Here is a 45,325-nt window from a genome sequence, read left to right as displayed (position 1 = left end):
TTAATTACGCAACAAAGCCCGCTTATGCCGCTGAAGACTCAATACCAACACCTGAATCGATTACATCTGCACAAGTACTCAGTGCACAAGGCTCAGAGACCTATTCATATGTTAGATGTTGGTATCGAACCGATGCATCGCACGACTCTGCAGCCACCGATTGGAAATGGGCGAAAAAAGAAAACGGCGACGATTACACGATCAACGGATATTGGTGGTCTTCCGTTTCTTTCAAAAACATGTTCTACAGTGATGCCCCACAATCTGAAATCAAACAGCGTTGCGAACAGACTCTCGGCATCCAACATGACGCCGCTGACATTACCTACTTTGCCGCAGACAATCGCTTCTCTTACAATCACTCCATCTGGACCAACGATAACGCTGTGCAAGCCAATACCATTAATCGCATTGTCACTTTTGGTGATAGCCTCTCTGACACTGGGAACCTATTTAATGGCTCTCAATGGGTTTTCCCAAATGCAAACTCATGGTTTCTAGGGCACTTTTCGAATGGTTTAGTCTGGACGGAGTATTTAGCAAAAGCGAAAGATGTCCCTCTGTATAACTGGGCTGTGGGTGGCGCCGCAGGTACCAACCAATACGTGGCATTGACTGGTGTATATGATCAAGTCACCTCTTATCTGACCTACATGAAAGTCGCCAAAAACTATCGTCCGGAAAACTCACTGTTTACTTTAGAGTTTGGCCTCAATGACTTCATGAATTACAACCGAGAAGTCGCCGATGTAAAGGCTGACTTTAGCAGCGCGCTGATCCGCTTAACAGAATCTGGTGCGAACAATATCCTGCTGTTCACCTTACCCGATGCAACCAAAGCCCCTCAATTCAAATACTCTACCGAACAAGAGATAATAAAAGTTCGTGGCAAGATCTTAGAATTCAACCAGTTCATCAAAGCTCAAGCCGAGTATTACCAAGGTATAGGGAAAAACGTGGTGTTGTTCGATGCAAGTGCGTTGTTCGCCAGCATTACCGATAACCCAGAACAACATGGCTTTCGAAACGCGAGTGATGCTTGTCTTAATATCAATCGAAGCTCAGCCGCGGACTATTTAAGAAGCCACAGCTTAACTAATGATTGTGCGACCTATGGTTCAGACAGTTATGTATTTTGGGGCGTGACACACCCAACTACAGCTACTCATAAATACATTGCCGACCATATCTTAGCTTTTTCTTTCTCGACTTTTGATTTCTAAAGCCTTTAGAGTAACTCCGTAACCTTAGGCAGCACCTCTTAGGCACAAAAGTCAGATACAAAAAAACCGCCTAATATTGGCGGTTTTTATTTATGTCAGTTTTACTAGCAAACGCTTTAAAACTGGCTGGTGATTACTCGTCGTCCACTTTTGGTGCGACTTTCTTCTTAGGGATAAACACGGTATCACCCACGGCCACATTTTGGTGGAAGCTCTTATCGCGCTTAACTGGTTTCTTCGGCGTTTTCTTCGCTTGAGTGTTGGTCTTCTTCTTAGCAGGACCGCCTTTAGCAAACGCAGGTTTACGTGGCTTAATGCCTTTGAATTTACCTTTTAGGCCTTCAAGTACAGAGAAGGTCAAATCTTGTTGAAGGTAAAGTTCAACACGCTTGAAGCTGTCCCAGTCTTTTGGACCAACCAAAGAAATCGCATCGCCTTTGTTACCCGCACGGCCAGTACGACCTACACGGTGCACGTACTCTTCCGTATGCTTAGGCATATCAAAGTTGATAACGTGGCTCACGTTTGGAATATCAATACCACGTGAAGCAACATCGGTAGTTACCAAGATCTTGTAAACCGCACGCTCGAACTGGCTCATAATAGCATTACGTTGCGTTTGGTTTAGGTTACCACTCAGTGCTACCGCTTTAAGCTTCTTCTCGTTCAACTTATCTGTTAAACGGTCAGTATCAGCGCGTGTTGCTGTGAAGATCATTACCTGACGGTATTCAGCTTCTTCCAGTACACGGTCTAAAATCGCTTCTTTGTGATCTAGGTGATCACATAAGTAGAATTTCTGTGTGATATCTAAGTGTTGCTCGTTAGAAACACCAACAGAGATACGCTTAGGTGCGTCTAGCATTTCATTTGCAATGCCATTTACTTCAGCGTGATCTAACGTTGCAGAGAACATCAACGTTTGACGACGACGGTGTTTAGCTGCATTGGCAATGCGACGAAGTTCTGGAGCGAAACCCAGATCAAGCATACGGTCCGCTTCATCAAGGATTAGCGTTTCAACACCATCTAGGAACAATGAACGATGTTCTAGGTGGTCAGCAAGACGGCCTGGAGTCGCAACGATAAAACGAGGGTACTTACGCAGTGCTTTAACTTGGTCGTTAAAGTTCTCACCACCTAAGATAAGCGCCGCTTCATAAGACAGACCACCAAGCATGCTACGCAGTTCGCCGTAAACTTGCTTCGCTAGCTCACGAGTAGGAGCCAAAATTACACCACGAGGATCTTTAGCAGAAAACGCTTTTGTTTTTAATGCTTTATGTATCATTGGCAACACAAACGCCAATGTTTTTCCTGATCCCGTTTTTGATGAAGCCAATAGATCCTTACCAGCAATAGCAACAGGGATCGCTTTTGATTGGATCTCTGTCGCCTTCTTGAAGTCGTAATGTTTTAAGTTCTTCAGTAAGCGGTTATCTAAGCCTAAATCTTTAAAGTGCAAAGGACTCTCCAGTCATGATGGTATTGAATAAAATTAATTTAACGTGACATGATACCGCGAAAGTACTTTATAAGGATAGAGATCACAGTAAATTTATCCCTTTATCTATCTTTAGCTAGAACAACGTATGCATTGCTAGCAAAGGGATAGCTCTCCAAAAACACCTTCAAGTCGTCTCTAAATCCTTCATCTCATAAATGAGACACAACGTGATACTTAGCTAATTAACTCAAAAATTTAGCAATTTCTTTAGTTATTGTTTTTGCAGTTAAAAAATTAGTCGCTACAATCATTAATGAAGCGACTATATGATAAAGAATGTATAGCGCATCTTTTGATGATAAATAAGCAAGGAGTTCTTATGAATAAGACGTTAATCGCAGCTGCAGCATCAGTTTTCATTTTAGCCGGTTGTTCTTCAGAACCAGAAGAAGCTGCAGTGTCAGAAATGGATCAACTAACTAACCAAGTGGCTCAACTTACAAGCGAAGTTGAAGCACTTAAGAGTGACAAAGCAGCCGCAGAAATGAAGGCTCAAGAAGCAGAAGCAGCCGCTATGGCAGCGAAAGAAGAAGCGGATCGTGCTAACGAACGCATCGACAACATCGCTGAGTCTTACACTAAGTAGTTTGAGATCTAATCGCGATTAAGCTGTAGATTATAAGTCGCAAAAAGCAGTATATAGACAGCACCACTTCTTATCGGATGTGGTGCTTTTTTTGGGTGACACTAATGCGAGTAAACAAGATAAAACCGCCCCTTGTTGCAGAAGAGGCAATCGAATTAAAACTCAATCACAGGTGGTGCTATCTCTACAGGTACGCCGTTTTGAGCAAAGATAACCGCTTTCGCCTTTGAATTTGGCAGTTCTGCGTCTTCAAGCCACCATTTTAGTTCCACAGGGATCTGTAATGATTTCTTTGAACCATCACTTCGAGTTAATGGCTCGTGCGCTTCTACAAACACACTTCTATCAGGCTCTAATGACACCTTAATCGGCTCATTGATAATGGTGACCTGTTCACCACGGTTCACTTGCTCAAACAGCCACTCAATGTCTTTAGGTTCCATTCGGATACAACCAGAGCTAACTCGTAAACCTATCCCGAAATCCTTGTTTGTACCATGGATCAAATAGTCGCCAGCGCCATAAGCAAGCCTCAAAGCGTACTCTCCCAATGGATTTTCCGGCCCGGCAGGAACCACTCTCGGTAATTCAATGCCCTTTTCAAGATACTCGTTGCGGATTGAATTTGGTGGCGTCCATGTTGGATTCGGTCTTTTTTGGCTTATCTTGGTGATCATCTCGGGAGTATCACGCCCCACTCGACCGATGCCGACAGGGAAAACATGCACCTGATTTTTCTCAGGCTCAAAGTAATACAACCTTAACTCAGCAAGATTGATGACAATCCCCTTTCTTGGGGTGTCAGGCAAAATCAAGCGGCTTGGAATGCTTAACACATAGCCTTCCGCGGGAAGAAAAGGATCCACCCCTTTGTTGGCTGCCATTAAAGAGAGAAAACCAATATCGTATTGCTTGGCAATGATGGCCAAGGTTTCGCCCGCCGCCACTTCATGCTGCTGGATTCTGCCCACAATGCGGCTTTCCGCTGGTGGCAATTCAAAGGTTGCAGCAGACACCCACGATGAAGCTATCCCGCTGGCAAGCAAAGTAGTTCTTACAACAAGCGACGCCGCCCTGTGGAGTCGTGTTTTCATTGACTGCAAAGGCGTCGAGTTAACGCAATACGACATACAAATCCTTGGTTTGTCTTTTATCAAAGTTTAGATTATCTCTGATCAAACGTCTCTACAACGTATTGTTGTCTCGAAACTAATAGACAACAAGTTTATATGTAAGCCTTTTCTTCTCATTCACTTGCAATTTACCCATACAAAATCGATTGCCTTTACGCTTTCAACATATTTAGTTATCAATATTAATAAAACTATAATGGCAGACCTATTTTGTGACTAAAGTCTCATGGAGCCACGTTCTAACTCGCTAATATTGCCTCAACAAAACGAATTCAATTCAACAGAATCGGTAATTGATTAAATCCTGTTCCTATAATTACCGTTTAAACTTTGGAGAACGACCATGGCTACACCTCATATTAATGCTCAAGCTGGTGATTTCGCAGAAACAGTACTTATGCCGGGCGACCCGCTTCGCGCAAAATACATTGCAGAAACATTCCTTGATGACGTGAAGCAAGTTTGTGACGTTCGCAACATGTTTGGCTACACAGGCACTTACAAAGGTAAGAAAGTTTCTGTAATGGGCCACGGTATGGGTATCCCATCATGCTGCATCTACGTACACGAGCTAATCGCTGAGTTCGGCGTGAAAAACGTTATTCGTGTAGGTAGCTGTGGCGCGGTACGTGACGACGTTAAACTAATGGACGTTGTTATCGGCATGGGTGCATCTACTGACTCAAAAGTAAACCGCATTCGTTTCAACAACCACGACTTCGCTGCTATCGCTGATTTCGGTCTTCTAGAAGAAGCAGTAAACCAAGCTCGTGCACAAGAAGTTCCAGTTAAAGTTGGTAACGTATTCTCTGCAGACCTTTTCTACACTCCAGAAGCTGACCTTTTCGAAAAAATGGAAAAGCTAGGCATCCTAGGTGTTGATATGGAAGCGGCTGGTATCTACGGCGTTGCTGCAGACCTTGGTGCTAAAGCACTAACTATCCTAACAGTATCTGACCACATCATCCGTGGTGAAAAACTAAGTTCTGAAGAGCGTCAAAAGTCTTTCAACGACATGATGAAAGTTGCTCTAGAGACAGCAATCAACATCTAACGATTTGATAAAAGATACATTGAAAAGCGTTACCCCGCAGCCAGGCTCGCTTGGCTGCTCAAATAATCCCGAGGGGGAGATCGTGTCTAACGACAAGCTGCCAAAAGATGCGGATGGTTTGCAACTCAACTTTTGTAAAACATTGGCGTGTGACAACTTTGGCTTGAGCGATGCAAAACGGTATGTTTTGCAACACGCGAACCCTAAGCGTCCAGCGATGGTTTGTCGTGAATGTGGAGCTTTCCCCCCCTTACTTAACAATCGTGAAGTGTTAAGCGAACTTCATCGCCTAAGACAACTTCACAGCGACGGGCTCCCTGCTTGTCGTAATGATGATTGCGATAACTTCGGCTTATCGGTTCATACCCATAAACATCTTTATCATGCCTTCGGCTACAGTGGCGACAGGCAGCGTTATCGATGCAAAGACTGCCAAACAACCTTCGTTGATAAATGGTCTGGATCCAATAAAAAACTCCAATTTCAAGAGAACCTCATGGGCTTACTGTTCATGGGCTATTCCGTACGTGAAATCTGCCGAAAATTAGAGATCAACCCAAAGACTTTCTATGATCATGTTGACCATATCGCGAGCCGTTGTCGTCGTAAATTAGCGATGATCGATGCTCGATGGGTTAACCATGCGAAAGATTACGAGTTCGCATCTCACTACCAGCGTCTGCAACCACAAAGTAACAACGGTGTGGTGTGGATAGCGACGGGCGAGGCGCATTCTGGCTATATACTTTGCCAACACGTTAACTACTCTCAAAATGAAGAACCATCAGGAAACGTCGACCATAACCCTTATGATGATGTGGCACGATTTGTATCCAAAGAGCACTCTTCAGAAGCAAATCTCGAACTGCCTCAGCCCTCTGACAAACTAAAAGAGCGCATTGAACAGCAGTACCAAGTGATTCTTGCGAGAGGTAACGTTGAGGACCCTATGGGTAACCTCACCACATTTAGTTACCCTTCAAAAGGCGCTCTCATTCGACCGCCTTATACCTCTTATGCTCACTTCTTACATGTGTTGGATATGTGTAACGAAGACAAGCATGTCGCCATCTATATGCCACAAGATCCATTACTAAGATCTGCCGCTTTAAGTGTATGTTTGCCGCGCATTCAGAGTCAAAATATTGACCTCATGTATGTCGAAGAAGATTCAGGCTGGCAAGACGACCAAAGTTTTGAAAAGATCGACATCGTTCACATGAGTTGGTGGCGAGATCGCTGGGCTATTGCCAATCAGGGTGATAACCAGAAAGGTATCTGCTACCTAACCGGTAACAATCCAGAACCAAAACAGTGGTTTAACACAGCCTCAATTCAACAAACTAAGTTCTATCAACAGCGCTTTCAGTTGTTATTTGATAGCTTTATTAATGAGCCCAGACGTAAGCTTCGTCCTGGGGGCATTCTTCCATTGCTCGACATATTTAGAGCTTGGCACAATCTGTGCTACCAAGATAAGCAAGGGCTCACGGCAGCACAACGCTTAGGCGTAGGGGAGCTGCCATTAACTCTAAAGCAACTACTTTCATAGCAACAAAGCCTCTAGGTAATTATTCGGGAACTCATTGATTTTAAAGCGACAACATGAGGTAACGCCCATAATTAGAAAAGATCGATGTTCCTTTGACGCTCTACGAAAGATAATTGGTGCTTATCTCAAATTACACTCTTATAATGATTGTGTTATCAATATGTTCGATAATCATGGATGTAAGTCTTGGACAAAAATCAGTACCTTCTTGAAACAGAATTAGAAAAACTCAAAACTCGTGTCGACTCTGAGCCATCGGTGATCCTAGAGATTGCCCAACAGTGCCTAGTCCGATCAGAGCAAGTTCTGTTTGAAGAGGGTGCCATCCAGTCATTAATGTTAATGGCAAGATGTAGCTGGAACCTGATGGATTACCAAAAAGGTTTAAAATACATCAAGGAAGCCTACAAGCGCCAAAGCCGATTAGATACCGATCTTTTTCTGCCCGAAATCCTCCATTTACACGCGCTCCAGTTCTGGGGACAAGCCAAGTACTATTCCGCCCAACAGTTCTGGATCAATGCTTTAGAGCAGTCCGCGTTGGTTGATGAAGTCGAAATTCAAATTGAATGCCTCATTGGCCTTGGCAATATTTGGCGGATGACCCACGAATATAAACTTGCACGTTCTACCCACCAGCTTGCCGTTAAAGTTGCTAACAACAGCCGCATTGGTTGGTTAGAGGGTAAAGCCAGAATACTGCTTGCGTGGGATTACTACCTGCTCAACAACTATGTTGAAATGCTGTCGGTATTGGACGGTGCAGAAGAAGCATTAAAAGACCATAAAGATAACACTTGGCATGCAGAGGTATGGGACTTTCGAGGCCTTGCCCTACTTGGTCTTGAACGCTTAGATGACGCGGAGCGCGCCACGGCCAAAGCGCACAATCTGGCAGTTGAACACAACCTAGTTTGGATGAAGGCGCACTCATACATCAGCCGAGCTAGATTGGAGCTCCTGAGAAAAAGACCAGAACAAGCGGCGGAATTACTGAGGCTCGCAGAACAATCCGCAAACGAGTTCGATAATGGCGAGTTGCTGAGCCAAATCTGTTACCAACAATCCTTGGTGGCGGAAGAAAACCAAGACTTCCAAGCCGCGCTCGTCGCCTTTAAAAAGTACCGTCAATATTCTATCGGCATGCTCAAAGAGCAAACGACACGTGTCGGTTTGGACAAAGCACGCAGTTCAAAACGCCAACTTGAACAGAGAGCACGAAAACTGATTAATCGTATTCGCGGTCAGCACGAGTACGATCCTGAAAAGCACCTCTCTTACGTTGTCTCTGAAACCTTTTGGTGGGAAAAGTTGGTGCTGTTCAAGACAGAGCTTAAACGTTCAAACCACAGCATCATTATGTTCCATCATGTCGATACTGATTACTTAGATGTCTGTACCGAGATTGCTCATGCTTTATGTAACCAGAATGACTTCATCGCAAGGCTAAGTTCTGAACGTGTGGCCCTTATGCTTTCCGAAAAAGGCGAAGCCGCAGAGCAAACCTTCCAAACTCTCAGCACCATGCTTGATATCTATCCATGGCATAGAAAAGGACTAAAGGGTTCGAAACCGACCGTCAGCCTCAATGATATTTTGACGTTCCCGTTCACGCTTGAACAACTCGAAGAAGACGATGCTGAGGTAATAGAATAATGGAAACTCTATTAAGCAAGATCACAGACGCCGGTTTAGACCCTTCATCAGTATCAGGTGAAGAAGCGATCATCTTCTGGAACCACATTCGTCAGCACGTTTCGACAACGCAAACAGAGCAAGCGCACTGCTATATCATTAGCTCTGAATACCGTGCCGAGTTACAACAAAATCAAACCAGTATCGAAGAGTTGAGACGAGCACTCGATCTGCTCCACCTTCCTGCCGATATCGAAGATATTCTGACAGTCAAAACCAGTTTAAGTGACCGCTTAGTTGAAACTGGTGATTACACCTCAGCACTCAATGAATTCGTCAGTTCATCGACTATCGCGGTTGAACACGGTCATATCGATGAGTATGTATTAGCTATTTTAGGCATGGGCAACCTGTGTGATTCCTATGGCGATCACAACAGAGCACTTCGTTACTACCAAAAAATCAGCAGCATAGACCATGCGATAAGCAGTCGCTCACTTCGCCTCAAATTCAAGCTGCATATGGTAGCAAGCCTACTTCTACTCAATCGCATTACAGCAGCCAGCGATTTACTGAATGAGTGCGAAGAACTGAGTATTTTGGTCAGTGACAAGTTGCTCACAGCTCAAATACTGCTTTACCAAGCAAAGGTGCTGCGCGCTAAGAAAAAACACCATGAAGCGCTACGCTGTCTGTCTAAGGTTCAATACCCAGCCAACAGCACTCAAGCAAGCTGGCTTGCAACCATGACTCGTCTAGAGCTCTCACATTGCCTAAGTGCAACCGGCAAGCAAGACTACGCGAGCATGATTTTGTCGAGCACAGACAAACGCGTGAAAGCCTACTCGTCGCCAGTACTTGCAAAACGATTCTACGATTCGCTGAGTGATGTGTGTATGAATCAAGGGCGTTTTCAAGAAGCGCTAAGCTATGAGAAAAAAGGCTACCGAATTCAAACCGATCTGATGAAGCAGATCCCGATCAGTGAACTCGGTGCAAGCCAGCTACGCCGACTGTCTCGTTTTGAGTTACAACTCAAACTCATTCTCTCTGAACAAGAGAACAAAGAGCTCAAAGAGACAACCGAACAACACAAGAATGCGGTGGCTCAGCTTCAACAAGACGTATTCACAGATCCATTAACAGGGTTGCACAACCGCCGCTGGTTAGATGTGAAACTGAAAGACATGCTGCTGCACGATACCTCTTTCGCGCTGATGGTTATTGATATTGACCACTTCAAGTCTATCAATGATGAATTAAGCCACTTAGTGGGTGATAAAGCGATTGTCAGCGTTTCTCAAGAGTTACGTTCATACTTTAAGTTTAGAGGCGCGTCATGTGTCAGGTTTGGCGGGGAAGAGTTCCTAGTCATCCTTGAAAACACTGACCTTGCGAAAGCAGAAATGCACTCTGAAAATTATCGAGAGCGCATCTTCCAATTCGGATGGCATGAAATACTTGGGGAGCGTGGTTTGACCGTGAGTATTGGTATCACTTTGCATCGTGACGGAGAGAATACTCAACGCACCTTCTACCGTGCGGATAAAGCGCTATACCGAGCTAAAGCCAACGGCCGTAATCAAGTGTGTACAGAGTAGTGGCATATAGCTCTGTAGCTTAGGCCAACTGCTTATTGATAAAAGAACAGAGAAATACCAGCAAGGGCGGCAAGTGTGCCTATGATACTTTGCTTTGACACCTTCTCCCCTTTCAGCGCATAAATCACCAAAATAAAGACCGGGCTGGTCGCTATCAACGTTTGTGCAATCGCAGGGTTAGCATTCTTCAACGCCACTTGTTGAAGCCATAGAGCGAGAAACGTCCCGACAAAGATTGCTCCTAGTAACCACAGTTTATCGAGCTTGGTCATTTCCCATAAATCTCTTTTTATCGATGAATACGGCTTCTTTTCAACGAAAGGGATAATCAGCATCACAGCAAACACGCCAATCGTCAGGCGAATCAAAGCACCTAACAATGGTGGAATATCACCCGCCACTAACGCGTAATGAGAAATAACCACACCAGATGCCTGACAGACACTCGCCACAAGCCCATAACCAATGCCACCCCACTGCGCTTTGTTATTCGATTCACCGCTCGCCGATTTTGATGGCTGGAAGACAACGAAGGTCACCGCTAGTGTTGTAATCACGACACCGAGCCAACTTTGCACTGTCAATACAGCGCCCAAGAACATTAATGCCAGCACACCAGAAAGAGGCGGGGCTAAAGATTCCAGTAACAGCGTCTTATTGGCACCGATTCTTTTCAACGCCGCAAAATAGGCGCTATCTCCAATCGCAATGCCAATCACACCTGAAATTGCCAATATCAGAAAATGGTTGGTACTCAGTTCAAACTCCGGCATCGGAATAAGAGGCATCACCAGCAACATCATCCCTGACGCCACTACGCCCTTAACAATGTTAAATTGCATCGCAGAGAAGCGATGTCCAAATTGCCCATAGATCCATGTCGCACATGCCCACACAATTGCAGCGCCAATGGCCGCCAATTCACCTATATACATCCGTATTTGTCCCTTGTGGTTATGCCCGTCATTCAGAATCTTAACTGTCATCATTTCAGCTTAAATACCAACCAGAAAGCCGAAATAGCCTCTTCAAACGCGATGAGATTTCATAAGATTCATCAATGCTTTTATTCGCATTAGAAGCGACAACACATTATTTTCAACTCGGTAAATCATTTTTATAACAATTACTTGGATGATAGCGTAGTATATTTATAACTAATATCTAACATTACAAGGATCTGTTATGTTTTTAGACTACTTTGCGCTCGGCTTACTTATTTTCGTAGCATTAGTAATCTTTTACGGCATCATCGTTATTCACGATATTCCCTATGAAATTGCGAAAGAACGCAATCACCCTCATCAAGATGCTATTCACGTCTCAGGCTGGGTTAGCCTATTCACCTTACATACTATTTGGCCATTTCTTTGGATTTGGGCAACATTATGGCGCAAAGATCGTGGTTGGGGCTTCGCTAAATTAGAAGAAGAACAACACGATATTCATCATCGCGTCGATATTCTCATCGATCAAGTGAGTACTCTTCAGGAAGAAATCGCACAGCTCAAGCAAGCAGGTGCTGAGCAAAGCAGTCCAGAGAAAGAGACAAACAACGTTCAAGATCAGGAGGCTAAGTAATGGATTTACTGCTGATAATGACCTATGCGGCGCTTTGTATCACCATTTTCAAGGTGTTCAATATACCGCTCAATAAATGGACAGTACCTACTGCCGTACTTGGAGGTGTGATCATAGTAGGTACCCTAATTCTACTAATGAACTACAACCATCCATTTACACAAATCGGTAACCAAGTTTACTCAACAACGCCAGTCGTTTCAGGCGTTAGGGGTAAAGTTATCGAAGTGCCAGTAGAAGCAAACAAACCTCTGAAGCAAGGGGATATTCTTTTCAAAATAGACCCAGTTCCATTCGAAGCTGAAGTCGCAAGGTTAGAAGCCAAGGTAAAAGAAGCAAGCCAAGGTGCGCTTGGAATGGAATCTGAAGTGGTTGAAGCAGAGGCTGCAAAAATCAAAGCCATCGCGGAAAGAGATAAAGCCCAACGTGAGTTTTCTCGTTACAAGCGCGGTTACGACAGTGGCGCTTTTACCGAGCAACAATTGGATACTCGCAGACAAGCTTACAAAGCATCGGAAGCGGCCGTGAAAGTTGCAGATGCAAACCTAGAACAAACAAAGATCGCCTTGGACTCTGAAATAGGTGGCGAGAATACAGCGGTTTTAAGCTTATTGGCTGAATTACGTAAAGCTCAGTTTGATTTAGAACAAACCGTGGTTCGAGCTCCCACTGACGGATACGTTACGCAACTAGCATTACGCCCAGGTGTAATGGCAGTTCCACTTCCTTTAGCTCCGGTAATGACGTTTGTTCACACAGAAGAACAATTCTATACCGCTGCGTTCAGACAAAACTCCTTACAACGCCTGCAACCGGGTTACGAAGCTGAGTTCTTGTTTAGAGCATTGCCAGGGAAGATATTCAAAGGACGTATTGATGAAGTGATTCCAGCTATTGGTGAGAGCCAATTCCAAGCTAGAGGCGCGCTTCTAGGTACTGATGCGTTGCGTACCAGTGGTCGTGTGTTTGTTAAATTGAGCATCACTGATGATCTGTCTGACTACCATTTACCTATGGGTACCGCGGTTGAAGTTGCCGTTTATTCTGACAGCTTCACTCACGTGTCTATCATGCGTAAGGTCCTTATTCGCATGAAGAGTTGGCAAAACTATCTATACCTAGACCACTAAACGGGCGTAGATATGTGACGAACCCGCTTAACACATTGTTAAGACGAATGAAAAAGCCAGACCCGCTCTGGCTTTTTTGTTGCTTGATTAACCGTAAAATTGCGCTTTTTACACGATATTTAGGTGTTCAGATGGAATTTTAGACATCTAGACACTTACCTTCCCTTATGGAAGGGTTCTACTGTATAATGCGCGCCTTATTTTTTATATTTGCCCAAAAAACGTTCTCATTGAGACGCATATTAATAATGGCGAATATTCGTTCTTTATTAAGCTTTATCTTTCAGTATTCGAGGTTATCTATGAACTTTTCAGCTAAAACAGTGGTCGTTATTGCCATTGGCGCGGCACTGTACGGCATTGGTGGTTTACCTATGTTTGGTGTCCCAGTGTTTGCGAACACGACATTGAAACCAGCGATGGCAGTTCTAGCACTGTTTTCTGTTTTGTTCGGCCCAATTGTTGGCTTCTTAGTTGGCTTTATCGGTCACTGGGTTACGGATCTATTCGCAGGCTGGGGTGTGTGGTTAACTTGGGTTTTAGGCTCAGGTATCGTAGGCATGGTTATCGGCTTATTCCCGATGTTGACCAAGAACCGCCTTCAGCAAGGTGAGTTTCCTATGAAGGACTTCGCGCTGTTTGTGGTACTTGCCCTTGCCGGTAATGTGGTTGGTTACGGCTGCTCTGCATTCCTAGATACCATCCTTTATGCAGAACCGTTTACTAAAGTCTTCACTCAACTCTCTATCATTGCTGCGGGTAACACCGTTCTGATCGCTGTTGTTGGCTTACTGATCCTAAAATCAGTCGCTAAACGCAACAAACAAAGCCGTAACCTGACTGAGGCATAAGCGATAATGACTATAGCATTTTCGAACTTCTCTTTTAGATATGAGTCGCTGGATAAACCGACGCTAAAAAATATCAATCTAAGGATAGAGAAAGGAGAGAAAATCGTCATTATTGGACCAAGCGGTAGTGGTAAATCTACCCTAGGTCAATGCCTTAACGGTCTGATTCCTCATGCTATCAAAGGTGAGGTGACTGGCTCTCTAGAGATCAACGGTAAGAACATTTCTGATTTTTCTATGCACGACTATACCGAGCAGGTTGGCACAGTATTACAAGATACTGATAGCCAATTTGTCGGTTTGAGTATTGGCGAAGACATCGCATTCGCACTGGAAAATCAGTTAGTGTCGAACATTGATATGTACCCTCTGGTTAAGTCGACAGCAAAAATGGTCGACTTAGCAGATATGCTTGATCGCTCGCCACATGATTTATCCGGCGGCCAGAAACAACGCGTGTCATTAGCGGGCATCTTAGTTGATGACGTTGACATCCTGTTGTTTGATGAACCTTTGGCTAGCCTTGACCCGAAAACGGGTAAAGCGACTATCGAAATCATCGACCAACTTCATAAAGAAACCAACAAGACTATAGTCATCATCGAGCATCGCCTTGAAGATGTACTACATCGCGATATCGATCGAGTGATCTTGATGGAGCGCGGTGAAATTGTCGCGGACATGACACCCGATGAAATCTTAGCTTCTGAACTGCTTGAAACACACGGTATTCGTGAACCACTTTATTTATCTGCTCTGAAGGCAGCGAAAGCACCTTTGACCAGTGAAGATAAGCTATCAAACCTCAAAGCTCTCGATTACAAAAGATTCCGCCCTGCGGTTCAGGCTTGGTTTGCAGAGCGCCCGACTCCAGTTGCTGAGAAGCAGTACCAACCTTTGCTTGAGGTCCACGGCCTGACTTACTCTTACGATGGTGAAAAGAACGCTCTCGAAGATGTCAGCTTTAAGATTGGTAAGGGTGAGTTCGTTTCAATCTTAGGCAAAAACGGTTCAGGCAAATCTACCATCACTAAACTCATCATGGGTGTGATCGATGCCGATTCAGGCTCTTCCTATCTAAATGGTGAAGACCTATCTGAGCTTTCTATCTTTGAAAGAAGCCAGAAAGTCGGTGTCGTGATGCAGAACCCAAATCATATGATCTCTCATCATATGATTTTTGATGAAGTTGCATTCGGTCTGCGTAATCGTGGGGTTGCAGAGCAGGAAATCAAAGAGAAGGTGGAAAACGTTCTTGAGCTGTGTGGCTTGAGCAAGTTCCGCCACTGGCCAATCGAAGCGCTAAGCTACGGTCAGAAAAAACGCGTAACGATCGCTTCTATCTTAGTATTGGAGCCAGAGCTTCTGATCTTGGATGAACCAACAGCGGGTCAAGATTACCGCAACTACACCTCAATGCTGGCGTTTATCCAAAAGCTTAACCGCGAGTTAGGTATCACCGTCGTGATCATTTCACACGACATGCACCTTGTTCTAGAGTACACCACACGCTCAATTGTCATTGCTGACAGCAAGCTGATTGCCAATGCCGCGATGACGGAAGTATTCAGTCAGCCATCGCTGTTAGAACGCGCAAATCTTTGTACCACCAGCATTTATGAACTCGCGACTATGATGAAAATCGACGACACCAATGCGTTTATGCAGTACTTCATCGACTACGAGAGAAGCGCTCAATGAACGCATCAAAAGTAAAATTCGGCATCAATTACATTGATACAAAATCACCGCTTCATGCACTTAACGGCATCACCAAATTTGCGCTCTTCTTAGCTTGGGTAACCGTGGTCTTAACTACGTTCGACCTAAGATTGATTACGCTGCTTATTGTGACTGGTTTATACCTGCTAAAGCTCACCAATGTGCCTGTACGCGTATATAAGCCTCTGTTATTGGGTACGGCGAGTGTATTGAGCCTAAATGCTTTGTTCATGTATCTGCTGGCTCCACAGCAAGGTACTGAGCTCATCGGCAGCAAAACCTTATTGCTGACATTGCCGGGTAACTACTCGTTGAGCCAAGAGACTCTGTTTTACTTGGTTACTGTGACGCTCAAATACATGAGCATGTTCCCGATAGCGTTGATTTTTGTCTTCACAACGCATCCGACTGAGTTTGCAGCTAGCCTCAACCGTATCGGTGTTCCTTACAAGATCGCCTATGCGGTCAGCTTAACACTGCGTTACTTGCCAGAAGTTAAGAAAGACTTCATCAATATCATGCATGCTCAACAGGCTCGTGGTGTAGAGCTCTCAAAGAAAGCGCCTCTAATTACTCGAATCAAAAATGTGGCTAAGGTTCTAGGCCCGCTCATTTTCTCTAGCTTGGACCGAGCAGACGAGATCTCTAACGCAATGACGTTACGAGGTTTTGGCCGACACAAAGCTCGCACTTGGTATAGCTATGCACCTTTGAAACGTATCGACTTTGTTTGTTTAGGTGTCATCGCTTTTATCGTGGTGTTAGCCATTGCGAAACGCATTCTAGAGCCGCAGTTATTTTGGTATCCGTTCTAGTCATCTGAATTAGCATAGATAAACAAAGACTTTAAATAACACACCGCTCAATAGGGCGGTGTTTTTGTTTATGCCAAAATCTGATTGATAATTGAACCAATGACACAATACTGACTATATTTAACGATAAATTGACCAGTTATTTACCCTTGGAGTTTGAGATTTAATTCATAAGCTCTTAATATACTCGTTTACAGAATGTTACAATCAGTAGAGATTTGTAATGGCTCGAATTACTCAAGTACAGAAACTAGAAAATCAAAAGCACTACGATGAGATCGTACTAAACCTTTTTCTGGCTGAAGGACATGAAGCACTAACTTATGCAAGGATTGCTCAAGAAATTGGCATTAGTTTGACGACGCTTCAGGGCTATTATCCATCGACCCGCGCTATCCGATCAGCGTTACACCAACACATGCTATCAATTGTTATAGATAATCTAGAGTTCTCATCGGAAGAAGTATTCATTCAATCTTGGCAAAACGCTCTAGATAATGATCAATTTCGATTCGTGATCAAATTGATGTTTTTCCATGCCTCCCAGGTCAAGAGCCCTGAACAGTTTAACATCAGTTCAGATGGTCAATTCCGCGAGATAATGTTTAATAGCTTTGGGCTTGACACCGTTCGAATCCTTGAGACTGTCGTAGGACGTTCAATGTTCTATCTCACAAACTTCAAGCAGCATTAAACCAAGCACTAGAAATACAAAAATGGGAGCCTTTCGGCTCCCATTTTCTTTTTAGTTATCGCTTACTTCAACTTATAGACCTAATTTAGCTTGTAAAAAACGGTCGATAACGGTGGTAAACGCAGCTCAATCGATGTGTCTAGCCCTTCGCTCTCTACAGATTCAATCTCAGCAGTCTGCTTCACTTCAAAGCCACTGCCTGCATAATCCGCAGAGTCTGTATTCAATAACAAAGAGTACTGACCTTGTGCTGGAACACCTAAGCGGAAGTGCTCATGAGGAACGGGGGTAAAGTTAGAAACCACCAATACACGCTCGCCTGATTCACTGATACGCTCATGAGCTAAGATGCTCGCTTCAGCAGAGTCCTGTAGACGCCATTCAAAGCCTTTCGGATCAAAATCAAGATCGTGCATTGCAGCTTCAGAGCGGTACAGATTGTTCAGGTCTTTCGTTAAACGCTGAACACCTTGATGACGCTCGTAATCCAGCAAAAACCATTGCAGCTGGTCGTCATGGTTCCATTCAGCCGTCTGACCAAATTCTGCACCCATGAAGTTCAGCTTCTTACCTGGTTGCGCATACATGTAACCCATATAAGCACGTAGGTTTGCCGTTTGCTGCCATTCATCACCAGGCATCTTGTTGTGGATAGAACCTTTACCGTAAACCACCTCATCGTGAGACAGAGACAATACATAATTCTCACTGTGTGCGTAAACCAGTGGGAAGGTAATCGTATCGTGGTGATATTTACGGTTGATTGGGTCTTCTTGAATGTAAGACAAGCTGTCGTGCATCCAACCCATGTTCCACTTAAAGCCAAAGCCTAAGCCGCCCATAAAAGTCGGTGCTGAAACACCAGGGAAAGCCGTTGATTCTTCAGCAATCGTCATCGCATTCGGAAAGTGTTTATACACTTCTTCGTTCATCCACTTAAGGGTTGCGATAGCGTCGTAGTTTTCGTTGCCGCCATCCGCATTCGGGATCCATTGGTCATGGCTACGCGAATAGTCGAGGTACAACATCGAAGCAACCGCATCAACACGGATGCCATCGATATGGAATTGTTCGAACCAGTAAAGAGCGTTTGCTACCAAGAAACGACGAACATGCTCTTTGCCTAAATCGTAAATGTACGAGTTCCAGTCTTGATGCCAACCACGACGTGGATCTGGATCATGGAACAATGGCGTACCATCGAAGTTTGCTAGGCCGTGATCATCACTTGGGAAGTGAGCAGGAACCCAGTCCAGAACAACGCCAAGACCCGCTTGGTGACATTGATCGACGAAGTATTTGAAATCATCTGGAGAGCCAAAACGGCTAGTCGGTGCAAAAAGACCAACAGGCTGATAGCCCCAAGAACCGTAGAATGGATGTTCTGAAACTGGCATTAGTTCAACGTGCGTGTAGCCAAGATCCGTTAGGTATGGGATCAGCTCTGCCGCAAGCTCGCGATAATTTAAGAATTCACCTTCAGCGTTACGCTTCCAAGAACCTGCATGCAATTCATAGAACGAAAGCGCTTCTTTGCGCTTTTGCGTTACCGGGCGATTTTGCCATTGAGTATCTTGCCACTGGTAACGAGCGTGATCGTAAGTTACAGATGAGAACGATGGGTATTGCTCAGAGTAGAAACCCCATGGGTCAGCTTTGTGTGGTAAGCCTTCGCCATTTGGTCCTTTTAATTCAAACTTGTATTGAGCGCCTTCTTCCAGTTCAGGAATGAATAAGCCCCACATACCGTAATCTAGGCGTTGCATTGGGTGGCGGCGACCATCCCAAGCGTTGAAGTTACCCACCAAGCTTACCGCAGTTGCATGCGGTGCGTACACCAAGAAACGCGTACCTGAAATCGTCTGTCCATCACGCTCTAGCGTAATAAACTGAGCCCCCATGTGATGATACATATCTTTCGGTGTATGAAGATCTTCATAACTCGCGTACAGATCGTGGTACTGGTAAGGATCATCGATGATCTGTTCTACGCCAGCCCAATCAACCGCAAGCTTATAGTGAGTAAAACGTAAGTCTCTCTCTTGCTTAAGAATGAAACCACTTTCACCCTCTCGCGCTAACTCAATACGAGGTTCCTTTCCAACAATCAACTCGACTTTATCTGCCCCAGGAATCCACACACGTAATGCACCTTGCTCAGAAGGTAGGTATGGCCCTAAAAACGCGAATGGGTCTGTGAAACAAGCCTGTGATAGTTGGGTATATATTTGTTTTTGCTTTGAAATCGAACTTAGTTCCAAAACGTTTCTCCCTAACCAAACATCCAAAAAACATAATACAAAAATGCCCGCTATTAGTGCGGGCAATATAACGACGGTTTATTCTACCAGATGAGCATTCATTATTGAGTGACCGAGGTTGTAGTTTCGTACGGCGTAAGCAAAAAACCACCTAATTTCAAGTCACTCACGTCATTACTTACCGGCTTTTTCTCGAACGTCAGTCAGCTTAGAAGCGATACGATTAACGCCTTCGTGAGCAAATATTTCGTCCAAGTTCATTGATAGTTTACGACGCCAGTTAGGGTATTCATCAACCGTGCCAGGAATGTTTACTGGCTTGTCCATCTCTAGCCAATCTTCTAGCTGAACGCTCAGTAGTGTTGAACCACCAGCCGCTACGTGCAGTTGAAGTGCCTCAGCAAGGTAAGAGTCCATCGGTACTTGGCTCGCATCGCGGCCCACACCTTCTGGTAGGAAACCATGCCATGCTACTGAATCTAAGATTCCTTGCTTGCACTCTAGGCGGTCATCGAACAAGGTTTCTAATTGTTCTGCATCTGGGTATAAGCCAATCTCTTGGCCCATTTTCAGGTCATCACAGTGCCAGAAGCCACGAAGCGTTGGCATATCGTGAGTACACAGTGCCGCCATCGATTGTGATGCGTAGTGTTTTGGTGAGATGAAACCACCGTCATCTTCTGATGTTTCGAAGAAGAACACTTTGTAAGAGTGCACGCCAGCATCTGCAAGGATGTCGACAATCTCATCCGGTACCGTTCCTAAATCTTCACCGATAACGCTACATTGGTAACGGTGAGATTCAAGCGCCAGAATAGACAGCATATCTTGTACTGGGTAGTAGATGTACGCGCCCTTAGTTGCGTTCTCACCCTTTGGAATCCACCACAAGCGCAGTAGACCTAAAACGTGGTCGATACGCAGTGCACCACAGTGCTTCATGTTCGCACGAAGTAGCTTGATGTAAGCGTCGTAGCTTGTTTCTTGAAGCACTTCTGGGTTTAACGGAGGTAGACCCCAGTTCTGACCCAAAGGACCAAGAATATCAGGTGGAGCACCAATGCTCGCATCCATCACTAGGTTGCCTTCGTCAGCCCAAGTCTCGCTGCCTGAATCTGCAACACCTACCGCTAAGTCACGGTACAGGCCAACAGCCATGCCCTTCTCTTCTGCAAGAGACTGTGCATCGTTGATCTGGCAATCTGCTAGCCATTGCAGGTACATGTACAGATGAACGTTTTCTAAGTTCTCTTTGATGTATTTCTGTGTTGCTGGGCTGTCGAATGTACGGTACTTCTCAGGGAATACCGGCCATCCCCACATGCCAGAATCTTCTGCATGCAGTTCACTATGTAGAGCATCAAACGCCGCTTGATGCATCAGGCTATCGCCACCCTCTTCTACGAAGGCTAAGAACGCTTGTGCACGGTCGCTGTTTTTGTCTAGATGACGAGTCTTAAATTCTGCGAATAGCAGAGGCAAGATGCTCATCTTAAGCTCAGACACTTCGGTGTAGTTTACCCAGTGTGCTTCACGCGCTTTTTGTAGACGCTGTTGGAACTCTGCGCTGCCGACTGTTTGTTGTGCTTCTGCACTTAGTGCAAATTCAGGAACTGAACTCACATCAATGTATAAGATGTTCAACCAGCGACGAGAAGATGGGCTATATGGGCTCGCACCTTCAGGGTTCGCAGGGAACAATGAGTGAATTGGGTTTAGACCAACGAAGTCACCACCACGAGAAGCGATATCCGCAACAAGCTGTTTTAGGTCTCCGAAATCACCAATACCCCAGTTATGCTGAGTTCTTAGGGTATAAAGTTGAACACTGGGTCCCCAAAGCTTTTTGCCTTGCTCGATTGGTGACTGCTTGAAACACGCTTTTGGCGTAATAATCAGTGTCATCTCGTAAGGCTTCTTACGGCGCTTACGGCTCACAATGAGCTTGTGATAACCCCATGCCAAATCACTTGGCAATGCAAACACTAAAGGGCCACCCTCGGCACGCTCGTCACGAATGACTTGAGATTGAAGATAGCCTTCAAGTACCTCTCCTTGCTCGGTTTCTAAGCGCCAGCTGAACTCACTTTCACGAGCACTTACACCTAGATTAAGCGCCACTTCTACTGGCTCACCGTCACGCAAGACAAGAACTGGGTCTAGTACATCTTTTTTGTGTTTTCTTTCTGCTGACTTAAGCAGTGCATCATCGCTGCTTGTATCGTAGCCCAACGAAGCCAATAGAGACGTGATCGTCTCGTCTGATACTTGTGCTTCATCGCCCCACGCACTAACGTAACTGTCGGCAATGTTTGCCATTTCTGCGACTTGTTTTAATACGGTCTGTTCTTTCATCGCTCTCTCCGAAAACGTTCTGACGCTTTCTATTTTGTAGGGTTGTTAATTTAATTTTTACTAATCAATTAGCTTGTGACAATCGGTTTGTAAGCAGCTTGTTTATAAACGAAACCTTTAAGCCTTTCGTTTGCTCACAAGCTAATTGAGCCAAGGCAGAAACTGCCTTGGCTACTTTGGAAGTATTAACGGTTAACCGCTTCAAGTTTCCAGATGTTGTTCACGTAGTCGCGGATAGAGCGGTCTGATGTGAACTTACCAACCAATGCTGTGTTAAGAATTGCTTTCTTAGCCCAACCTGCTTGGTCTTTGTATTGCGTGCCCATGTCTTCGTGCGCTTTCACGTAAGATGCGAAGTCAGCAAGACATAGGTAAGGGTCACCACCGTCTAGCAGGCTATCAAACGTTGCACGTAGAAGGCCTGGTTGACCTGGAGTGAACTCATCGCCAGTCAGTAGGTCTAGAGATGCTTTCAGTAGTGGGTCTGCATTGTAGTAGTCGTATGGGTTGTAGCCTTGAGCTTTCAGAGCTTGAACACCATCAACGTCTAGGCCGAAGATGTAGATGTTTTCATCACCCACTTCTTCACGAATCTCAACGTTTGCACCATCCATCGTACCGATAGTTAGCGCGCCGTTTAGAGCCATCTTCATGTTGCCCGTACCAGATGCTTCTTTACCCGCTAGTGAGATTTGCTGAGAAACGTCTGCTGCAGGGATGATGATTTCAGCCATGCTTACACGGTAGTCAGGAATGAATACCACTTTCAGTTTGTTACCGATGCGAGGGTCGTTGTTGATCTTCTCTGCAATCTTGTTAACCGCGAAGATGATCTCTTTCGCTAGGTGGTAACCCGGTGCTGCTTTCGCTGCGAAGAAACATACGCGTGGCTCACACTCGAAACCAGGTTCGTTAAGAATACGGTGGTACAGAGATAGAATGTGTAGCAAATCTAGGTGCTGACGCTTGTATTCGTGAAGACGTTTGATTTGAACGTCAAAGATAGCGTTAGTATCTAGCTCGATACCCATGTTCTCTTGAACCCAATCAGCTAGGCGCTGTTTGTTTTCTTTCTTAACAGCCATGAATTCTTTTTGGAATTTCGCGTCTGTTGCAAACTTAGCGATGCCTTCTAGCTGCTCAAGTTTTGCTGGCCATTCAGTGCCGATCTTACCCGTGATTAGCGCAGATAGACCTGGGTTACAGAACTTCAACCAACGACGTGGCGTGATGCCGTTCGTTACGTTAGTCAGTTTACCTGGGAAGATTTCGTTGAATTCAGGGAACAAGTCTTTCTTAACCAGTTGAGAGTGAAGCGCAGCTACACCGTTTACTTTGTAAGAACCAATCACACATAGGTTTGCCATGCGAACCATACGGTGGAAACCCTCTTGGATGATAGAAAGCTTCGCTTGCTTCTCACCATCACCAGGCCACATCTTGCGAACTTCTTGCATGAAGCGGTGGTTGATTTCAAAGATGATTTCCATGTGACGTGGAAGAAGACGATTGATTAAAGATTCAGACCAAGTCTCTAGCGCTTCTGGAAGTAGTGTGTGGTTCGTGTAAGCGAACGTGTGAGCACTGATTTCCCATGCTTGATCCCAAGATAGACCTTTCTCGTCAATCAGGATGCGCATTAGCTCAGGAATCGCGATCGTTGGGTGTGTATCGTTCAGCTGAATCGTTTCTTGCTTAGGCAGATCTTCTAGAGAGAAACCTGCTGCTTCGTGGCGACGTAGAATATCGCGAACCGATGCTGCTGAATGGAAGTACTGCTGCATTAGACGCAGTGTCTTACCTTTCTCGTGGTTATCGTTCGGGTAAAGAACCTTAGTGATGTTACCTGCATCGATTAGCGAGTGTTGCGCTTCGAAGTAATCACCGTTGTTGAAGCTTGCTAGTGAGAATGGTGCAATTGCCTGACATTCCCAAAGGCGCAGTGGGTAAACCGTGCTTGACTCGTAACCTACGATTGGTAGATCCCAAGGCATTGCTTTTACTTCCATACCTGGAACCCAAGTACGTACTTCTTTACCGTCGATGAATTCAACGTCTACATGACCGTAAAAACCAATGTGTTGTGCTAGTTCTGGACGAGCTACTTCCCATGGGTAACCTTCAACACCACGCCATGCGTCAGGTGCTTCTTGCTGACGACCGTCTTGGAAAGACTGTTTGAATAGACCGTATTCGTAGTGAAGACCGTAGCCTACTGTTGGGTATTCTTGAGCGGCACAAGAATCCATAAAACAAGCGGCTAGACGACCAAGACCACCATTACCTAGTGATGGGTCGCGCTCTTCTTCTAGAAGATCAGTTAGGTTTTGACCTAGCTCTTCCATTGCATGAGTGATCTGTTCATACAGACCCATGCTGATCAGGTTATTACCGGTTAAACGACCAATCAAAAACTCTAGTGATAGGTAGTTAACGCTCTTAGCGTTCTTAATTTTTTCATCATTTTCAGTTTCTAGCAGGTCAAAAGTCGTTAGCTCTGCAAGAGCACGACCCATTGCTAGATACCATGAACGGCTGTCTGCTGTTTCAACGGTTGTTGCGTAGGTTGCAGATAAATGTTTCTTAACACTCTCTTGGAATGACACTTTATCGAAAGTTTTTTGCTGAGTTGGTTTCATTTCAGAAATCTCGCTTTTAATAGTTCTAATTCATCTGTGACATATCGTGCATGGTCACCATAAACTAAACATCCTCCCGCTAATGCAACTGACTAGGAGTAGATGGGAGGGCGTAGGGGGCGTACCGACTTAGGGTTAGTGATCTGACTCTCATGTTCTGACTGAGAACAAAAACTTGGAGTGACTAAGATCACAAGCTCCCGTTCGATAACTTAACTTCAATTGATGTGACTTTTATTTAACCAGATTAAAGTCATTGTCAAATCTGATACTCAGATCACGAAAATAATTTCCAACTCTCATCTTTTGCATAGATTCCCGTGTAGGGATGAACGAAGTCACATTCACAAACCAACCCGCAACGTGAGCAAAGTCTCAAATAAAGGGCGTAGACACCCAAAAACATGCAGGAGTGCAAGGTTTCTGAGGAGGATCGTAGTCGGTAACGTTTGGCTTCACGTAATATGAGTAAAGACTTAAGTAATTAGGCTCATGTCATTGGAGTGCACTCAACGATAGATTGGGATATTCCAGAACATAGCCACGGAATAGGTGTAAAACTTCGATATGTGGATCCCTTCGAAACTGACTCGTCCCGGCCGCTTACATAATGCAATCCTACGACCTAGGGTTCTCGATCTGCTTCACAATGCAGATTGCTATAAGCTTGTGTTGTTCCGCTCTCCAGCGGGCTACGGCAAAACCACCATGGCTGCACAATGGTTGGTAGATAAACCTAATGTGGGTTGGTACAGCATTGATGATAGCGACAATGATGCCTTCCGCTTTATCAACTACCTACTTCAATCACTTAATAAAGCGACTCAAAATGCCTGTCCGAATGCCCAAAAACTGGCAGAAAAGCGACAGTTTTCATCGCTGCATTCTTTATTAAGTGAAGTATTTGCCGAGATGTCGGAATTCCATCACGAGTGCTTTCTGGTGTTGGATGACTATCACTTGGTCAACAATGACGACATCCACGAAGCCATGCGCTTCTTCCTCAAACACATGCCCGATAACCTAACGTTGGTTGTCACCAGTCGTGGTACGCCACCACTTGGTACAGCAAACCTGCGCGTTCGTGACTTAATGATCGAATTAGGTAATGACTCGTTGGCGTTTGATACCGAAGAAACCACACGCTTTTTCAACCAACGCGTAGCCGACGGCATTGATGACACCACGGCAGATAGCATTTGTAGTTATGTAGAAGGTTGGCCTTCTGCACTACAACTTATCGCGCTACAAGCACAACACCAAAAACGCACTCTTGCACAGTCCGCAGAGTCATTCTCTCACTTTAACCACGCCCATCTTTGGGACTACTTGGTTGAAGAAGTATTCGACCTGCTAGAGAAAGAAACCCGACAGTTCTTGATGCAATGTTCTGTGCTTGATCACTTCAACGATGAGCTTGTGTGTGCACTTACACAGCGTGAAGATGCGTTAGGTATGATCGAATCACTCAACCGTTTTGGTTTGTTCATCTACCCGCTTGAAGGTGAAAAGAACTGGTATCGCTTCCATAACTTGTTTGGTGAATTCCTCGCACATGAGCGCCAAGCTCGAATTCCTCAGCAAGAAGCAGAACTGCATCGAAGTGCTGCAAAAGCGTGGATCAAGCAAAACACACCGCACCAAGCACTACGTCACGCACAGCGCGCTGAAGATCCAGAACTGATCATTCAAATCCTGACTGAACACGGTTGGCCGATGTTCAACCAAGGTGAACTTTCATCTTTAGAGATGGCGATCAAGCAACTGACCACCGATCAACTTTACAGTGAGCCAAAGCTTTCGATGTTGCGTGCTTGGCTTGCACAAAGTCAGCACCGTTATGACCAAGTGGGTACTTTGTTGGAAGAGGCTGAGACTCAATATCAAGCTCGAAACATTGAACTCGATACTCAGCAGCAAGGCCAATACAACGCCTTACGCGCACAAGTTGCCATCAACAGCAATGAGCCTGAGAAAGCATTGGAATTGGCTGAGCTTTCGTTGAGTCAGTTGAACACCACCGTTTATCGTAGCCGCATTGTCGCAACCTCGGTTGTGGGCGAAGTGAATCACGTAATGGGTAACCTAAGCCGTGCGCTACCGATGATGCAACAAACAGAAAAACTGGCACGTCAGTATCAGGTTTACCATCAGGCCCTGTGGGCGATTCTGCAACAAAGCGAAATCTTGATTGCTCAAGGTTATGTTCAAGCTGCATTTGAGCTACAAGACAGTGCATTCAAATTGATTGAAGAACATCAGCTGCAATACGTACCTCTGCACGAATTCTTGCTGCGTGTTCGCGCTCAGATCTTCTGGTGTTGGAACCGACTAGATGAAGCGGAAGAGTGTTGCTACAAAGGCTTAGATATCCTTGGTCACCACTCTCCGAGTAAACACCTGCACAGCTATTCTATGTTGGCTCGTATTTCATTGAGCCGTGGTGAGATTGATAAAGCGTCGAAATTTATCGACCAGATTCAGCACCTATTGCGTCAATCGACTTACCACGTAGATTGGACGGCAAATGCTTCTCTTTCTTTGATTCTGTTCTGGCAAGTAAAAGGCGATAAAGAAGCTATCCGTGATTGGCTGAGTGTGGCTGTTCGACCTGAATCGGCAAGTAGCCACTTCTGCCAACTTCAGTGGCGAAACATCGTTCGTGCTCACATCATCCTTGAGCAGTATGAAGACGCAGAAGAAGCGCTGACTTTCCTTAAGAGTGAAGCCCAGCGTTCGCACCTGATTACAGACACCAACCGCAACTTGATCGTTGAAGCCGTGTTACGTACACAAATTAACGATGAAGACAGCGCACGAATACTACTCGAAGAAGCGCTTCATATGACTAACCAAACCGGTATGGTCGGTAACTTCTTGGTAGACGGTGGGACTATCGGGCATATCTTGGATAAGTTGAGCAACAAGCCAGGCTTAGGTGATTTAGAACGTCACCGCGCACAACAAATCATGAAAGATATTTCCGCGACCCAACGCAGCCGCTCGGTTCACTTCGATGAAGACTTTGTTGAGAACTTGGTTAATCACCCGAACATTCCTGAGCTTGTGCGTACTAGCCCACTCACCCAGCGTGAATGGCAAGTACTTGGTCTGATCTACTCAGGATTCAGTAATGAGCAGATCGCTCAAGAACTCGATGTAGCGGGTACCACAATCAAGACTCACATCCGTAACCTTTACCAAAAGCTCAACATTGCTAACCGTAAAGAAGCAATCAGCACAGCGGAGAACTTGCTGCAGTTGATGGGGTACTAAAACGGATTCGAGATTCGAGATTGATTCGAGAAAACATAAGCTAGTCACCGATGGTGGCTGGCTTTTTTTTCATCTGAAGTTTAGAACCTAAAAATGTAGGAATGGGAAAAGTAAAAAGACGATCACCAAACGACAGGCAAAAAAATAGCCAACCGCAATAATCGCGATTGGCTCTATATATTTGTGAACAAATCATAAGTTCACTAACAACGTCAGTTGGCTAGGTGACCCTCGGCTTAAGAAGGGTCAATGTATATAATGCAGTTAGCGTGCCAACTTTTATTCGACGTTTTATAAGCCCTGCACCGCATAAAAACCATGAATTTGTCATGCGAATTGCAAAGTGCATTTGCATATTGCAACCAAGATGCAATATCGATAAGGGATCAGTTTCATCTCTGCTCTTAATGACAAATCACTAAGTGGTTGTTATCTAAATGTTAGGCAAATATTCACTTCAACTTATTGCCTTACAATTAATAGAGTAATAAAAGCCCTTCCCCAAAAGCATATTCATACTTTTTTTACACTAAAGTTTGTATACTGCACAAAATCATCCTCAACTCTATGAAGCAATGAACTACTTAAGTACTTTTTTCAAAGGCATGGCAATGGGCGCAGCAGACGTTGTACCTGGCGTGTCGGGCGGAACCATCGCATTCATCACTGGTATCTACGATACGCTGCTAGAAAGCATTCGCAGAATTAACCCTAGCGTACTTGGCTTATGGAAACTCGAAGGCTTCAAAGCCGCGTTTAATCACATCAATGGTTTCTTCCTAATTTCACTGTTCGCGGGCGTATTCACGAGCATTGCGACATTCGCAAAATTGATTTCTTGGTTATTAGTCACCCACCCTGTTCCACTGTGGTCTTTCTTCTTCGGCCTGATCTTGGTCTCGGTTTTCCATATTCTTAAGCAAGTAGAGAAACGCGATATGATTCGCTTCGTGTTTTTGCTGCTTGGCGTTGCTTTCGCTTATAGCATTACCGTGCTTAAACCGCTGCAAATGGAACCAACCAGCATCAACGTATTGATTGCGGGTGCGATTGCTATCTGCGCGATGATTTTACCCGGTATTTCAGGCAGCTTTATTCTGCTCCTGATTGGCATGTATGGCCCCGTGCTTGGCGCCGTTAAATCATTTCAAGTCGATGTACTTGCGCTATTCCTTGCGGGCTGTGTGATCGGACTGCTGACTTTCTCACATGTACTGTCTTGGCTATTGCGTTCATTCCGCGACTTCACATTGGTATTCTTAACCGGTTTGATGATCGGTACGCTGCCTAAGATCTGGCCTTGGAAAGAGACCATCAGCTGGCGCACAAACTCAAAAGGTGAACAAGTTCCTCTGATTCAAGAAAACCTATCACCATTTGATTTTGAAGCGGTAACCTCTCAGCCTTCTCAGTTGGTCATGGCGATTGTGATGATGTTTGCTGCGATTGCATTGGTTTTAGGCCTGGAGAAGTTTGCAGAGCGTAATGCTGACTAATCATTCAGCCAGCTTCTGGAAAGCGTTTAGAACGGATAATGCTTAGAAATACTAAGCTCACATATCTATTAAACAGACAAAAGCGAAGCCAATGGCTTCGCTTTTTTAGTTCTACCATACGCACAAAATTGCTTTTTGATACAAGCACGTATTGAGGGGTGTGATAACATCGCCGCTCTTATAAAATTAAATGAGAACACGACATGCACTCTGCATTAAAGGTTGCTGCTGTTGGGATCGCTCTCGTGGCAGGCTTTTATGGGCCGCAAGCAATTCAGCAATTTAAATCTGCGATGGAGCACTCAACTGCCGACGTCAGCTTGGATGATTACTGCATGCTTTCAACCACATCGTGTGAGCAGGAATCCATTTCAATGTCGCTTGACCGAGAAACCGCGCAACCTCTTCTACCCACAAAGATAAAGGTAGTTTGGGAAGGTGCTGCATCTGAGACACTGGTGTTATCGCTCACAGGTTTAGAAATGGAAATGGGATCAGCGCGTTTTCAATTAAAGAGCATTGGCAACAATACCTATGAAGGTGATGTGATTTTACCTGTATGTACTTTAGATAAAATGACATGGATCGGTGAACTCACTGATGGTGTCGATACTGTAAACCCTGCAATAAGGATGGCAAGATGAGTAGAAATTGGTCGTTAGCATTGGTTGTCGCTTTTGTACTTGGCTTTGGTGTCAAAAGCTATCTTGATGGGCAAAACGAAGTTCAAGAACAACACGCTGCAAAACAAGAGTTCTCCGCAACGACTCTTTTCGGCAAAGACAACCAACCAACGGAAATCTTTGACCAAACCGATGACAGAATTCGTATCGTTTACTTCGGTTTCACACGCTGCCCAGATGTGTGCCCCACTTCTTTGGCTATGTTGGCCGGAGCACTTAACCAAGTCTCTGATGAAGCAAAAGCCAAGATTCGCCCGATGTTTGTCTCTCTCGACCCTGAGCGTGATGCAGCAGAGGCCTCATACGAATACGCACAATACTTCCACCCAATGATGGAAGGATTAAGTGGTCCTTTGGATGTGACAACCACGCTTGCACACAACTACGGTGTTATTTTCAGAAAGACCAAGCTGGAAGGTTCAGAGTTGGAATACACCCTTGACCACAGCTCATATTTTTATTTTTTAAAGCCCGACGGTGCCTTGATTACCAAAGTGCCGCATACGTTAACGCCAGCGCCGATTGTTGAGGCCATCAACCAATTGACGCAGTAAAACGTAAAAATAAAGAACTTAACCAATAAAGTTCGAACAAAAAAGTCAGGTCCCAGACCAAAACATAAAAATTAAGGACAACAACATGAAGTTAAAAGCACTTGCTCTAGCAGGCTTATTGCTCACTCCCCTTGCTCACGCTAATAGCGACATTATGGTTCATGACGCGTACGCTCGTGCAACACCGCCTTCAGCAGTGAACAGCGCGGTATTCACGACTCTGATGAACCACAGCGATAAAGATCGCGCTATTGTTTCTGCGACAACGCCAGCAGCAGGAAAGGTAGAACTTCATGATGTTATCGTTGACGGCGACGTAATGAAGATGCGCCAAGTTCAACAAATCACAATCCCTGCAAATGGTGAAGCGGTACTAAAGCCAGGTAGCCTACACATCATGTTGTTCGACCTAAAAGATGGTCTAAAAGAAGGTGAGCAGATCGAAATGACTCTGACTTTCGCTAACGGTGAAACGCAAACCTTTGACGCGCCGGTTAAGAAAGTAATGAGCGGCATGAAAAAGATGAATCACGATCATCACTAATCGGATTCATAATCAATGAAATAAATTAAGCCACGATGACTTCTCGCCATCGTGGCTTTTTGTTAAACTGAGCGCGCTTTTTATTCAAAGCCTGAACACATCAATAAACCAAGGAGAATAGAAGATGATTGTAATGAACACACTAAAACTGGCAGTAAAAGTAACGCGTTAATTTGTTTGGTTAATCAAACTTAAACACCGATCTACCAACTTATCGTCACCCGTGACGACAGCACACTTTTACCCGGTTTACTGTTGATCATAAGTGATCAATACCTGCATGCCCAACAACGCATGACTAAATCCGGGGTCCTATCTATTTGAATTCGACCCAAGCACAAAACATTTTTGACGTCTCGACGCTTTTTGATATGACTAACGCTTTTCGATCTCATCAACAACCTGAGATCTTACAAGACGTTAATGCTCTCATAAGAAAAGAAAGCTCGCACGTCTGGGTAAATAGACATGAATTCACAAAACGCATTTTCTCATCCAATGTCACTTCAACAACTTGGATGGCAACCTGTATTCCAACAACAACTGACACTCGAAGACTATGACCACTCCGTCATTGCTCGTATCGTCGCACATCACCGTAGTGGCTATACATTAGCGTCAGAGCAAGGTGAAATTGTTCTACCCATCCACCAAAACCAACCGGCAATGACCGTTGGCGACTGGGTGATTTTGAACTCTGATCTGCAATTCGACCGCTTACTAGACCGTCAATCGCTCTTCCGCCGTAAAGCTGCTGGCAGTCGCGTAGCTGAACAATATATTTCAGCCAATATCGACACGGTTTTTATCGTGGTTTCGTTAAATAACGACTTTAACCTAAGCCGCATCGAGCGTTATCTCGCTCTCGCTAATGAAGCGCAAGTTGAAGCCGTTATCGTACTCACCAAGAAAGACTTGTGTGACGACTACCAAGACAAAGTACAGCAAGTACAAAGCCTAGACCCAATGCTGATGATCGAAGCCGTTAATAGCCTAGACCAAGACTCTACTCAAGTATTGTCGCCTTGGTGTAAAACGGGCAAAACGGTGGCTTTGATGGGGTCGTCTGGTGTTGGGAAATCTACGCTGGTCAACTCGCTGCTTGGGGAGACTCAGCAGGCCACGGGTAGCATTCGTGAAGACGACAGTAAAGGTCGTCATACAACCACATCACGATCACTCCACTTGCTCGCATCAGGTGGCTTGCTTCTCGACACTCCAGGAATGCGAGAGCTACAACTTGCAGACTGCGCTGAAGGCGTGAGTGAAACTTTTTCAGACGTCGAAGAGTTAGCAATGCACTGCCGCTTCTCTGATTGCAGCCATGAGTCAGAACCAGGATGCACAATACGCAAGGCCATTGAAAGCGGTGAGCTTTCTGAAAGACGATTCTCTAACTATGAGAAGTTACTCAGAGAGCAAGCAAGGAATGGAGCCTCATTGGCAGAGCAGAGAGCGAACAGTAAACAGCTTTCTAAAATGTACAAAACCGTGCAGTCAGAGAGCCGTAATATCAAGAAATCGTCTAAATAGCCGATTATTGGATTAGGTTTACAACACGTAAATAAGCCCCATGTCCCTATCGCGTATTAGCTCATTAATTCCTGAGCTCTTTAATGCATTGGGCTGGGGCTTTTTTGTATCAGCGAGGCTTCTTTGTATTAACAGGTCTTCTTTATATCAACAGGAACCCAATGGGATCATTTCTGCACACAATGATCTTGCTAATCGACTCTGACGGCACCAGAACCAGAACATTGACCCGAATGAGTATTATCATGCAGATTTATATCTCAACAAAAGCACAAAAATTTAACATTTAGCTCTAAAAACACCACGCAGCGCAAACAATCACCCTAAAAGTAAACTATTCCTAGACACCTTCTTAGATCCCGCTAATATGACCGCCCATTCCACTAGTGTATAGTTGGATTTGGTACAACTTTATAAAAAATACATCACTATAATAAATTAACAATTGCAGGTATTTTATGCAAAATCACAACATGCTCGCCCGCATCGCTCGTGGAAATCTCGTTCTACAGATCCTTGCTGGTATTGTTTTCGGTGTCGTTCTCGCCATGGTTTCTCCTTCAGCAGCTCAAGATGCAGGCCTATTAGGTAGTCTGTTTGTTGGTGCTCTGAAAGCTGTTGCCCCAATTTTAGTATTCATTCTTGTTGCAGCTTCTATCGCAAACCAAAAGAAAGGTCAGCATACTCATATGCGTCCAATCATTGTGCTTTACCTGATTGGTACGTTCTCTGCAGCACTGACTGCTGTAGTACTGAGCTTCATGTTCCCAACCACTTTGACACTGGTTGCTGGCGCTGAAGGTGCTAACCCTCCTCAAGGTATTGCAGAAGTTCTTCATACGCTTCTATTCAAGCTTGTAGATAACCCAGTTAGCGCACTAATGAACGCGAACTACATCGGTATTCTTGCTTGGGCAATCGGCCTTGGTCTTGCACTGCACCACGCATCTGCAACAACCAAAGCGGTTTTCGAAGACCTTAGCCACAGTGTTTCACACATTGTTCGCTTCATTATTCGTCTTGCGCCATTCGGTATCTTCGGCCTTGTTTCGACTACATTCGCAACAACGGGCTTCGATGCATTAGCAAGCTACGGTCAACTGCTAGCGGTTCTACTAAGCTCAATGCTGATCATTGCTCTTGTCGTTAACCCACTGCTTGTCTTTGTAAAGACAAAACAGAATCCATACCCACTTGTACTGCAATGTATTCGTGAATCTGGTGTAACAGCATTCTTCACTCGTTCAAGCGCTGCAAACATCCCAGTGAACATGAACCTTTGTAAGAAGCTAGAGCTAGATGAAGATACTTACTCTGTATCAATCCCTCTAGGCGCAACCATCAACATGGCAGGTGCTGCAATCACCATCACTGTGTTAACGCTTGCAGCTGTACACACAATGGGTATTGAGATTGATATCTTCACTGCGATTCTACTAAGCCTTGTTGCTGCAATTTCAGCATGTGGTGCATCAGGTGTTGCCGGTGGCTCACTGCTACTGATTCCTCTAGCTTGTGGCCTATTCGGTATCTCAAACGATGTAGCGATGCAGGTTGTAGCGGTTGGTTTCATCATTGGTGTGATTCAAGATTCGGCTGAAACAGCACTTAACAGCTCAACTGACGTAGTGTTCACTGCGGCTGTATGTAAAGCTGAGCAAAACAAAGCTTAACAGCTCTTGGTATTAGGCTTTAGCTCTAAGCTCTAAGCTCTAAGCTCTAAGCTCTAAGCTCTAAGCTCTAAAAGCAAATAGCACACAAATAAAAAGGGAAGCATTCGCTTCCCTTTTTTGTTGTCTTGGTTTTCTAGATTACGGTTAGAAGCTATATAGATTTATAGATTTATAGCTTTATAGCTTCACAGCTTCAGTCATTCTTGTCTAACTCATCAAAGCTAACCAACACGTTTTAGTGGTTGCTTTTCCAGCTTGGATCCAAGGCTGCCTGACTGAAATCTAGAGGGTCACTATTTGGGGTCGCTTGTCTCTCTGTTGATGCTTGCTCGGAATTAGGTTGTTGGCTGTAATCAACATTCGTATCTTGAGCACTCGCCGTTTGAGTATCTAGATGGCTGGTCTCTACACTTAATGGCTCAGCCTCTTCATCAGACGCTTCTTTCACTTTCTTTGGAATCGGTATATTGCGTTTGTAAAGCTTGTTGAGCGCCTTAATGATTGAGTGCTTAGTGATTGCTTCTTGTGTCAGCTTAGTCATTATCGGTTTAGTCAGAGCCTGTAAGCCTACGACAGCATCCACACCAAGTTCCCCGCCCACTTTATCTCTCTGCTGCTTAGCTTCTGAGTAGCCAAAATGAGCAGATAGGAATAGCCAGATATAAGCAATTGCATTACCGTGTTCACCATGGTCGATCCACGCTTCACCCGCTCTAAACATTGCCTCTGCACTGTTCTTTTCTGCTGCTGTCTCAAACCAGTACACAGCCTCACCATGGTTCGGCTCTACGCCAACACCATTTAAGTAACTCATACCCAGTTTGATCTTGCCGTCTAGGTTGTTTTTCTCTGCCGCTTTGCGATACCAATCAACAGAGCTTTCTGCAGAGTAGTCTGGGTTTTCTTTATCGAGACACCAGTCACCGATAAACAGCATCGCTTCGGTATTACCACCAGCCGCAGACTCTTCAATATAGGTATAACCCTTAGGGATGTTCTTATCGGTTCCACGACCAAAGACGAGCGCTTTACCCATCTCAAATTTCGCCGACATATCGTTATCTAAGGCAGAGATCGCAAGCTGCCAAAAGTTGGCTTGTTCTCTCAAGATCAGATCTTCTTTGCGCTTCATACTTAAGCGAACAATGCCGTACATGCCGTTGACGTTATCCAAATGCGCCGCTTTATCGTACCAATATAACGCTTCCTTGATATTGTTACGTTCAGCCTCTTTCGCTAAATATAGAATCGACGGGACATGCCCTGTTTCTGCTTTAAAGTGGCGCTCTTTTTGCTCTTGGATACGTGCCTTTTCAATCGCCTTTCGGTAAGCGACAGCTCGCGCTTTACGTTCTTGTTCCAAGCGCTGCTTTCTTAGTGATAAAGAAATCAGCCACACAGCAACAAGTATTAACGAAAGAGCGGTCGCACCAATTGCGATTCCCATTGTACTCATAAAATATTTAACCTAACTCGGCAGATACAAGACTCGACGTTGAGAGTGTGTTCTACCCATAGTGAATGTTATGTTTCGAATTACAGGGAAAAGTGCAGTTACTGGCACGTTCCGCCTTAAAATGAACTTAGTTCAGTATCTCAGGATTACATTGCGATAAGAAGCCTAGGAGGTTCAATCCGTATGCAGTCCATAGACGATGTGATCTTGCTTCAATATAGATAAATTATGAAGGCTGCCTTTCATCAGGAAAGTCCTAAAGCTTAGTGACGAAATTGATGTTTTTCCCATCAACAATTTCGTGCAACTGCCGTACAACTCTCTTACAGGAATAGCTCTATACCTAGGTCAATTGACCGTATATGTAAGCCAACTCGGCAACCGTCTTCGCTGAGAATTTCTTCATCAAGCTTGCTCGGTGTACTTCCACTGTTCTCATGGCAATGCACAATTCATCGGCTATTTTCTGGTTACGCTTACCGTCGATAATTTGTTTGAGGATGTCTATCTCACGCTCGGTTAACGACGCGTACGCTTGGCGATACACATTCATGTGTAAGTGCTTTTCTGAAGCGTCCAAACCTTGCTTGATCGCCTCAGCTAACTCATTGCCTTTAACTGGCTTTTGAAAGAAATTCACCGCGCCGGCTTGTAAGGCTTCAACCGCCATTGGCACATCACCGTGCCCCGTCAGGTAAATCACCGACAGTGGGCTCTGCGCTTTTACCATCAACTCATGAACTTGCTGCCCTCTCATCTCTGGCATTCGGCTGTCTAAAACCACACAACCCGGCGCACTCAAGTCCACTGAGTCTAAAAAACTGGGGCCATCTTCAAAAGCTGACACAGTGAAATCATGCTCTTCTAATAAGAACACCAACGAATCGCGCATCGACTCATCGTCATCAACCACATAGACAGGAAGCCTTTGATGAAGTTCAGACATAACAAGATTCCTTATGAATCATTTGAAAGAGAGAAAGGCAGTGTCACCGCAACATGACATCCATGTGGGGTGAGTGACGTGATCGTCATTTGACCACTGTGATCTTCAATAACATCTTGGCAAATCGCGAGCCCAAGCCCCAAGCCATTTTCTTTGCTGCTCACAAAGGCTTGAGTCACTTCTTGTTCAGTGAAATCTAAGCCCGTTCCGTTATCGATAATCGACAACATTATTTTATCCGGTTGATACTCGGTAATCACTTTAATTGTCGATGGTTCGTTGTTTTTGTTACCAATATCAGACGTAGCGCTTTGTTCGCGATGCATCTGAGCATTACACGCATCAGTCGCATTGTTGATCAAATTTACAACCACCTGCTGCAATCCGACGAGGTCAACATGTAGCGTGATAGGTTTACCCACGACATAACGTTCAATGGTTATCTTGTGTTTCTGTAATCGAAATTGCAGTAGCTCGATGGTATCTGTAAGAAGCACTTCTATATCAGTTTGAGATTTATCTGATGAGCGTTTTTTGATCATGTTTCTTAAGCGCTGGATGATCGCATCAGCACGGTCCACTTGCGACTGGATCTTCTCAAATACAGGCTCTATGTCAGTCAGCGGTTTGTTCTTCGAAATCCGCAGTAAACCACCTTCGCTATAATTCCGAATAGCTGCCAAAGGCTGATTAATCTCGTGTGCCAAGCTACTTCCCAGTTCACCAACTACCGCGATTCGTTGTGAGTGCTCTAGCTGTTCACTCTTACTTTTCAGCTTATAAATCGTCGCTTCTAGTTGCTTTTTGCTGCGACTGAATTTGTATTCTAGCCAGAAGTGGTAAGCATTCAGAGACACGACAAGAATAAAGAACGCCCATGCCCACTGTTGATTGTACTTGAGCCAAATTAACGCTTCTTTCCACCAAGGTTGTTGCAGTGGATGCATGTCGAGTTGTTGATATAGCTTGTCGATCGCCAGCAAGCTTGTCGGTGACGTCCAACCCGATGCATTCGCTGCAATGGCCGGTGCGCTGCTCTTAGGCATCGCAAATAATACCTGACTCATCTGTTTGGCCAGTGCCGAAGAAGCCCGCTCTGTTTTGGCGAACGACCAGTTGGGGTACAACGGCGTAGACACTTGGCATCGGAATCCTTCTGGCGCTTGATTCTCGATAATTCGATATTGCCCCGCCACCAGCAAACCTTCACTGATCATGTTCTCAACTAAACAGCTTGGTACGACAGCCGCTTCAATGTGCCCTTCACGTAGTTGATACAAGCTGGCGTCGATCGGGAAACCTAAAAATTGGGTGTTAGAGAAAAAGTGGTTGGGATTAAGCCCTTGTTGCATCACTTGGTAACGCATAGTGAGGTAACCACCAAAAGCATTTTCAGATACTGCCGCAATCGGCTTACCGCTGAGTTGTTCGAGAGAGATATAAGGCGACATTCTTCTCACCACTAAGGCGGAACCAATGCTGCGTGTATTACTGGTGCCATGAGCTTCAAAGTTATGACTGGTCATGGTTGCCATCCAAGAAAGCGCATACTGGCGTCCTAATCGAACCGCCTGGCCGGGATTGGTGACAACAAAATCGACCGTGACATCTTTCACCGCTTCCGCCATCTCTTCCAAATTAAAAGGCTTGAGAACAAAGTGCTTACCCGGAATGCGCTCCGACAACCAATCCATTGTCGGCTGCCAACGCTGTTGAGCGGAAAGCTTACCTCGAGTCGCCAACACGCCAACCTCTATGATTTGCTCAGACTCAACAGTGCTTGTCGTTGCAATCTCTTGCTCCGATTGAGCGGCTAAACAGATTCCTGCAGTTAGACTCAACCAACAAAGGCTAACGATTGATATTAGGTTTCGGACTGTCACTAAAATCTCTTTCTCCACACTGATGGCATGTTCACACTCGAATAACGCATTGACGACACGTTAAATAGAGCCTTTAAACAAAGCATAACAGCTAGATTGGTAAAACCACATTTGTTCTAGATCAACTTTGATCTGGGTATGTGGAAATCCACAATACCTCGTGAACGGTCAAAAACTGACAATGAGCCTAACAGATCGAATACCCATTTATAGGTACCTCTATGGACTCATTGAAAAGACGGTTTCTCAGCCAATTCGGTAAAGTTTCCGCCGGCGCTGCGCTCATTCCCATTGCCGGAATCAACACCGCAGTCGCCAGCACAGCCATTCGCAATAACAACCAGCCTGACCGCAAGGGCGAAGTAGGTAAACGCTACGCCATGGCGATTGATTTGCGTAAGTGCGTTGGCTGTCAGGCATGCACTGTTGGCTGCAGCGTTGAAAACCAAGCACCAATTGGCCAATTCAGAACCACCGTAAAACAGTATGAAGTCTCCCTTGATGATGGTTCGACTGCTCAACAAGACGTGAAATCTTTCATGTTACCTCGTCTCTGTAATCACTGTGACAACGCTCCCTGCATCAAGGTTTGTCCAGTTCAAGCGACCTTCCAACGCGAAGACGGTATTGTCATGGTCGACAACGAACGCTGCGTAGCCTGTGCTTACTGTGTTCAAGCTTGTCCTTACGATGCTCGTTTCATTAATAACGACACCCTTACCGCAGACAAATGCACCTTCTGTGCACACCGCCTTGAAGACGGCTTACTGCCTGCTTGTGTAGAAACCTGTGTCGGTGGCGCGCGTGTCATTGGCGACCTTAAAGATCCAAACAGCGAGATCAACCGTCTGCTCAATGAAAACCAAGACGACATCAAGGTGCTTAAGCCAGAGCAGAATACCAACCCCCATGTTTTCTATATCGGCATGAACGAGCGATTAGTTAGTCACATTGAAGGCCAACCTGCGATTTATGATCCAGCCGCCATCGATAACTCATCCTCTAGCAAACAAGAATTGGCAATCGCGACACAAGGCAAACAAGGAGAGACAGCATGAATATCACTGAGGTGTTAGTCCCCGCTCAAGAGATCGCTTGGCTACCGTGGGCGGTTCAATATTTCTTCTACATAGGTTCAGCCTACGCGGCCGCTATTTTGTTCTTGATTGCACTGATCTTTAAAAACTCAACCAGTCACCAATTCCGTTCTGCCCTTGTGCTTGTGATGGCCATTGGCGCGATTGTTGGACCATTAGCATTAACCGGTGACTTGCACCAACCCGGACGTGCGTGGCACTTCTATGCTCATATTACGCCTTGGTCATGGATGTCATTGGGCTCTTTGTTTCTACCTTTATTTTCTGGTCTGGCTGTCACGACGGCTTGGGTTTACCTGCGTGACGACATCGCACAGCTTAAACAAAGTGAAAACCCATTTCTAAAACGTTTGTCTTGGCTGACGCTAGGTAAATGGCAAATATCATCAAAGCTGATGATTGCACTCGCTGCTGTGACGGCTATTTCGGGCCTAAGCATCGCGCTTTATACAGTCGCAGAGATTGCGATTTTGGCGAGCCGACCGCTTTGGCATCAACCGGCTTCTCCATTGCTTTGGTTCACGACCGCATTCTTTGCCGCAACGGGTTTAACTCTGTTGATTTGGGCTCTGCTGCCTTCAAGCAAACCAAGCTTAAAACCAACAGACCTAGCTCTGATACAAAGAACCATTACCTTAACAGGTGGCCTTGCCATCATTCTCACGTCGATTTGGGCATCTAACCATGGTCACTTCAATCTCTATGAGAACGACGCTTGGGGCATCAATTTAGGCATCATGACCACCAGCATTTTGCTGTGCATGATCTTGGTTCTTCCGCTGCAACGTTTATCTCAAAGCAAGTTAGGAATTGTCTGTGTTGCACTTGCGACCATCGTTTCAGCATGGGCGGTACGTTGGGTCACCATGATGGAAGTTCAAACCATTCCCCGTTTTGATGTGGGTGCATTCCCTTATGAACTGCCAATGGGTAGCTCAGGTCTACTTGGCATTGTGGGTATGTGTGGTCTTTGGTTAGCACTTGCGTTGTTTGCCTCTGAAATCGTATCGACAAAAACAATATCAGCTAAATCAGCTCAAAAAACATCATCACCACTTAACCGCTCACATAGCTTGTAGTCTGAGGAATCATCATGGATAACAAACGTCGTCAATTTTTGAAAACAGGCCTTGCTGCCGGTGGTGTTGGAGCTTTTGCTGCAGGTTATGCGACAACCACAAAACACATGGTTCACGGTGCTATCGATGGCACCGCGGGTAAGAAAACCAACCACATCCATCACGGTAATTCGCTAGAGACGGAATACAGTGTCGATGAGCAAGGTAAGATCTCGCCGAATCCAAACCAACGCGTGGCACCCTCAATGTGTTTTGGTTGCTGGACACTGTGTGGCTTGCGTGTACGTATCGATAATCGCAATGACGAGATCTTACGTATCTCTGGCAACCCGTATCACCCACTATCAAGTGATCAGCAAATCCCGTTCAAAACACCGGTAAAAGACGCCTACATTGGCTTGTCTGGTGAATCCGGTATCCATAACCGTTCGACAGCCTGTGCCCGTGGTAACGGCATGTTGGAGATTCAAAACAGCCCATACCGAATCACTCAACCGTTAAAACGTGTTGGTAAACGAGGTGAAGGCAAGTGGGAGCCGATCAGCTACGAACAACTTATCTCTGAGATCACCGAGGGTGGTGACTTATTCGGTGAAGGTAAAGTTGAGGGCTTACGATCGATTCGCGATATCGAAACACCACTTGATCCAAACAACCCTGAATACGGTCCCAAAGCCAACCAATTGTTGGTGACGAATGCTGGTAATGAAGGCCGTGATGATATCTTGAAGCGCTTTGCATTCAACAGCTATGGTACACGAAACTTCGGTCACCACGGCTCTTACTGTGGCTATGCATTCCGTGCAGGTTCTGGCGCGATCATGAACGATCTAGACAAGTTCTCGCACCTAAAACCCGACTTCAACAACGCAGAGTTCATTCTTTTCATCGGCATGTCTCCAGCTCAAGCGGGTAACCCGTTTAAGCGCCAAGCGAGACAATTGGCTGAGGCTCGTACCAACGGAAAACTCAGCTACACCATAGTGACACCAAGCCTTCCAGCAGGATCGTCAAGCCTTGCGGCGGGCGATCGCAATAACTGGCTACCGATCAAACCGGGCACCGATTCAGCATTAGTTCTTGGCATGATCCAATGGATCATCGAAAACCAACGATACAATCACGACTTCTTGTCTCGCCCAAGCGCACAAGCGATGCAAAAAGCAGGCACCACGCATTGGTGTAATGCTTCACACCTTGTGATCAGTGACGAAGCACACCCACAAAACGGGCGCATGCTTCGCGCATCGGATATGGGTTTGCTAGAAACAGGCGAACCGATGTCTGACGATGACGGATTTATTGCACTTGATGTGACAACGTCACTATTAGCATCACATATTCAGGTGAATGAAGCGGCTCTGTTCGTCGATCAAGACGTAGAAGTTGATGGTCAGACTGTTCGTGTTAAGTCTTCTCTACAAAGATTGAAGGAAGAAGCCTTCAAATATGACCTTGCATACTACAGTGAGCAGTGTGAAATCCCACAGGATCAAATTATTGCGCTAGCGAAACGCTTTACCAGTTACGGGACTAAAGCAGTCGTGGATACTCACGGTGGCAACATGCACACCAACGGCTTCTACAACTCGTTCTCTATTCTGATGCTGAACGCGCTGATCGGTAACATCAACGCGAAAGGCGGTGCGATGGCGAAAGCGGGCGGCTACCCGACTTCGGTTGCTGGGCCTCGTTACGACTTTACTAAGTTTAAAGGTAAGACTAAGCCTCAAGGTGTGTTCTTGTCTCGCAGCAAATTCCCATATCACAAGACCAGCGAATACAAACGTCGCGTTGCGGCAGGTGAATCACCTTACCCAACACGCGCGCCTTGGTACCCAATCTCTGCACCGCTGTTAACCGAGCATTTATCAGCGGCGATTGATGGCTACCCTTACCGCGCGAAAGCGTGGATCAACCACATGGCGAATCCACTTTATGGCGTTCCGGGGTTAGACAATCTATTAGGCGAGAAACTTAAGAATCCCAAACAGCTGGGTTTGATCGTCTCTATCGATGCGTTCATCAATGAAACAACAGCACTCTCCGATTACCTTGTGCCAGACACAGTAACCTACGAGAGCTGGGGTATGGCAACACCTTGGCATGGCGTTGCAACTAAGGCGATCACTGCTCGTTGGCCGATTGTTGAACCTAAAACTTCCCGCACTCAAGACGGACGTGCCATCAACCTAGAGAACTTCTTTATTGATGTGGCAAAAACACTGGGCTTAGGTGGCTTCGGCGACAACGTAATCAAAGACAATCAAGGCAACTGGCACGGTATTCATAGCGCTGAAGATTTCTACCTGCGCTCGGCTGCTAACTTGGCGTTCGTAAAAGGTGGCGTGCCGAATGTGGATGCGGAAGATATTGTTTGGTCTGGTCTTGAGCGCCTAGTGCCTGTGATGAACAAAACGCTCAAGCCTGAAGAGATGCTCAAAGTAGCTTATATCTTTGCGCGTGGCGGTCGTTTTGAAGACGCCACCAATGCCTACACCAATGAAACCATGAAGTACAAATGGACCAAACCACTGGCTATTTGGAATGAAAAGCTCGGTACCTCTCGCAACACCATCAGTGGTGAGCAGTACATGGGTTGCCCGACATGGTATCCACAGAAGCTGGCAGACGGCACACCTTTAGCAGAGCAGTTCCCGACCAAAGATTGGCCATTTACTCTGACCAACTTTAAATCCAACATTCACAGTGCGGTCTCTAATTTGTCACCACGCTTGGAATCGATTAAAGGAGTAAACCCTGTTTACATCCACCCGCAAGACGCCTCTTCTGTGGGTATCAAAACCGGTGACGTGTTTGCTATTGAAACACCGAGCTCAACCACACATGCGTTGGCGATGGTGATTGATGGCATCAAACCGGGCACATTAGGCTTTGAACACGGCTTTGGTCATAAAGAACTCGGTGAGCGTGCGCACTGGATCGGTAATACACAACAACCGGTGAAGATGAAGTCGAACGATGGCGTTAACATTAATGATATAGGCTTGATCGACCCGACGAGAGAAGGCAAAGGCGTCATGTTGGATTGGGTTGTGGGGGCAGCAGCAAGGCAAGCACTTCCGGCTAAGATCTACAAGGTCTAGCTTAAACTCAGCAAGCTATAACTTAATCACTCATTCAAAACACTTCCTTATCTGATTTGCAGATGAGAACACAACAGGGCAACTTCGTCATTCGAGGTTGCTCTGCTTTTTCGTCCCCTTGATCTAGAAAAGCAGGCTATTTGGATAAACGTCCAATCTACATAAAGTACCCAATCTAGATAAAGCATCCGCTCTAGATAGAGTAATCAACCCAAAGCCATTAGGTAATCTTCATTTCACCACAACTTTTTTAGCCCGCATCCATAAAGCAGCTATGCTTATACAATCGGTGCCATAAAAGAGCCTTAACAAGCAGTTATACCGAGGCGAACATGGCAGTTCCCTTGCATTTCATAAACGGCAGTTGGATCAACCTATAGAAGTTCACATCAATACCATTATGGTGATTGAGGTTATTAATGTGAGACTCACCTCAAGTTCCAAGTGAATTAATGTGGAAATCCACAATAGCGCGAACAACCAATTATGTCGAAAATGCATGCATTACAACCAATAGCGACGCCTCATGACTAAGCTGACAATTAAAACTCAAACTCTAACGCTTTGCATCGCTGCTCTAGGAAGCCTTTCTTTATCCGCTTTTGCACAAGCAGCACCCAATCCAATGCCAGAAGCCGCAGAAACTTGTAGCGGCTGCCATCAAGCCGACGGTAAAGGCATGCCCAACATTGCCCCTATGCTTGCAGGGCTCAATGCTGACTATCTAGAACATCAACTGGTTCTGTTCTCAAGTGGTGAGCGTCAAAGCGCGATCATGAAGGGAATGGCTGACGGTGTATCTGATCCCGCTGTTCGTCGTGAGGTCGCAGAATACTTTGCATCACTACCTTCATACGAATTTACCGATTTAGAGCAGCGCGGCTCACAGGCTGATATCGATAACCCCTATCGTAAACTTGTATTCCAAGGCGATTGGGATAGAAACATTCCAGCCTGTGCAACCTGTCATGGGCCAAGCGGTATGGGCGTGGACAAATTCCCGCGCCTAGCAAGCCAGCATGCCGACTACATTCAAACTCAGCTCAACGCTTGGAAAAATGGCACTCGTAAGGGTGATGATTTGAACATGATGGGTAATATCGCGGGCAAGTTAACCGACGATGAGATCAAAAACCTGTCTTACTACTTCGCCTCTTTCCGATACTAAAGGGCTCGCATGAAAACATTACTTCTAATTACCGCAACCCTTGCCTCTGGAATCACTTATGCCGAAGCAGAGTTGCCAGATCGCCAAACCGAACTGCCAGCCGTTGAGAAGCCTCAAGATAACAAATATCTGGTGCCACGAGACTTGGTTGATATCCCTGCTGGGGAATTTGGCGACAAAGTAAAATTGGGTTATTCGCTGTTTGTCGATTCACAACAGATGCGTGGTACGTTCGTAGGCAATGAACAAAACTGTGTAAACTGCCACATGCAAGCAGGCATGAAGCCTAACGCAGCACCTCTTTGGGGTGCGTATATGGCCTACCCTGCGTATCGTTCCAAGAACGACAAGGTAAACAGCTACGCAGAACGTATCCAAGGTTGCTTCACCTACTCAATGAATGGCCTGCCACCGGCTGAGGGTTCAAAAGAGATGGTCGCACTAACGGCTTATTCATACTGGCTGGCGATGGGCGGCATCTTAGACAAGAA

33 protein-coding genes (1 of these 33 cut by a window edge) are annotated in these 45,325 nt (G+C 45.4%); 24 read left to right on the top strand and 9 right to left on the bottom strand.

The genetic code is table 11. The annotated features are described in order from the left end of the window. Nucleotides 1-1,223: SGNH/GDSL hydrolase family protein (locus tag AB4263_RS17970; RefSeq protein ID WP_372098648.1), on the top strand; the 1,223-nt coding region annotated here is incomplete at its 5' end. A 133-nt stretch (nt 1,224-1,356) separates the two neighbouring features. On the opposite strand, the gene AB4263_RS17965 is transcribed toward AB4263_RS17970, so the two are convergent. Further along, entirely contained in the window at nt 1,357-2,688 is a 1,332-nt protein-coding gene (locus tag AB4263_RS17965) for a DEAD/DEAH box helicase (RefSeq protein ID WP_017061883.1), read from the bottom strand. 361 nt (nt 2,689-3,049) lie between these two features. On the opposite strand from AB4263_RS17965, the gene AB4263_RS17960 reads away from it, so the two are divergent. Beyond that, a complete protein-coding gene (locus AB4263_RS17960; RefSeq protein ID WP_017061882.1) occupies nt 3,050-3,316 on the top strand; it encodes an Lpp/OprI family alanine-zipper lipoprotein in 267 nt (88 codons plus the stop codon). Nucleotides 3,317-3,471: 155 nt separating this feature from the next. Here AB4263_RS17960 and AB4263_RS17955 read toward each other — a convergent pair whose 3' ends face one another. Further along, a complete protein-coding gene (locus AB4263_RS17955) occupies nt 3,472-4,446 on the bottom strand; it encodes a L,D-transpeptidase family protein (protein ID WP_372098647.1) in 975 nt (324 codons plus the stop codon). A 346-nt stretch (nt 4,447-4,792) separates the two neighbouring features. Here AB4263_RS17955 and deoD point away from each other — a divergent pair, with 346 nt between their 5' ends. From deoD to AB4263_RS17935, 4 genes are all read left to right on the top strand, one after another. Beyond that, nucleotides 4,793-5,503: a purine-nucleoside phosphorylase gene (gene deoD / locus AB4263_RS17950; protein WP_017061880.1), complete on the top strand. Its 711-nt coding sequence runs from the start codon at nt 4,793-4,795 to the stop codon at nt 5,501-5,503. A gap of 82 nt (nt 5,504-5,585) precedes the next feature. After that, on the top strand, nt 5,586-7,055 hold the full coding sequence (locus AB4263_RS17945; RefSeq protein ID WP_017061879.1) for a lactate dehydrogenase: 1,470 nt from the start codon (nt 5,586-5,588) through the stop codon (nt 7,053-7,055). A gap of 186 nt (nt 7,056-7,241) precedes the next feature. Beyond that, nucleotides 7,242-8,711, top strand: a complete 1,470-nt coding sequence (locus tag AB4263_RS17940) for a hypothetical protein (RefSeq protein WP_017061878.1) — start codon at nt 7,242-7,244, stop codon at nt 8,709-8,711. After that, complete coding sequence (locus AB4263_RS17935) at nt 8,711-10,291, top strand: diguanylate cyclase domain-containing protein (protein ID WP_372098646.1); 1,581 nt, start codon at nt 8,711-8,713, stop codon at nt 10,289-10,291. Before AB4263_RS17940 ends, AB4263_RS17935 begins: the two co-directional genes overlap by 1 nt. 32 nt (nt 10,292-10,323) lie before the next feature. On the opposite strand, the gene AB4263_RS17930 is transcribed toward AB4263_RS17935, so the two are convergent. After that, on the bottom strand, nt 10,324-11,226 hold the full coding sequence (locus tag AB4263_RS17930) for a DMT family transporter (RefSeq protein ID WP_372098650.1): 903 nt from the start codon (nt 11,224-11,226) through the stop codon (nt 10,324-10,326). Nucleotides 11,227-11,476: 250 nt separating this feature from the next. On the opposite strand from AB4263_RS17930, the gene AB4263_RS17925 reads away from it, so the two are divergent. The 6 genes from AB4263_RS17925 to AB4263_RS17900 all read left to right on the top strand — a co-directional run bounded on the left by AB4263_RS17925 (nt 11,477) and on the right by AB4263_RS17900 (nt 17,084). Beyond that, nucleotides 11,477-11,872: a DUF3302 domain-containing protein gene (locus tag AB4263_RS17925; protein ID WP_017064245.1), complete on the top strand. Its 396-nt coding sequence runs from the start codon at nt 11,477-11,479 to the stop codon at nt 11,870-11,872. After that, entirely contained in the window at nt 11,872-13,002 is a 1,131-nt protein-coding gene (locus tag AB4263_RS17920; protein ID WP_017081388.1) for an HlyD family secretion protein, read from the top strand. Before AB4263_RS17925 ends, AB4263_RS17920 begins: the two co-directional genes overlap by 1 nt. A gap of 302 nt (nt 13,003-13,304) precedes the next feature. After that, nucleotides 13,305-13,853 (top strand): ECF-type riboflavin transporter substrate-binding protein, encoded by a 549-nt coding sequence (locus AB4263_RS17915; protein WP_372098645.1) that lies wholly within the window; start codon nt 13,305-13,307, stop codon nt 13,851-13,853. Nucleotides 13,854-13,859: 6 nt separating this feature from the next. Further along, nucleotides 13,860-15,554, top strand: coding sequence for an ABC transporter ATP-binding protein (locus AB4263_RS17910; protein ID WP_017064242.1), 1,695 nt, complete (start codon nt 13,860-13,862; stop codon nt 15,552-15,554). After that, on the top strand, nt 15,551-16,390 hold the full coding sequence (locus AB4263_RS17905) for an energy-coupling factor transporter transmembrane protein EcfT (RefSeq protein WP_372098644.1): 840 nt from the start codon (nt 15,551-15,553) through the stop codon (nt 16,388-16,390). The genes AB4263_RS17910 and AB4263_RS17905 overlap by 4 nt, the downstream gene beginning before the upstream one ends. Before the next feature lie 223 nt (nt 16,391-16,613). After that, nucleotides 16,614-17,084, top strand: coding sequence for a TetR/AcrR family transcriptional regulator (locus AB4263_RS17900; protein WP_372098643.1), 471 nt, complete (start codon nt 16,614-16,616; stop codon nt 17,082-17,084). A gap of 80 nt (nt 17,085-17,164) precedes the next feature. On the opposite strand, the gene glgB is transcribed toward AB4263_RS17900, so the two are convergent. From glgB to AB4263_RS17885, 3 genes are all read right to left on the bottom strand, one after another. Continuing rightward, nucleotides 17,165-19,345, bottom strand: a complete 2,181-nt coding sequence (gene glgB, locus AB4263_RS17895; RefSeq protein ID WP_372098642.1) for a 1,4-alpha-glucan branching protein GlgB — start codon at nt 19,343-19,345, stop codon at nt 17,165-17,167. Between the two features lie 174 nt (nt 19,346-19,519). Then, nucleotides 19,520-21,700 (bottom strand): 4-alpha-glucanotransferase, encoded by a 2,181-nt coding sequence (gene malQ / locus AB4263_RS17890; protein ID WP_372098641.1) that lies wholly within the window; start codon nt 21,698-21,700, stop codon nt 19,520-19,522. A 185-nt stretch (nt 21,701-21,885) separates the two neighbouring features. Continuing rightward, complete coding sequence (locus tag AB4263_RS17885; RefSeq protein WP_172378664.1) at nt 21,886-24,339, bottom strand: glycogen/starch/alpha-glucan phosphorylase; 2,454 nt, start codon at nt 24,337-24,339, stop codon at nt 21,886-21,888. A 567-nt stretch (nt 24,340-24,906) separates the two neighbouring features. Between AB4263_RS17885 and malT the strand changes: the two genes are divergently transcribed. The 7 genes from malT to sstT all read left to right on the top strand — a co-directional run bounded on the left by malT (nt 24,907) and on the right by sstT (nt 34,098). Then, a complete protein-coding gene (gene malT / locus AB4263_RS17880; RefSeq protein ID WP_372098640.1) occupies nt 24,907-27,615 on the top strand; it encodes an HTH-type transcriptional regulator MalT in 2,709 nt (902 codons plus the stop codon). Between the two features lie 575 nt (nt 27,616-28,190). Continuing rightward, on the top strand, nt 28,191-29,111 hold the full coding sequence (locus AB4263_RS17875) for a DUF368 domain-containing protein (RefSeq protein ID WP_017068934.1): 921 nt from the start codon (nt 28,191-28,193) through the stop codon (nt 29,109-29,111). Nucleotides 29,112-29,314: 203 nt separating this feature from the next. Beyond that, on the top strand, nt 29,315-29,755 hold the full coding sequence (locus tag AB4263_RS17870; RefSeq protein WP_017061864.1) for a hypothetical protein: 441 nt from the start codon (nt 29,315-29,317) through the stop codon (nt 29,753-29,755). Continuing rightward, nucleotides 29,752-30,348 carry an SCO family protein gene (locus AB4263_RS17865; RefSeq protein ID WP_372098639.1) on the top strand — a complete coding sequence of 199 codons (597 nt, stop codon included), beginning with the start codon at nt 29,752-29,754 and terminating at the stop codon, nt 30,346-30,348. The genes AB4263_RS17870 and AB4263_RS17865 overlap by 4 nt, the downstream gene beginning before the upstream one ends. An 85-nt stretch (nt 30,349-30,433) precedes the next feature. Beyond that, nucleotides 30,434-30,892: a copper chaperone PCu(A)C gene (locus AB4263_RS17860; RefSeq protein ID WP_065583786.1), complete on the top strand. Its 459-nt coding sequence runs from the start codon at nt 30,434-30,436 to the stop codon at nt 30,890-30,892. Between the two features lie 468 nt (nt 30,893-31,360). After that, nucleotides 31,361-32,425, top strand: a complete 1,065-nt coding sequence (rsgA, locus tag AB4263_RS17855) for a ribosome small subunit-dependent GTPase A (protein WP_372098638.1) — start codon at nt 31,361-31,363, stop codon at nt 32,423-32,425. A 458-nt stretch (nt 32,426-32,883) separates the two neighbouring features. Further along, the gene (gene sstT / locus AB4263_RS17850) at nt 32,884-34,098 is read left to right on the top strand and encodes a serine/threonine transporter SstT (protein WP_004732110.1); all 1,215 of its coding nucleotides are present in this window, start codon (nt 32,884-32,886) and stop codon (nt 34,096-34,098) included. A 235-nt stretch (nt 34,099-34,333) separates the two neighbouring features. Here the strand turns inward: sstT and AB4263_RS17845 are convergent, their stop codons facing one another. The 3 genes from AB4263_RS17845 to AB4263_RS17835 all read right to left on the bottom strand — a co-directional run bounded on the left by AB4263_RS17845 (nt 34,334) and on the right by AB4263_RS17835 (nt 38,383). Beyond that, nucleotides 34,334-35,545 carry a tetratricopeptide repeat protein gene (locus AB4263_RS17845; RefSeq protein WP_372098649.1) on the bottom strand — a complete coding sequence of 404 codons (1,212 nt, stop codon included), beginning with the start codon at nt 35,543-35,545 and terminating at the stop codon, nt 34,334-34,336. 352 nt (nt 35,546-35,897) lie between these two features. Further along, entirely contained in the window at nt 35,898-36,500 is a 603-nt protein-coding gene (locus tag AB4263_RS17840) for a response regulator transcription factor (RefSeq protein WP_048609831.1), read from the bottom strand. A gap of 11 nt (nt 36,501-36,511) precedes the next feature. Beyond that, nucleotides 36,512-38,383: a PhnD/SsuA/transferrin family substrate-binding protein gene (locus AB4263_RS17835; RefSeq protein WP_372098637.1), complete on the bottom strand. Its 1,872-nt coding sequence runs from the start codon at nt 38,381-38,383 to the stop codon at nt 36,512-36,514. Between the two features lie 221 nt (nt 38,384-38,604). Here AB4263_RS17835 and dsrO point away from each other — a divergent pair, with 221 nt between their 5' ends. The 5 genes from dsrO to AB4263_RS17810 form a co-directional block, all read left to right on the top strand. After that, a complete protein-coding gene (gene dsrO / locus AB4263_RS17830) occupies nt 38,605-39,441 on the top strand; it encodes a sulfate reduction electron transfer complex DsrMKJOP subunit DsrO (protein WP_372098636.1) in 837 nt (278 codons plus the stop codon). Next, nucleotides 39,438-40,559 carry an NrfD/PsrC family molybdoenzyme membrane anchor subunit gene (gene nrfD, locus AB4263_RS17825; RefSeq protein ID WP_372098635.1) on the top strand — a complete coding sequence of 374 codons (1,122 nt, stop codon included), beginning with the start codon at nt 39,438-39,440 and terminating at the stop codon, nt 40,557-40,559. The genes dsrO and nrfD overlap by 4 nt, the downstream gene beginning before the upstream one ends. Nucleotides 40,560-40,573: 14 nt before the next feature. After that, nucleotides 40,574-43,666 carry a tetrathionate reductase subunit A gene (locus tag AB4263_RS17820; RefSeq protein WP_372098634.1) on the top strand — a complete coding sequence of 1,031 codons (3,093 nt, stop codon included), beginning with the start codon at nt 40,574-40,576 and terminating at the stop codon, nt 43,664-43,666. Nucleotides 43,667-44,192: 526 nt separating this feature from the next. After that, nucleotides 44,193-44,834: a c-type cytochrome gene (locus tag AB4263_RS17815; RefSeq protein ID WP_017064226.1), complete on the top strand. Its 642-nt coding sequence runs from the start codon at nt 44,193-44,195 to the stop codon at nt 44,832-44,834. A 9-nt stretch (nt 44,835-44,843) separates the two neighbouring features. Next, a protein-coding gene (locus AB4263_RS17810) for a c-type cytochrome (protein ID WP_372098633.1) crosses the window boundary here: on the top strand, nt 44,844-45,325 show its 5' portion. Its footprint extends 580 nt past the window's final position; 482 of the gene's 1,062 nt are visible here — the first part of the coding sequence; the start codon lies at nt 44,844-44,846; its stop codon lies beyond the right edge, outside the window.

This window comes from Vibrio sp. 10N.261.55.C5, from assembly GCF_041470505.1.
GTDB lineage: Bacteria > Pseudomonadota > Gammaproteobacteria > Enterobacterales > Vibrionaceae > Vibrio > Vibrio crassostreae_C.
Note: the sequence above shows the minus strand (reverse complement) of the source record. Positions and strands in the feature narration are given on the sequence as shown.

What these genes read in the sequence shown, in the direction of transcription:
- rsgA (WP_372098638.1), top strand. Translation starts at nt 31,361, where the DNA reads ATGAATTCACAAAACGCATTTTCTCATCCAATGTCACTTCAACAACTT.
- malQ (WP_372098641.1), bottom strand. Translation starts at nt 21,700, where the DNA reads ATGAAAGAACAGACCGTATTAAAACAAGTCGCAGAAATGGCAAACATT.
- AB4263_RS17870 (WP_017061864.1), top strand. Translation starts at nt 29,315, where the DNA reads ATGCACTCTGCATTAAAGGTTGCTGCTGTTGGGATCGCTCTCGTGGCA.
- deoD (WP_017061880.1), top strand. Translation starts at nt 4,793, where the DNA reads ATGGCTACACCTCATATTAATGCTCAAGCTGGTGATTTCGCAGAAACA.
- AB4263_RS17925 (WP_017064245.1), top strand. Translation starts at nt 11,477, where the DNA reads ATGTTTTTAGACTACTTTGCGCTCGGCTTACTTATTTTCGTAGCATTA.
- sstT (WP_004732110.1), top strand. Translation starts at nt 32,884, where the DNA reads ATGCAAAATCACAACATGCTCGCCCGCATCGCTCGTGGAAATCTCGTT.
- AB4263_RS17845 (WP_372098649.1), bottom strand. Translation starts at nt 35,545, where the DNA reads ATGGGAATCGCAATTGGTGCGACCGCTCTTTCGTTAATACTTGTTGCT.
- AB4263_RS17865 (WP_372098639.1), top strand. Translation starts at nt 29,752, where the DNA reads ATGAGTAGAAATTGGTCGTTAGCATTGGTTGTCGCTTTTGTACTTGGC.
- dsrO (WP_372098636.1), top strand. Translation starts at nt 38,605, where the DNA reads ATGGACTCATTGAAAAGACGGTTTCTCAGCCAATTCGGTAAAGTTTCC.
- AB4263_RS17905 (WP_372098644.1), top strand. Translation starts at nt 15,551, where the DNA reads ATGAACGCATCAAAAGTAAAATTCGGCATCAATTACATTGATACAAAA.
- AB4263_RS17935 (WP_372098646.1), top strand. Translation starts at nt 8,711, where the DNA reads ATGGAAACTCTATTAAGCAAGATCACAGACGCCGGTTTAGACCCTTCA.
- AB4263_RS17860 (WP_065583786.1), top strand. Translation starts at nt 30,434, where the DNA reads ATGAAGTTAAAAGCACTTGCTCTAGCAGGCTTATTGCTCACTCCCCTT.
- AB4263_RS17885 (WP_172378664.1), bottom strand. Translation starts at nt 24,339, where the DNA reads ATGAAACCAACTCAGCAAAAAACTTTCGATAAAGTGTCATTCCAAGAG.
- AB4263_RS17815 (WP_017064226.1), top strand. Translation starts at nt 44,193, where the DNA reads ATGACTAAGCTGACAATTAAAACTCAAACTCTAACGCTTTGCATCGCT.
- AB4263_RS17920 (WP_017081388.1), top strand. Translation starts at nt 11,872, where the DNA reads ATGGATTTACTGCTGATAATGACCTATGCGGCGCTTTGTATCACCATT.
- AB4263_RS17930 (WP_372098650.1), bottom strand. Translation starts at nt 11,226, where the DNA reads ATGTATATAGGTGAATTGGCGGCCATTGGCGCTGCAATTGTGTGGGCA.
- AB4263_RS17910 (WP_017064242.1), top strand. Translation starts at nt 13,860, where the DNA reads ATGACTATAGCATTTTCGAACTTCTCTTTTAGATATGAGTCGCTGGAT.
- AB4263_RS17820 (WP_372098634.1), top strand. Translation starts at nt 40,574, where the DNA reads ATGGATAACAAACGTCGTCAATTTTTGAAAACAGGCCTTGCTGCCGGT.
- AB4263_RS17840 (WP_048609831.1), bottom strand. Translation starts at nt 36,500, where the DNA reads ATGTCTGAACTTCATCAAAGGCTTCCTGTCTATGTGGTTGATGACGAT.
- malT (WP_372098640.1), top strand. Translation starts at nt 24,907, where the DNA reads ATGTGGATCCCTTCGAAACTGACTCGTCCCGGCCGCTTACATAATGCA.
- AB4263_RS17875 (WP_017068934.1), top strand. Translation starts at nt 28,191, where the DNA reads ATGAACTACTTAAGTACTTTTTTCAAAGGCATGGCAATGGGCGCAGCA.
- nrfD (WP_372098635.1), top strand. Translation starts at nt 39,438, where the DNA reads ATGAATATCACTGAGGTGTTAGTCCCCGCTCAAGAGATCGCTTGGCTA.
- AB4263_RS17900 (WP_372098643.1), top strand. Translation starts at nt 16,614, where the DNA reads ATGGCTCGAATTACTCAAGTACAGAAACTAGAAAATCAAAAGCACTAC.
- AB4263_RS17955 (WP_372098647.1), bottom strand. Translation starts at nt 4,446, where the DNA reads ATGTCGTATTGCGTTAACTCGACGCCTTTGCAGTCAATGAAAACACGA.
- AB4263_RS17915 (WP_372098645.1), top strand. Translation starts at nt 13,305, where the DNA reads ATGAACTTTTCAGCTAAAACAGTGGTCGTTATTGCCATTGGCGCGGCA.
- AB4263_RS17960 (WP_017061882.1), top strand. Translation starts at nt 3,050, where the DNA reads ATGAATAAGACGTTAATCGCAGCTGCAGCATCAGTTTTCATTTTAGCC.